This is a genomic window from Streptomyces sp. NPDC048270, assembly GCF_040652335.1.
Classification (GTDB): domain Bacteria; phylum Actinomycetota; class Actinomycetes; order Streptomycetales; family Streptomycetaceae; genus Streptomyces.
The window spans coordinates 1-56,772 of sequence record NZ_JBEZLV010000014.1; the positions used below are offsets into that span (position 1 = coordinate 1).

The 56,772-nt window shown below is 72.6% G+C and carries 48 protein-coding genes (1 of these 48 only partly in view); 29 read left to right on the forward strand and 19 right to left on the reverse strand.

The genetic code is table 11. The annotated features are described in order from the left end of the window. Nucleotides 1-111 precede the first annotated feature (111 nt). From AB0D66_RS14785 to AB0D66_RS14795, 3 genes are all read left to right on the forward strand, one after another. Complete coding sequence (locus AB0D66_RS14785; RefSeq protein ID WP_362302026.1) at nucleotides 112-714, forward strand: hypothetical protein; 603 nt, start codon at nucleotides 112-114, stop codon at nucleotides 712-714. 94 nt (nucleotides 715-808) lie between these two features. Further along, nucleotides 809-3,634, forward strand: coding sequence for an SNF2-related protein (locus tag AB0D66_RS14790; RefSeq protein ID WP_362302029.1), 2,826 nt, complete (start codon nucleotides 809-811; stop codon nucleotides 3,632-3,634). Beyond that, nucleotides 3,631-4,884, forward strand: a complete 1,254-nt coding sequence (locus AB0D66_RS14795) for an SWIM zinc finger family protein (RefSeq protein WP_362302032.1) — start codon at nucleotides 3,631-3,633, stop codon at nucleotides 4,882-4,884. The genes AB0D66_RS14790 and AB0D66_RS14795 overlap by 4 nt, the downstream gene beginning before the upstream one ends. 95 nt (nucleotides 4,885-4,979) lie before the next feature. On the opposite strand, the gene AB0D66_RS14800 is transcribed toward AB0D66_RS14795, so the two are convergent. Further along, entirely contained in the window at nucleotides 4,980-5,519 is a 540-nt protein-coding gene (locus AB0D66_RS14800) for a hypothetical protein (protein WP_362302034.1), read from the reverse strand. A 162-nt stretch (nucleotides 5,520-5,681) separates the two neighbouring features. Between AB0D66_RS14800 and AB0D66_RS14805 the strand changes: the two genes are divergently transcribed. Then, entirely contained in the window at nucleotides 5,682-6,332 is a 651-nt protein-coding gene (locus AB0D66_RS14805) for a chaplin (protein ID WP_362302037.1), read from the forward strand. Here the strand turns inward: AB0D66_RS14805 and AB0D66_RS14810 are convergent. Next, complete coding sequence (locus AB0D66_RS14810) at nucleotides 6,322-6,996, reverse strand: DUF2293 domain-containing protein (RefSeq protein WP_362302040.1); 675 nt, start codon at nucleotides 6,994-6,996, stop codon at nucleotides 6,322-6,324. The two genes, AB0D66_RS14805 and AB0D66_RS14810, sit on opposite strands and share 11 nt — an antisense overlap. A 138-nt stretch (nucleotides 6,997-7,134) precedes the next feature. Here AB0D66_RS14810 and AB0D66_RS14815 point away from each other — a divergent pair, with 138 nt between their 5' ends. Continuing rightward, entirely contained in the window at nucleotides 7,135-7,521 is a 387-nt protein-coding gene (locus AB0D66_RS14815; RefSeq protein WP_362302043.1) for a cupin domain-containing protein, read from the forward strand. Between the two features lie 3 nt (nucleotides 7,522-7,524). Here AB0D66_RS14815 and AB0D66_RS14820 read toward each other — a convergent pair whose 3' ends face one another. Then, nucleotides 7,525-8,970 (reverse strand): WGR domain-containing protein, encoded by a 1,446-nt coding sequence (locus AB0D66_RS14820; RefSeq protein WP_362302045.1) that lies wholly within the window; start codon nucleotides 8,968-8,970, stop codon nucleotides 7,525-7,527. A 93-nt stretch (nucleotides 8,971-9,063) separates the two neighbouring features. On the opposite strand from AB0D66_RS14820, the gene AB0D66_RS14825 reads away from it, so the two are divergent. Then, nucleotides 9,064-9,744, forward strand: coding sequence for a uridine kinase (locus tag AB0D66_RS14825; protein WP_362302048.1), 681 nt, complete (start codon nucleotides 9,064-9,066; stop codon nucleotides 9,742-9,744). A gap of 79 nt (nucleotides 9,745-9,823) precedes the next feature. Here the strand turns inward: AB0D66_RS14825 and AB0D66_RS14830 are convergent, their stop codons facing one another. Both AB0D66_RS14830 and AB0D66_RS14835 read right to left on the reverse strand, forming a co-directional pair. Further along, nucleotides 9,824-10,738, reverse strand: coding sequence for a PfkB family carbohydrate kinase (locus tag AB0D66_RS14830; protein WP_362302051.1), 915 nt, complete (start codon nucleotides 10,736-10,738; stop codon nucleotides 9,824-9,826). Then, the gene (locus tag AB0D66_RS14835) at nucleotides 10,735-11,679 is read right to left on the reverse strand and encodes a pseudouridine-5'-phosphate glycosidase (RefSeq protein ID WP_362302053.1); all 945 of its coding nucleotides are present in this window, start codon (nucleotides 11,677-11,679) and stop codon (nucleotides 10,735-10,737) included. Before AB0D66_RS14835 ends, AB0D66_RS14830 begins: the two co-directional genes overlap by 4 nt. Before the next feature lie 233 nt (nucleotides 11,680-11,912). Between AB0D66_RS14835 and AB0D66_RS14840 the strand changes: the two genes are divergently transcribed. Beyond that, a complete protein-coding gene (locus AB0D66_RS14840; RefSeq protein ID WP_362302056.1) occupies nucleotides 11,913-12,287 on the forward strand; it encodes a cupin domain-containing protein in 375 nt (124 codons plus the stop codon). On the opposite strand, the gene AB0D66_RS14845 is transcribed toward AB0D66_RS14840, so the two are convergent. From AB0D66_RS14845 to AB0D66_RS14855, 3 genes are all read right to left on the reverse strand, one after another. Further along, a complete protein-coding gene (locus AB0D66_RS14845) occupies nucleotides 12,277-13,575 on the reverse strand; it encodes an MFS transporter (RefSeq protein WP_362302058.1) in 1,299 nt (432 codons plus the stop codon). The two genes, AB0D66_RS14840 and AB0D66_RS14845, sit on opposite strands and share 11 nt — an antisense overlap. A 136-nt stretch (nucleotides 13,576-13,711) precedes the next feature. Then, nucleotides 13,712-14,275 (reverse strand): methylated-DNA--[protein]-cysteine S-methyltransferase, encoded by a 564-nt coding sequence (locus AB0D66_RS14850; RefSeq protein WP_362302062.1) that lies wholly within the window; start codon nucleotides 14,273-14,275, stop codon nucleotides 13,712-13,714. Between the two features lie 124 nt (nucleotides 14,276-14,399). Continuing rightward, nucleotides 14,400-15,305 carry a glycerophosphodiester phosphodiesterase family protein gene (locus AB0D66_RS14855; RefSeq protein WP_362302065.1) on the reverse strand — a complete coding sequence of 302 codons (906 nt, stop codon included), beginning with the start codon at nucleotides 15,303-15,305 and terminating at the stop codon, nucleotides 14,400-14,402. 234 nt (nucleotides 15,306-15,539) lie between these two features. On the opposite strand from AB0D66_RS14855, the gene uvrB reads away from it, so the two are divergent. The 4 genes from uvrB to AB0D66_RS14875 all read left to right on the forward strand — a co-directional run bounded on the left by uvrB (nucleotide 15,540) and on the right by AB0D66_RS14875 (nucleotide 21,692). Then, complete coding sequence (gene uvrB, locus AB0D66_RS14860; RefSeq protein ID WP_362302068.1) at nucleotides 15,540-17,684, forward strand: excinuclease ABC subunit UvrB; 2,145 nt, start codon at nucleotides 15,540-15,542, stop codon at nucleotides 17,682-17,684. Nucleotides 17,685-17,772: 88 nt separating this feature from the next. After that, nucleotides 17,773-18,351, forward strand: a complete 579-nt coding sequence (locus tag AB0D66_RS14865; protein ID WP_030762430.1) for a TerD family protein — start codon at nucleotides 17,773-17,775, stop codon at nucleotides 18,349-18,351. Between the two features lie 28 nt (nucleotides 18,352-18,379). Then, nucleotides 18,380-20,440 carry a TerD family protein gene (locus AB0D66_RS14870; RefSeq protein WP_362302071.1) on the forward strand — a complete coding sequence of 687 codons (2,061 nt, stop codon included), beginning with the start codon at nucleotides 18,380-18,382 and terminating at the stop codon, nucleotides 20,438-20,440. Between the two features lie 268 nt (nucleotides 20,441-20,708). Further along, a complete protein-coding gene (locus AB0D66_RS14875) occupies nucleotides 20,709-21,692 on the forward strand; it encodes a TerC family protein (RefSeq protein ID WP_362302074.1) in 984 nt (327 codons plus the stop codon). Nucleotides 21,693-21,705: 13 nt separating this feature from the next. On the opposite strand, the gene AB0D66_RS14880 is transcribed toward AB0D66_RS14875, so the two are convergent. From AB0D66_RS14880 to AB0D66_RS14890, 3 genes are all read right to left on the reverse strand, one after another. Continuing rightward, nucleotides 21,706-23,028 (reverse strand): MFS transporter, encoded by a 1,323-nt coding sequence (locus AB0D66_RS14880; RefSeq protein WP_362302410.1) that lies wholly within the window; start codon nucleotides 23,026-23,028, stop codon nucleotides 21,706-21,708. A 149-nt stretch (nucleotides 23,029-23,177) separates the two neighbouring features. After that, nucleotides 23,178-23,834 (reverse strand): MBL fold metallo-hydrolase, encoded by a 657-nt coding sequence (locus AB0D66_RS14885; RefSeq protein WP_362302077.1) that lies wholly within the window; start codon nucleotides 23,832-23,834, stop codon nucleotides 23,178-23,180. A 26-nt stretch (nucleotides 23,835-23,860) separates the two neighbouring features. Further along, the gene (locus tag AB0D66_RS14890; protein ID WP_362302080.1) at nucleotides 23,861-24,553 is read right to left on the reverse strand and encodes a maleylpyruvate isomerase family mycothiol-dependent enzyme; all 693 of its coding nucleotides are present in this window, start codon (nucleotides 24,551-24,553) and stop codon (nucleotides 23,861-23,863) included. Nucleotides 24,554-24,740: 187 nt separating this feature from the next. Here AB0D66_RS14890 and uvrA point away from each other — a divergent pair, with 187 nt between their 5' ends. Next, a complete protein-coding gene (uvrA, locus tag AB0D66_RS14895; RefSeq protein ID WP_362302083.1) occupies nucleotides 24,741-27,764 on the forward strand; it encodes an excinuclease ABC subunit UvrA in 3,024 nt (1,007 codons plus the stop codon). Nucleotides 27,765-27,987: 223 nt separating this feature from the next. On the opposite strand, the gene AB0D66_RS14900 is transcribed toward uvrA, so the two are convergent. Beyond that, entirely contained in the window at nucleotides 27,988-28,869 is an 882-nt protein-coding gene (locus AB0D66_RS14900; RefSeq protein WP_362302085.1) for a carbohydrate kinase, read from the reverse strand. Between the two features lie 75 nt (nucleotides 28,870-28,944). On the opposite strand from AB0D66_RS14900, the gene AB0D66_RS14905 reads away from it, so the two are divergent. Next, the gene (locus AB0D66_RS14905) at nucleotides 28,945-29,376 is read left to right on the forward strand and encodes a Rieske (2Fe-2S) protein (protein WP_362302088.1); all 432 of its coding nucleotides are present in this window, start codon (nucleotides 28,945-28,947) and stop codon (nucleotides 29,374-29,376) included. Between the two features lie 18 nt (nucleotides 29,377-29,394). On the opposite strand, the gene AB0D66_RS14910 is transcribed toward AB0D66_RS14905, so the two are convergent. Continuing rightward, on the reverse strand, nucleotides 29,395-30,429 hold the full coding sequence (locus AB0D66_RS14910; protein WP_362302091.1) for a hypothetical protein: 1,035 nt from the start codon (nucleotides 30,427-30,429) through the stop codon (nucleotides 29,395-29,397). Nucleotides 30,430-30,658: 229 nt separating this feature from the next. Here AB0D66_RS14910 and AB0D66_RS14915 point away from each other — a divergent pair, with 229 nt between their 5' ends. The 13 genes from AB0D66_RS14915 (at nucleotide 30,659) to pgi (ending at nucleotide 46,459) form a co-directional block, all read left to right on the forward strand. Further along, nucleotides 30,659-31,255, forward strand: a complete 597-nt coding sequence (locus AB0D66_RS14915) for a papain-like cysteine protease family protein (RefSeq protein ID WP_362302094.1) — start codon at nucleotides 30,659-30,661, stop codon at nucleotides 31,253-31,255. A gap of 5 nt (nucleotides 31,256-31,260) precedes the next feature. After that, a complete protein-coding gene (locus AB0D66_RS14920) occupies nucleotides 31,261-32,049 on the forward strand; it encodes a hypothetical protein (protein WP_362302414.1) in 789 nt (262 codons plus the stop codon). A 139-nt stretch (nucleotides 32,050-32,188) separates the two neighbouring features. Beyond that, nucleotides 32,189-34,183: an excinuclease ABC subunit UvrC gene (uvrC, locus tag AB0D66_RS14925; RefSeq protein ID WP_362302097.1), complete on the forward strand. Its 1,995-nt coding sequence runs from the start codon at nucleotides 32,189-32,191 to the stop codon at nucleotides 34,181-34,183. Nucleotides 34,184-34,216: 33 nt separating this feature from the next. Further along, nucleotides 34,217-35,164, forward strand: a complete 948-nt coding sequence (gene rapZ / locus AB0D66_RS14930; protein WP_069919778.1) for an RNase adapter RapZ — start codon at nucleotides 34,217-34,219, stop codon at nucleotides 35,162-35,164. Beyond that, nucleotides 35,161-36,216: a uridine diphosphate-N-acetylglucosamine-binding protein YvcK gene (gene yvcK, locus AB0D66_RS14935; protein ID WP_362302101.1), complete on the forward strand. Its 1,056-nt coding sequence runs from the start codon at nucleotides 35,161-35,163 to the stop codon at nucleotides 36,214-36,216. Before rapZ ends, yvcK begins: the two co-directional genes overlap by 4 nt. Beyond that, nucleotides 36,207-37,202, forward strand: coding sequence for a DNA-binding protein WhiA (gene whiA, locus AB0D66_RS14940; protein ID WP_030009075.1), 996 nt, complete (start codon nucleotides 36,207-36,209; stop codon nucleotides 37,200-37,202). Before yvcK ends, whiA begins: the two co-directional genes overlap by 10 nt. A gap of 157 nt (nucleotides 37,203-37,359) precedes the next feature. Further along, nucleotides 37,360-40,323, forward strand: a complete 2,964-nt coding sequence (locus AB0D66_RS14945; protein ID WP_362302104.1) for a M14 family zinc carboxypeptidase — start codon at nucleotides 37,360-37,362, stop codon at nucleotides 40,321-40,323. Nucleotides 40,324-40,532: 209 nt separating this feature from the next. Continuing rightward, nucleotides 40,533-41,537, forward strand: a complete 1,005-nt coding sequence (gap, locus tag AB0D66_RS14950) for a type I glyceraldehyde-3-phosphate dehydrogenase (RefSeq protein ID WP_362302108.1) — start codon at nucleotides 40,533-40,535, stop codon at nucleotides 41,535-41,537. 139 nt (nucleotides 41,538-41,676) lie between these two features. Beyond that, the gene (locus tag AB0D66_RS14955; protein WP_362302112.1) at nucleotides 41,677-42,891 is read left to right on the forward strand and encodes a phosphoglycerate kinase; all 1,215 of its coding nucleotides are present in this window, start codon (nucleotides 41,677-41,679) and stop codon (nucleotides 42,889-42,891) included. A gap of 6 nt (nucleotides 42,892-42,897) precedes the next feature. After that, on the forward strand, nucleotides 42,898-43,686 hold the full coding sequence (tpiA, locus tag AB0D66_RS14960; protein ID WP_362302115.1) for a triose-phosphate isomerase: 789 nt from the start codon (nucleotides 42,898-42,900) through the stop codon (nucleotides 43,684-43,686). Nucleotides 43,687-43,827: 141 nt separating this feature from the next. Then, complete coding sequence (gene secG / locus AB0D66_RS14965; RefSeq protein ID WP_362302417.1) at nucleotides 43,828-44,058, forward strand: preprotein translocase subunit SecG; 231 nt, start codon at nucleotides 43,828-43,830, stop codon at nucleotides 44,056-44,058. Nucleotides 44,059-44,267: 209 nt separating this feature from the next. Continuing rightward, on the forward strand, nucleotides 44,268-44,603 hold the full coding sequence (locus AB0D66_RS14970; RefSeq protein ID WP_007263454.1) for an RNA polymerase-binding protein RbpA: 336 nt from the start codon (nucleotides 44,268-44,270) through the stop codon (nucleotides 44,601-44,603). Between the two features lie 152 nt (nucleotides 44,604-44,755). Then, a complete protein-coding gene (pgi, locus tag AB0D66_RS14975) occupies nucleotides 44,756-46,459 on the forward strand; it encodes a glucose-6-phosphate isomerase (RefSeq protein ID WP_362302420.1) in 1,704 nt (567 codons plus the stop codon). A gap of 29 nt (nucleotides 46,460-46,488) precedes the next feature. On the opposite strand, the gene pgl is transcribed toward pgi, so the two are convergent. The 5 genes from pgl to tkt form a co-directional block, all read right to left on the reverse strand. Next, complete coding sequence (gene pgl / locus AB0D66_RS14980; RefSeq protein WP_362302118.1) at nucleotides 46,489-47,268, reverse strand: 6-phosphogluconolactonase; 780 nt, start codon at nucleotides 47,266-47,268, stop codon at nucleotides 46,489-46,491. A gap of 200 nt (nucleotides 47,269-47,468) precedes the next feature. Beyond that, entirely contained in the window at nucleotides 47,469-48,533 is a 1,065-nt protein-coding gene (gene opcA / locus AB0D66_RS14985; RefSeq protein ID WP_362302121.1) for a glucose-6-phosphate dehydrogenase assembly protein OpcA, read from the reverse strand. Then, nucleotides 48,530-50,050, reverse strand: coding sequence for a glucose-6-phosphate dehydrogenase (gene zwf / locus AB0D66_RS14990; RefSeq protein ID WP_362302423.1), 1,521 nt, complete (start codon nucleotides 50,048-50,050; stop codon nucleotides 48,530-48,532). The genes opcA and zwf overlap by 4 nt, the downstream gene beginning before the upstream one ends. An 11-nt stretch (nucleotides 50,051-50,061) precedes the next feature. After that, nucleotides 50,062-51,180: a transaldolase gene (gene tal, locus AB0D66_RS14995; protein WP_362302124.1), complete on the reverse strand. Its 1,119-nt coding sequence runs from the start codon at nucleotides 51,178-51,180 to the stop codon at nucleotides 50,062-50,064. A gap of 34 nt (nucleotides 51,181-51,214) precedes the next feature. Then, the gene (gene tkt / locus AB0D66_RS15000; protein WP_362302127.1) at nucleotides 51,215-53,302 is read right to left on the reverse strand and encodes a transketolase; all 2,088 of its coding nucleotides are present in this window, start codon (nucleotides 53,300-53,302) and stop codon (nucleotides 51,215-51,217) included. 257 nt (nucleotides 53,303-53,559) lie between these two features. Between tkt and AB0D66_RS15005 the strand changes: the two genes are divergently transcribed. The 3 genes from AB0D66_RS15005 (at nucleotide 53,560) to AB0D66_RS15015 (ending at nucleotide 56,101) form a co-directional block, all read left to right on the forward strand. Further along, nucleotides 53,560-54,501 carry a heme o synthase gene (locus tag AB0D66_RS15005; RefSeq protein ID WP_362302129.1) on the forward strand — a complete coding sequence of 314 codons (942 nt, stop codon included), beginning with the start codon at nucleotides 53,560-53,562 and terminating at the stop codon, nucleotides 54,499-54,501. A 24-nt stretch (nucleotides 54,502-54,525) separates the two neighbouring features. Then, a complete protein-coding gene (locus AB0D66_RS15010; RefSeq protein ID WP_362302132.1) occupies nucleotides 54,526-54,879 on the forward strand; it encodes a hypothetical protein in 354 nt (117 codons plus the stop codon). Between the two features lie 127 nt (nucleotides 54,880-55,006). Beyond that, complete coding sequence (locus AB0D66_RS15015) at nucleotides 55,007-56,101, forward strand: amidohydrolase family protein (protein ID WP_362302135.1); 1,095 nt, start codon at nucleotides 55,007-55,009, stop codon at nucleotides 56,099-56,101. 9 nt (nucleotides 56,102-56,110) lie between these two features. Here the strand turns inward: AB0D66_RS15015 and AB0D66_RS15020 are convergent, their stop codons facing one another. Further along, nucleotides 56,111-56,772, reverse strand: partial view of a COX15/CtaA family protein gene (locus AB0D66_RS15020; protein WP_362302138.1) — the 3' portion only. The gene runs 328 nt beyond the window's last position; the window shows 662 of its 990 coding nt (coding positions 329-990); its start codon lies off the right edge, out of view; its stop codon occupies nucleotides 56,111-56,113.

The window sequence follows — 56,772 nt, forward strand, 5'->3', positions numbered from 1 at the left end:
GCCGGGGGGCCGGGGGCCCCCCCCTCCCGCCCCGCGCCGCCCGCCCCGCCCGCGCCCCCCCCCCCGGGCCCGCCGTCGCCGACGCCGACCGCGGCTCCGCTCACCGCGGCGGTGCGTTCGCACGTGTGGGCCTTCGGCTGTGACCACGCCTACCTGGCCGAGCCGGGCCCCGGCGCCGTGCCCCCGCCGCCGGTGGAGGCGGACGCGCCCGCCTGGGCCGCGGCGCGGCGCGCCGTGCACGCAGGGACCCAGATCGTGGAGATCACCCTGCACGGCACGGGCACCGGCAGCGTGGTCCTGGAGGACCTGGAGGTGCGGGTGGCAGCCCGGCGCACCCCGCCGGCCTGGAACGTCTACCAGATGTCCCAGGGCTGCGGCGGGGCGCTCACCCCGGCGGCCTTCACGGTGAACCTGGACGCGCCGCGTCCCGTCCTGCGGCCCGTGGCCGGCAGCGACACCGGGGGCGACGCCGCGAGTGTCCTCCCGGCCCCCGCGTTCCCGATGCGCGTCTCGGCCGCGGAGCCCGTCGTCCTGCGGGTCGAAGCCGCCACCACGGGGTGCGACTGCGACTGGTCGCTGGACCTGCGCTGGACCGGACCGTCCGGGTCCGGCACGCTGCGCGTGGACGACGACGGCCGGCCGCTGCGCACCAGCGCGGCCACGGGCCGTCCCGTGTACGGCTACGCGGTGGAACAGGGCCGCTGGGCCCGCTGACCGCCGCCCGAATGCCCAGGTCAGGGGTGTTGTCAGTGGCCGCACCTAGACTCGGTGGACAGGACATCCGTACCGACCGGGGAGGGGCCAGGCCATGACACCGCACGCACTGCTGCGCCATGCCGCCGTCTTCCTGCCCGCCGCGGTCCCCCGCGAAGGGCGCGTGGTGTTCTGGGCGCCCGACGGGGACGCCCTGCCCGAGCCGTCCGCCCTGCCCGAGGCGGCCGCGGAGACGACGATGACCGTGGTCCGCCCGCACGGCGACGGGGTCCGCAGCCGGACCGTGCCCGCCCTGGCCCTCTCCGTCACCGCCGCCCTGCCCCTGCTCGCGCGGGCGCCCCGCAGCCCCGCCGCGCACCCCGCCACCCGCGCCTGGGGCACCGCCGCCACCCAGGCGCTGACCCTGGTCGCCCGCGGCCGGCTGCTGCCCGGGCTCACCCCCGAGGGCGTCGACGCCTGGCGGGCCGGGCCGCTCGACGCCGCCGATGTCGGCCACCTGCGCGCGGTCGCCGCCGCACTGCCGTACGAGGGGTACGCGTCGCCCCTCGCCGGGCGCCGCCCGCTGCACCTGCCCGAACCGGAGGCGCTGGTCCGGGCCTTCCTGGACGCCGTCGCCGACAGCCTGCCCCGCACCCCGGCCGCAGCCGTGGCCGCCGGCCGGCCGTTCGCCGCCCGGGAGCCGCAGCACGTTCCCCGGATACGGGACTGGGCCGCGCAGGTCGCCGCCGGAGCGGACACCGGCGTCGGAATCTCGCTGCGCCTGGACCTTTCCTCCTTCCGCCTCTTCGACGAGGCCGAAGCCGAGGACGTGCGGCGCGCCGGGGCCGCCGTGGTCCAGGTGCACAGCCTCGCCGACCCGACCCTGGTCACCGACGCCGGACAGCTGTGGGCGGGCACGGCGGCCGCCGGTTTCGGCCCCCGGGCGCGGATCGACGCGGTGCTCGCGCTGCGCCGTGCCGCCCGGGTGTGGCCGCCCCTGCTGCGCCTGCTCGACCAGCCGGTGCCCGACGCGCTGGCCCTGTCGGATCCGGAGCTCGAAGGCCTGCTGGGCACCGCCGCGAACCGGCTGGCGGCCGCCGGAGTCCTGGTCCACTGGCCGCGCGAGCTGGCCCGTACGCTGTCCGCGACCGCCGTCGTCCGGTCCACCGCACCCGGTTCCGCGACCGACGGCACCGCCTTCTTCGACGCCGAGCACCTCTTCGCCTTCTCCTGGGAGCTGGCGCTGGGCGGGGACCGGCTCACGCCGGGGGAGATGGACGCCCTCGCGCAGGCCCACCGGCCGGTGGTGCGGCTGCGCGACCAGTGGGTGCGGGTGGATCCCGAGCTGGTGCGCAAGGCGCGCAAGCGGGAGCTCGGCCTGCTGGACCCGGTGGACGCGCTGGCGACCGTGCTGTCGGGGACGGCCGAGGTCGACGGGGAGCCGGTCGAGGCGGTCGCGGTGGGGGCGCTGGCCGCCCTGCGGGAGCGCCTGACGGGGGAGTTGGCCCCGCTGCCGCAGCCGGCCGCGCTCAAGGCCACCCTGCGCGACTACCAGGCCCGCGGCCTGGCCTGGCTGGACCTGATGACCTCCCTGGGCCTCGGCGGCTGCCTCGCCGACGACATGGGCCTGGGCAAGACCGTCACCCTGATCGCCCTCCACCTGCACCGCGACCGCCCCGAGCCGACGCTCGTGGTCTGTCCGGCGTCCCTGCTGGGCAACTGGCAGCGGGAGATCGAGAGGTTCGCCCCCGGCACGCCCGTGCGCCGCTTCCACGGCGGCAGCCGCCACCTGACCGACCTCGCCGGGGGCTTCGTCCTCACCACGTACGGGACGATGCGCGCCAGCGCCCCCCTGCTCGCCGGGCAGAGCTGGGGCATGGTCGTCGCCGATGAGGCCCAGCACGTCAAGAACCCCCATTCGGCGACCGCCAGGGCACTGCGCACGATCCCGGCGCCGGCCCGGGTGGCGCTGACGGGCACCCCGGTGGAGAACAACCTCTCCGAGCTGTGGGCGCTGCTCGACTGGACCACGCCGGGGCTGCTGGGCCCGCTCACCGCCTTCCGGGCCCGCCACGCCCGGCCGGTGGAGCACCAGCAGGAGGAGGACGGCGGCAACGAGGCGGCCGTGGCCCGGCTCGCGGCGCTGGTCCGGCCGTTCCTGCTGCGCCGCAAGAAGTCCGACCCCGGTATCGCGCCCGAGCTGCCGCCGAAGACGGAGACCGACCACCCCGTCTCGCTGACCCGTGAGCAGGCCTCGCTGTACCAGGCCGCGGTGGACGAGGCGATGGCCGTGATCGGGTCGAGCGAGGGCATCGAGCGGCGCGGCATGATCATGAAGCTGCTGGCCTCGCTCAAGCAGATCTGCAACCACCCGGCGCAGTACCTGAAGGAGGCGGAGCCGAGGATCCCGCACCGCTCGGGCAAACTGGCGCTGCTGGACGAGCTGTTGGACACGATCCTGGCCGAGGGCGGCTCGGTGCTGGTCTTCACCCAGTACGTGACGATGGCCCGGCTCATCGAGCGGCACCTGGCGACCCGGGGGATCTCCCACCAGCTGCTGCACGGCGGGACGCCGGTGCCGCGCCGCGAGGAGCTCGTCGACCGGTTCCAGGCGGGCGAAGTCCCGGTGTTCCTGCTCTCGTTGAAGGCGGCGGGCACCGGGCTGAACCTCACCCGGGCCGGCCATGTCATCCACTTCGACCGCTGGTGGAACCCGGCCGTCGAGGAGCAGGCCACCGACCGCGCCTACCGGATCGGCCAGACCCAGCCCGTCCAGGTGCACCGGATCATCGCCGAGGGCACCGTGGAGGACCGGATCGCCGAGATGCTGGAAGCCAAGCGGGCCCTGGCCGAGGCCGTCCTGGGCTCCGGCGAGGCGGCGCTGACCGAGCTGACCGACCGGGAACTGGCCGACCTCGTCTCCCTGCGGAGGCCCGCATGATCACCGCACGGGACGACCGCCGCCGCACCTTCGAGACCGTGCCCGCGGGGGCGCAGGCGGTCAGCTGGTGGGGCCGCGCCTGGGTGTCGGCGCTGGAGCAGGTCTCCCGCGACCCGGCCCGGCTTTCCCGGGGCCGGGCGTATGCCGCCGAGGGCCACGTCGACGCGGTCACCATCACCCCGGGCCGGATCGTGGCGTACGTGCGGGGCAGCCGGCCGCGCCCGTACCGCACCGAGCTGGCGCTGCCCTCCTTCGCGGACGCGGAGTGGGACGCACTGCTGGAGGAGGTCGCGGCCGATCCCGCGGCCCTCGCCGCCCTGCTGGAGCGGGAGGTCCCGCAGTCGCTCGCGGGGACGGTGCTGCCCGGCGCGGGCGAGCTCCTCCCGCGCTGCTCCTGCCCGGACACCGCCCGTCCGCCCTGCAAGCACGCGGCGGCCCTCTGCTACCGGGCGGCCCGGCTGCTCGACGAGGACCCTTTCGTCCTGCTGCTCCTGCGCGGCCGCGGCGAGCGGGAACTGCTCGACGAGCTGGCCCGGCGCAACGCCGCCCACGCCGCCCGGGAACAGCCCGACGCCACGCCCGGCTTCCCGGGCGTCCCGGCCAGGGCGGCGCTGGCCCGCACCGGCCTGCCGCCGCTGCCGGCGCCGCTGACCGCTCCCGCCGCCGCGGGCCTGCCGCCCGCATACCCGGCCGACCCCGCGGCCCCGGACCCGCTCGCCCTGGACCAGCTCGCCTCCGACGCCGCGGCCCGCGCCCTCGCCATCCTGACCACCGCCGAGGACCCGATCGACGGGCTCGGCCTGTGGCAGGACGCCGTCCGGCTGGCCTCGGCGCACCCCACGGCCGGGCTCACCGGGGGCGCCCGTACCCTCTACCGCGACCTGGCCCGCGAAACCGGCCGCACCACCACCGACCTCGCCCGGGCCGCCGCGGCCTGGCGGGAGGGCGGCCGGGCGGCCCTCGCCGCCCTCGAAGAGCCCTGGGACCCGCCGGCCGGCCCCTTCGACCGGGCCCGTCCGGCGCTCCTGGCCGCCGGTCAGGGCTCCTTCCGCCCCGACCGCAACCGCCTCACGTCCGGGACCCGCCAGCTCCGCCTCGGCCGCGACGGCCTCTGGTACGCATACGAGTCCCGTCCGGACGACGCCGACTGGTGGCCCACGGGCCGCCCGTCCCCGGACCCGGTCACGGCGCTCGCGCGGCCCGGCCAGAGCCGCGGCCAGGGTGACCCGGAGGCCGGGAACCGTTGGTGATCATGCCGTCGGCGCCGATGCGTCGATGTGCCGGTGCGGCGGTGCGGCGGTGCGGCGATGTGCCGATGCGGCGGTGCGGCGGGTGGACGGCGGGATCAGGGCGCCACTTCGCGAGCCCAGCGGCTGAGGGTGGCGAAGTCGCGGTCCCGGAGGCCGTGGCGGGGGTGGATGCGCAGGAGCAGGGCCGGGGACGGGTGGTGGGCGGTGACCCAGGCGCGGTCCCGCGGGTTGATCATGTCGTCGACCCAGGCGAAGGGACGGCCCGCCGCCCAGTCGACGAGGGGGCGGGTCTTCCATGAAAGGCCGTCCGGGTCCTGGGCGAACAGTTCCGGCCATTCGACGACGGGAAGATCGCCGGGCAGCCCGATGTGCGGGGCGATCATCGTGTTGGCCTGGTGCGTCCAGGCCGTGGCCCAGGTGAGCTCGAAGGGCAGCGCCAGCAGCCGGCCGCCGTGGGAGGGGTGCAGGCGGACCCGGGCGCCGCGGCGGGCGCTGCGGGATTCCGGATCGCGGTAGGAGAGCCAGACGTCCGGCCGCATCCGGTGGCTCCGGTAGCCGCGCAGGCCCGCGAAGGGGGACCGGAAGGGGTTGAGAGGGCCGTCCACGTCGAGGAGGAGCAGTGGGCGATGCGTCATGAAGTAGGCACTACCCAGTACACGATGGGGTGAAATGCCTACCCCCTCTATAACCCGAACGGGTTCAGCGCGTTGTTCCGGTGCGGGGCGAACACCCGCGGACTCCTCCGGAAGGCAGGGAAACTGATGCGTCACAGTCGTCGGAATGGCTTGATCGCGGCGGTGGTTGCGGGAGGCGGGCTGGCGGTCGCGGGTGCGGGCGGATTCGCCTACGCCGACGCGGACGCCGGTGGCCGCACCGAGCGCTCTCCGGGGCTGCTCTCCGGGAACCTGGCCCAATTGCCGGTGCACGTACCGGTGAACGCGTGCGGGAACACCGTGAGCGTGGTCGGCCTGCTCAACTCGGCCGCCGGGAACCGCTGTGTCAACGAGGACCATCCGCAGCCGAAGCCCTCGCACCCGTCGAAACAGGGCACGGGCAATGGCGGCGGAGCCCTCGCCGATGGGCGCGGAAAGGATTCACCGGGGGTGCTGTCCGGCAACGGGCTCCAGCTCCCCGTCGACCTGCCGGTGAACCTCAGCGGCAACTCGGTGAACGTCGTCGGCGTGGGCAACAGCTCCACCGGCAACACCTCGGTCAACGGCGAGGTGCCCCACACCAACCCGCCCGTCCGGCCCCCGGTCCAGCCGCCCGTCCAGCCCCCCGCCCAACCGCCGGTAGCCGAGCAGCCGGTGACGCAGCCCGCGCCACCGCGGCACTCCGAGGCCCTGGCCCACACCGGCGCGGACGCCGTCGGCTACCTCCTCCCGGGCGGCGGAGCGCTCCTCCTCGGCGGCGTACTCCTCTACCGCCGCTTCGGCCTCACGCGCTAGGACCGCGGGCGGGCGGTACGGGGCGCCAGCTGTCCAGGACGGCGTCGATCCGTGCCGCCAGCCGCGCCCGGGCCGCGAACCGCGGGACCCCCGCCATCAGCAGCGCGTCGTACTCGGTGTCGGTGTGCCGCACGGCCGCGCGCACCGCGTAGGAGACGGCGAGTTCGTCCAGCGCGCGGCCGGCCGCGCTGCGGCCCACCCGGCCGCTGCCGCGCACCGAGGCGTGCGTGGCGATGGCCACCGCCCGGTCGGCCGGGCAGCCGGGAAACAGGCGGACTATCTCGGCGGCGAAGGCGGCCGTGAACCGGGTGTCCTCGGCGGCGCGGCGCAGCCGGTCGCGCTCCCGGCGCCTGGCCCGCGCCTCGGCGTCCGCGAGACACGCCCGCTCGGCGCGGGCCAGGGCGGCCTCCTCGACGAGGACCCCCTGGCGCTCGTAACGGCGGCGGCGCCGGTGGAAGCGGACGACGACGGCGGACAGCGCACTCCCCTCGCGGGAGCGGCGGGTGAGCGCCGCGTCCCCGCGCGGGAGGTAGACCAGATGTCCGAGATCGGCGCAGTCCAGGCAGCGCGGCACCCCGGCCTCGCGCACGAGGTGGCGGAGCGGCCCCTGCCGGCACTCCGCGCAGTGGATCTGCTTACCGGACTCGAACACCACCAGGCTCATACAGGGGTGATACCGCCGCAGGGGGCTCATATCACCTGCCGGAGAAGGACGGTTGGTGTTTCACCAACTCTTCCTCGATGCCACGCGGTCCTTCTACCGTGAGCCCGTGGACGGCAGCTGGTCCACCGAGGAGGGCACATGGGTGGTCGGCAGACGACGGTCCGGACGGCAAGGGCGCGCATCCCAGCGGCCCCGGCAGGCCGCAAGATCGTCATACCGCCGGGCGGCTGCACCGGCTGGCACTACCACCGGGTGCGGCTGGACGCGGTCGTCCTCGCCGGGACCCTGACCCGGGTCCTCAACGACCGCACGGTCGTGGTGCACCGGGCCGGGACCGCCTTCGTGGAGCCGGCGGGGATCCGGCACATCCACCTGGGCCACAACCTCGGCAGCGAACCGGTCGTGCTCCACGTGACCCCGGCGCTCCCCCCGGGAACCCCCTTCTCCATACCCACCCCGGCCCCGCACGGCGTCACACCGGCCGTCTGCCGGGAGCACGCCGGTGAACCCGTACCGCCCGGGTGATCCTCACACCAGCCGGCGTATCTCCCCGCGCACCCGGTAGAAGCCTCCCGAGGCCGCGTGCAGCCCGTCCACCACGTACCGGGCGCCGGGCTCCCGGATGCCGCGGGGGAACTGCACGTTCCAGGAAGGCTCGAAGCCTCCCGAGACCACCTGCACCCGCACCCGGCCGCCCTGCTGGACGCACTCCACCACCACACCGCCCGCCGGAGCCGAAGCCACCGAGACGGTGGCGACCGCCGCCGCCGACGCGGCGGGGGTGAACACGGGCAGCGCGGCCGCCGACTTCACGTCCACCGGCGCCGGCACCGAGCCCTGCTGGGCCGCGGCTATCGCCTGCTCGCTCGCGTCCACACAGACCAGCGAGCCGTCCGTGGTCACCAGGTACAGCCGCCCCTCGTGGTACTGCATCGACAGCGCGGACCCGCTGCCCGTGCCCAGCTTCCACAGCCGCCGCCCGTCCGCGTCGAAGCAGTACACCGAGGAGGCCAGGTCGCCGGCGAAGACGTGCCTGCCGTCCGGCGAGGTCGCGCACGAGTACACCGCCGCGTCGCACCGGTAGGAGGCCTCCACCGCGCCGGTCGCCTTCGACAGCCGCTGCACGGTGTTGCGCCCGGTGCCCGCGTACACCGCGTGGTCCTCCTGCCAGCCGAACAGCACCGACCCGTTGGTGGCGGTGTGCCACAACTGCCGCCCGCCGTCCGGGGCGTAGGCCGTGACCCCCTGGCTGTGCCCGTGGTAGACCGCGTCCGCGTCCGCCCGGACCATCCAGGCGTTCGAGCCGTCCGAGCGCCGCGACCACTGGAACTCGTCCTCATGGTCGATGACCGTCAGGCCGCCGCTCGCATCGGACACGTTCAGCACGCCCTCGCGGATGTCGAGCCAGAAGATGTCCACATCGGCCGCTATGTCGTAGGCCCCGAACGGCACCTTCGACGACAGGTCGTACACCGTGCCGTCGTCACAGCCCGCGTATATCCAGAACTCGTCCGCCACCAGGCACTTCACCCCGTCCGGCAGCGAGTACCGGGCCAGCACCTCCCCGCCGTGGCTCAGCGTGTAGACGTCCCCCGCCTGGTTGCCGACCCAGCAGCGGTCCTCGTCCACATGGATCCCGAAGGCCGAGGAACCCGTCCGGAACCGCCACAGCACCGGAGCCGCGGCGCGCGCCGTCGACGGAGCCGACGTGACCTGGCGCCGCGTCACCGACCGGGCGGCCCGCCCGCCGCGCACGGCCGGGGCGTACCCCTTGCGGATCTTCTCCCCGATCTTCTTCGCGGCCGCCGCCCGGGCCTTGTCCGCCGTCGGGAACGAGGAGCTCTGCAGCTGGCCGTCCGCGCCGATGCGCCCGTACCGCACGGAGACGGCGGTGCCGTCCACCGTCACCTCGTAGAACTTGTGCGCGGCGCCGTCGTCCTGCGACAGCTCCAGATACGTCGTCTCCCGAGCCATGACAGACCCCTCCCCAAAGGCCGGGCCACCGGCTCCTGTTCTGCCGGTGATCCCTCGTGAAAAAAGCTACGGCCCACCACTGACAATGGGCTCGTGCAGCTGGAAGCGATCACATGGCAGCGGATGGCCGAGCGGCTCGCCGGTCACCTCGACGACCCCGGCACCACCGCCGAGCCCGCCGGCACCACCGGCACCACCGCCCCCGAGCAGGGCGGTTGGCGGCGGGTGGGCATCGACGGAGCCCCCGCCGCCGGGACCGGTGTCCTCGCGGAGCACCTGGCCGACGTACTGCGCCTGCGCGGCCGGCCGGTCCTGGTGGTGGCGGCCGAGGGCTTCCTGCGGCCCGCCTCCCTCCGCTTCGAGTTCGGCCGCGAGGACGTGGACTCCTACCTCGGCGGCTGGTACGACACGGCCGCGCTCTGGCGGGAGGTGTTCGGCCCGACCGACCCCGGCGGCACCGGGCGGGTGCTGCCCGACCTCTGGGACCCGGTGAGCGACCGGGCCACGCGCAGCCCGTACACCGCGCTCCCGCCCGGCGGCGTGCTGGTGGTGCACGGCCCGCTGCTGCTGGGCCACTGGTTCCCCTTCGACCTGAGCGTGCACATCCGGCTCTCCCCGGGCGCGCTCGCCCGCCGTACCGAGGAGTCCGCGCGCTGGACGCTGCCGGCCTTCGCGCGCTACGAGGCCGACACGGACCCGGCCTCCGCCGCCGACGCCGTGGTCCGGGCGGACGACCCCCGCCATCCCGCCTGGACGGGCATCCGCGCGCGATAGGCAGCCGGCCGGCAGCGGTAGGCAATCGGCCGGCAGCGGTCGCGAGCCGGCCGGCAGTGGTCGGGAGTCCCCGGCCCCCTCAAGGCCTCCCGCCCAACCGGGCCACCGCCAGGGCCGCGGTCCGGCAGCCGGCCCGGGCGGCCTCCGCAGGGTCCGCCCCCGCCAGCCGGGCCGCGAGGAAGCCGCCGGTGAAGGCGTCGCCCGCGCCCGTGGAGTCCACCGCCTCGGCCGGCTCCGCCGTGACCTCGGCGGTGATCCGGCCCCGCTCGGCCACCAGCGCCCCCGCCGATCCCCGGGTCACCACCACCAGCGGTATGTGCCGGCTCAGCCGCGCCGCGGCCGCGGCCACCCCCGCGGGCTCCGGCAGGCCGGCCAGCAGGCGGGCCTCGTCCTCGTTGGGCAGCAGGACGCAGACCCCCGCCACGGCATCGAGGAACCGCTGCGGTCCCAGCCCGGCCAGGAACCCGGCCGAGGCCGGGTCCACGCTCACCGGCACCCCCCGGGCCCGGGCCGCCCGCAGCGCGAGCAGGGCCAGCTCCCGGCTGCTGTCGGCGAAGAACAGGTACCCGGACAGGTGCAGATGGGCGACCCCGTCCAGCAGGGAAGGCGTCCAGTCGGCGGGGCACAGCCGCAGCGCCGCGCCGCTGTCGGTCAGGAAGGTCCGCTCCGCGTCCTTGCCGACCAGCGCCACCACCGTCCCGGTCGGCTCCTCCCGGTCGACCACGAGCCGCGGCCGCACCCCCGCGTCCAGCAGCGCCCGCTCGTGCCACCGCGCGGACTCGGTTCCCACCCGCGCGAGCAGCCGTACCTCCGCGGCCCCCGTACGGGCCGCCCAGCAGGCCGCGTTCGCCCCGGCGCCGCCCGGCAGCGTCCGGATCCGGGCCGCCGTGTCGGTGGCCGGGGCGAGCGGTTCCGGATGGACCGCCACCACGTCGGTGACCACGTCCCCGACGACCAGCAGGGCGCCCGGACCGACCGGTTCCGGGCGGGTCATGCCCGCGCCGCCCAGGCCCCCGCGATCCTGGCCCCGAGCCGCACGTTCCCCCGTACCGCCGCCAGGTTCGCCTCGAGCGAGGCCCCGCCCGTCGCCCGCACCAGGAACCCCAGCAGGAACGGCGTCACCGCCTGCCCCGTGATCCCCCGCTCGCGGCACTCGGCGAGCGCCTCGGCCAGCACCCGGTCGTGCAGCTGCGGATCCAGCTGCTCCGCCTCCGCCACGGGCTGGGCCACGAGCAGGGCCGCCTCCGGGCCGCCCAGGGCGTCCTGAGCGGCCATCACCGCCGCGATCTCCTCCGGCCCCTCCACCGTCCAGTCCACCGGCTCCCCCGAATCGGCCAGGTAGAAGCCGGGGAACCGCTGCGTCCGGTAGCCGAGCACGCCCACGCCCAGCGTCTCCAGCCGCTGCAGCGTGGCCGGCACGTCGAGGATCGACTTCACCCCCGCGCACACCACCGTGATCCGCGTCCGCGCCAGCAGGGACAGGTCGGCCGACTCGTCCTGGGCCTGCGCCCATTCGCGGTGTACGCCGCCCAGCCCGCCCGTGGCGAAGACCCGCAGGCCCGCCCGGGCGGCCAGGAAGGCCGTGCCGGACACCGTCGTCGCGCCCGTGGCCCCCGCCGCCATCGCGGGCGCCAGATCCCGGTGGCCGAGCTTGCGTACGCCGTCGCCGCCCGCGATCCGCTCCAGCTGGGCCTTGTCCAGGCCGGCGTGCGGCACCCCGTCGATGACGGCGATCGTTGCCGGAACCGCCCCTTCCGAGCGGACCAGGTCCTCCAGTTCGAGGCCCACCGCCAGATTGCGGGGCCGCGGCAGCCCGTGCGCGATGATCGTCGACTCCAGCGCCACGACCGGCCGGTGCCGGGCGAGCGCCTCGCGCACCTCTTCCGAGAGGACGGGCCCGCCGGACGGGGATGCAGTTGCTGTGTGCTGTGACATGTCCCCATCCATGGCACCGGATTCACGCCCCCAAACGCGCTCCCGCCCCAGCCGTCACAACCTGTCCGAGTAACGCTCCTGCGCGCACCGCACGGAACGCACGGAACGCACGGACTGCGCTGGCCAAGCGGACCGCGCGGCGGACCACTGGACAGGGTGACTCGTCGGCCCCGGCCGCGCTGGACGGTCTGGCCACCCCGCGGGGCGGTCCGGCCGGATTAGGCTCGCGGGTCATGAGCACCAGTGATCACAGCGCCCCCGCCTCCTTCGCCGTCTCCGTCGCGGACGTCCCGGACGCCGAGCTGGAGGCCGAGGAACTCGACCCCGGGCAGATCCTCTCCGGCGAGCCGGTCGTGACCGGCAAGGTGCTCTGGGAGTCGCCCGACGGCAGTCAGGTGCGCGGGATCTGGCAGATCACCCCGGGCGTGGTCACCGACACCGAGGCCGACGAGCTGTTCGTGGTGGTCAGCGGCCGCGCCACCATCGAGGTCGAGGGCGGCGGGACCCTGGAGGTCGGCCCCGGCACCGCCTGCGTGCTCCGGGAGGGCGACAAGACCACTTGGACCGTGCACGAGACGCTGCGCAAGGCCTACCACATCACCTACTGACGCCGCCCTTCGCGGGCGCGGGATGGCGGCGCGCGGTGAACAGTGCGAGCGCCGCCATCGGCAGCAGCAGACAGGCGCCGACGGCGTTCAGCCAGCCGTAGCCCGCCTGGGCCATGACCAGGCCGGCGGCCGCACCGCCCACGCCCGCGGCCGTGTTCATCGTCAGGTCGCTCAGCCCCTGTACGGCGGCCCGCGCGGGCTGCGGCACCGAGTCGGTCAGCAGCGCCGACCCGGCCACCATCCCGGCCGACCAGCCCAGGCCTAGCAGGAAGAGGCCCGCCGCGCTCTGTCCGTGGTGCGGCCCGGCCGTGCCGGCGAGCAGGGCGGCGACCGAGAGCAGACCGGCCGCGAGGCCGATCACCGAGAGCCGCCCCAGGCGGTCCGCGAGCCAGCCCATGACGGGGGAGAAGGCGAACATGCCGGCGATGTGACCGCTGATCACCAGGCCGATGAGCTCCAGCCCCGCGCCGTGGTGGCCCAGGTCCACCGGGGTCATCACCATGATCGAGACCATGGTGGTGTGCGACACGGCCACCGTGACCAGTGCGAGCCGGGCCCGGGGGGAGGCCTTGACGGCGGCGAAACCGGCGCGCAGCGAGCGCCCCTCGCGGGTCTGCTCCTCGGGCGGGGCCAGCGCACGGGCCGTCAGCAGGGGATCCGGGCGCAGGAGCACCGCGATCAGCGCGGCGGTGAGGAGGAAGACGGCGGCCGCCCACACGAAGGGCCCCGCCGTCTGGGGTATGGAGGTCCCCGCGAAGCTGCGGCTGGCGGGCGCGGAGAGGTTGGGGCCGAGCACCGCGCCGAACGTGGACGCCCACACGACGACGGAGATCGAACGGGCCCGGCGGTCCGGGGCGGCGAGGTCGGCGGCGGCGAACCGGGACTGGAGGTTGGCCGAGGAGGCGGCACCGAAGGCGGCCATGCCGATCATCAGCAGCGGGAAGCTCTTGACCGTCGCGGCGAGGACGACGAGGCCCGCGCCGACGGCGCCGATCAGGTAGGCCACGACCAGCCCGGGGCGGCGGCCGCGCGCGGTCATCAGGGCGGCGAGCGGCAGCGACACCAGGGCGGTGCCGATCACCGCAGCGGTGGAGGCGAGGCCGGACAGCGCCTCGGTGCCGCTGACCTCGGCGGCGAGCACGGGGGCCAGGGCGATGCTGATGGGCACGCCGAGCCCGCCGAGCACCTGGCCGGCGATGAGCACCCCGGTGGTGCGCCGCCGCAGCCCGGCCAGGTCCGGGAGGTCCGCCGAGGCGGAGGGCCGGTCCGTACCGGGAGAGGCGGTCATGCCGGACACCCCCCGCGCGGGTGGCGGGGGTGCGGGGCAGGGCAGGACGCGCTGCGGCCGGGTGCGGCGGCTGGAGTAGTCACCGCGGCAGTGTGCCACCCCTTACCGTGCGGGCGGAACCGGGTGTCTTCCCCACTCAGAACAGCGGCTGCGGCAGGACGCCCTCCAGCGCGAGCAGTCGGCGCTTGGTCTCGACCCCGCCGCCGAAGCCGCCGATGCCCCCGTCGTTCTCCACGACCCGGTGGCAGGCCACCACCAGCGGCAGCGGATTCGACCCCATGGCGTTGCCGACGGCCTGGGCGGCCCCCGGCTGTCCGACGCGGGCGGCCAGCTCCCCGTACCCGACGACCGCTCCGTACGGCACGGAACGGTCCAGCTCCTGGAGCACCTGCCGGTTGAAGCCGGAGCTGAGCCGCCAGTCCAGCGGCAGCTCGAAGCGCCGCAGCGCACCGGAGAAGTAGGCGGCCAGCTGGCGTATGGGCTCGGCCAGCAGCACTTCACCGCCCGGCGCGGGCCGCCGGGCGTCGGCGCCGAGCCGGGAGACGAGGGGGCCGATCATCGCGTCGACCCGGTCCGGCTCGGCATGGAACTCGACCCTGACCAGACCCTCCGGGGTCGCGGCCAGGAGCAGGGGACCGATGTCGCTCGCGACGACGGTCCATTCGAGGTGCGGCCCGCGGGGCCGCTCGGTGCTGTCCACGCGTCCACGGTACGGCGCCCCACTGACAGCCCGGACCGTGCGGACTCTGGGCGGACTGCGCGGAGGGCTCGCGGACGGCCCGCGGACAGCGCGGACGGGGCCGACGGCGCCGGGCGCGGCCCCGTCAGTACCCGCCGACCGCCTCCTGGACCACGTCCGGGGCGTTGGTGATGATCCCGTCCACGCCCATGGCCTGCACCCTCCGGGCGGTCGTGGCGTCGTCCACGATCCAGGTGTCCACCTCCATGGTCTTGCCGTGGGCGCCGAGCAGCCCGTGCACCGCCGCCACCCACTCGGCCGTGATCGTGGTGTGCCACGGGTTGATCCGGTCGGTGAACTGCGCGTACCGCGGCAGGTCCGCCACCGGCGGGGTGCCCAGGAAGGCCGTCACGAGGTCCGGGCGCAGGTCGTGCACGATGCGTACGCAGTCGGCGCTGAAGCTCTGCACCACCAGGCGCTGCTGCACGTGCCGGGCGTCGAGCCAGCCCGCCTCGTCCAGCACCTTCAGGGTCTGCTGCTCGATTCCGGGGTAGAGCTCGGGCTTCTTGATCTCCAGGAGCAGCCGCTGCTGGTTGCGCTGCACCCGGTCGAGGTACTCCCGCAGGGTCGGCACCCGGGCGCCCGTGTACTCCTGCCCGAACCAGCTGCCCGCGTCCAGCCGGGCGATCTCCGCCGCCGTGAAGTCCCTGACCCGCCAGGGGCTGCGGTCCGGGAAGACCTGCTCGACGTCCGTGGTCCGGGAGAGGGTGTCGTCGTGGACGACGACCAGCTCGCCGTCCTTGGTGCGCTGCACGTCGTTCTCCACCCAGTGGAAGCCCAGCCGCATCGCCAGGTCGACCGCGTCGAGGGTGTTCTCCGGGGCGTAGGCGGAAGCCCCCCGGTGGGCGTACACGACGGGGTTCCCCAGGAGCCCTGCCGGCCCCTGGGCGGAGCCGGGGCCGGTGGCGGCGTACGAGGCCGTTCCGCCCAGCACGGTGAGGGTGAAGCCCAGCAACGCGGCGGCTGCCGCGGCGGCGGGTCGGACGTACATGTGCGTTCTCCTCGGGTCGTGAGCCCTGTTCCTGCGTCAGACGGGTGCGGAGCGGCAGACGTTGTGGCGATGCACTTACGGCGGAGCCTTCACCGCGATCATGGGGTTGAAGATCACCGAGCCGCCACCGAACTACGACAAACGGACCAGAACGTGTGAGGCCGGTCCGGCCGGGCGCGCCGCGCGGCCGGGCGCGGAGACGTGAGTGTCAGTGGGGGGTCGTACGGTTGAGTCATGCGGCCCGTATCGAAGATCGAACGCACGGTGGCGCCTTTCGAGGTCGTCAGCTCCTACCAGCCCAGCGGCGACCAGCCGGCGGCCATCGCCGAGCTGGAGAAGCGCATCCGCGCAGGTGAGAAGGATGTCGTCCTGCTGGGTGCGACCGGCACCGGCAAGTCGGCGACCACCGCCTGGATGATCGAGAAGCTTCAGCGCCCCACCCTGGTCATGGCGCCGAACAAGACCCTCGCCGCCCAGCTGGCGAACGAGTTCCGTGAGCTCCTGCCGAACAACGCCGTCGAGTACTTCGTCTCGTACTACGACTACTACCAGCCCGAGGCCTACGTTCCGCAGTCGGACACCTACATCGAGAAGGACTCCTCGATCAACGAGGAGGTGGAGCGGCTGCGCCACTCCGCGACCAACTCGCTGCTGACCCGGCGCGACGTGATCGTCGTCGCCTCCGTGTCCTGCATCTACGGCCTCGGTACCCCGCAGGAGTACGTCGACCGGATGGTCTCGCTGAAGGTCGGCGAGGAGCTCGACCGGGACCAGCTGCTGCGCCGCTTCGTCGACATCCAGTACACGCGCAACGACGTGGCCTTCACCCGCGGCACCTTCCGGGTGCGCGGCGACACCATCGAGATCTTCCCGGTCTACGAGGAACTGGCCGTCCGCATCGAGATGTTCGGCGACGAGATCGAGGCCCTGTCCACCCTGCACCCGCTGACCGGCGAGGTCATCAGCGAGGACCGCGAGCTGTACGTCTTCCCCGCCAGCCACTACGTCGCGGGCCCCGAGCGCATGGAGAAGGCGGTCCGCGGCATCGAGACCGAGCTGGCCGCGCGCCTCGGGGAGCTGGAGAAGCAGGGCAAGATGCTGGAGGCGCAGCGGCTGCGCATGCGCACCACCTACGACCTGGAGATGATGCGCCAGATCGGGTCCTGCTCCGGCATCGAGAACTACTCGCTGCACATGGACGACCGCGAGCCGGGCTCCGCGCCCAACACCCTCATCGACTACTTCCCGGAGGACTTCCTCCTGGTCATCGACGAGTCGCACGTCACCGTGCCGCAGATCGGCGCCATGTACGAGGGCGACGCCTCGCGCAAGCGGACGCTGGTCGACCACGGCTTCCGGCTGCCGTCGGCGCTCGACAACCGGCCGCTGAAGTGGGAGGAGTTCCAGGAGCGGATCGGCCAGACCGTCTACCTGTCGGCCACCCCCGGCAAGTACGAGCTCTCGCGCGGCGACGGCTTCGTCGAGCAGATCATCCGCCCCACCGGCCTCATCGACCCCGAGGTCGTGGTCAAGCCCACCGAGGGCCAGATCGACGACCTGGTGCACGAGATCCGGCAGCGGGTCGAGAAGGACGAGCGGGTCCTGGTCACCACCCTCACCAAGAAGATGGCCGAGGACCTCACGGACTACTTCCTGGAGCTCGGCATCCAGGTCCGCTACCTGCACAGCGACGTGGACACGCTGCGCCGCATCGAGCTGCTGCGCGAGCTGCGCTCCGGCGAGTTCGACGTCCTGGTCGGCATCAACCTGCTGCGCGAGGGCCTCGACCTGCCCGAGGTGTCGCTCGTGGCGATCCTCGACGCCGACAAGCAGGGCTTCCTGCGCTCCGGCACCTCGCTGATCCAGACCATCGGCCGCGCGGCGCGCAACGTCTCCGGCCAGGTCCACATGTACGCGGACAGCATCACCCCGGCCATGGCGCAGGCGATCGACGAGACGAACCGCCGCCGCGAGAAGCAGGTCGCCTACAACACCGCCAACGGCATCGACCCGCAGCCGCTGCGCAAGAAGATCAACGACATCGTCGCCACCATCGCCCGTGAGGAACTGGACACCGAGGAGCTCCTCGCCACCGGATACCGGCAGGCCAAGGACGGCAAGGCCGCCAAGGCGCCGGTTCCCTCGCTGGGCGGCAAGGCGGCGGGGGCCAAGGCCGGGAAGGGTGCGAAGGGCGCCAAGGCGGGCGCGGTCCCCACCGACCGGCCGGCCGCCGAACTGGCCGGGATCATCGAGGAGATGACCGAGCGGATGCGCGCGGCGGCCGCGGAGCTCCAGTTCGAGGTCGCGGCCCGGATCAGGGACGAGGTGAGCGAGCTGAAGAAGGAGCTGCGGCAGATGAAGGAAGCGGGCCTCGCCTGAGTCGGAGCCTGTCAGTAGGGTTGGGTCTCAGCCGCAGGTACACGCTGCGCTCCCGTTGTAGGGGCGGGCTATGGAGAGGGGACAGCGCGTGACGGTCAACATGACCAAGGGTCAGGCCATCAGTCTGCAGAAGGCGGACGGGGGCACGCTGACGGCGGTCCGCATGGGCCTCGGCTGGCAGGCGGCCAAGCGCCGCGGGCTGTTCGGCTCGCGGACCCGGGAGATCGACCTGGACGCGTCGGCGGTGCTCTTCGCCGACAAGCAGCCGGTGGACGTGGTCTTCTTCCGGCACCTGCAGAGCGACGACGGCTCGGTCCGGCACACCGGTGACAACCTCGTCGGCGGTGTCGGCCAGGGCGGGGACGACGAGGCCATCCTCGTCGACCTCCAGCGGGTGCCGGTGCACATCGACCAGATCGTCTTCACGGTGAACTCGTTCACCGGCCAGACGTTCCAGGAAGTGCAGAACGCGTTCTGCCGCATCGTCGACGAGACCAACGGCCAGGAGCTGGCCCGGTACACCCTCGACGGCGGTGGCCAGTACACCGCGCAGATCATGGCGAAGGTGTCCCGCGCGGGCGCGGGCTGGCAGATGACGGCCCTCGGCAACCCGGCCAACGGCCGGACGTTCCAGGACCTGATGCCGGCGATCCTGCCGCACCTGTAAGCGAAGAAGATCGGGGGGAGACGGGACGATGGCGGCCGAACTGGTCCGGGGGCAGAACCATGCCCTGTCCGAACACCGGGTGCGGATCACGGTCTCGGCGGGCACACCGGTGCTCGCCCTGGCCTCGCTCGGAGACGAGCGGGGCGCCGTGGCCGGCCCGGAGGGGATCGCGCACCCCGGTGCGAGCGATCTTCCGGGGGTCGAGGTGCCCGGCGGGTCCGCGGACCGGCACCGGTTCGCCGTCGACCTCGACGCGGTGGCCGACGAGGTGCACCGCGTCGGCGTCCTGCTCTCCCTGCCCCCGGGCGGCCCGCGCCGCTTCGGTGCCGTCGCGGCCTCGCACGTGGCCGTCACGGACATGGACGGCGCCGGGCTGGCCGAGTACACCCTGACCGGGCTGGAGGCGGAGACCGCCGTCGTCGCCCTCGAGCTCTACCGCCGCCAGGGAGCCTGGAAGGTCCGCGCCGTCGGCCAGGGCTACGCCGACGGGCTCCCCGGCCTGTTCGCCGACCAGGGGCTCACCGCCCCCGCCGCCGCCGAGCTGGCCGCACGCGTGCACGCCAGTGTCGCGGCCCCGGTCGCGCCCGACCCGGTGCCGGTCGCACCCGACCCGGCGGTCCCGGTGTCCGGAAGCCCGTACGCGGGCACGCCGGGCCCCGCACCCACGTCCGGGCCCGCGCCCACGTCCGGGCCGGCGTCCACGTCCGGGCCGGCGTCCACGTCCGGGCCGGCGTCCGGCTCCGCCGCCGCGCCCGGCTCCCTGCCCGCCTCCGGGTCCGGCTCCGCCGCCGCGCCCGGCTCCCTGCCCGCCTCCGGCCCCGCCGCGGTCCCCGCAGCCCCGGCCGACGGCACGATCAGCTACTCCCACCCGCGCCGCCGCCCCACCGCGACCGAGCCCCCCGAGCCCGCGCCGCGCCCCGCCGCGGCGCAGCAGCCGGGCCAGCCCCCGAGGCCCGTCGCCGGCGACGCCAGCGGCTGGTCCATGGAGGAGCGGCTCTACAACCAGGTCTGGGGCATGTTCGAGGACCTGGCCCGCACGGTCGCCGCCTACCGCAGCGCCGTGGAATTCGCCGACTCCCGCATGGACCGCGAGCTCGACGAGGCCCTGTCCGACCCCCGCCACCGCCTGGGCGGCTCCGGGAACGCCGCCCGCGACACCGCCCGGGCGCGCCGCGAGGAGCTCGTCGCGCAGGCCCAGGCCGTCCTCGACCGGGACCTCGTCCAGCTGGTCGCCGAATCCGAGGTGGTCGAGCCCGCGCTGCCCGCCGCGTACGCCCGCTGGGACAACCCGGTCTGGCACGGCGGCCCGTCCGCCGGGCTGCCCGAGGAGAACCCGCTGGCCCTGCGCCTGGGCGACCTGTACCTCCCCGAGCGCCCCGACCTGCGGATCCCCATGCTGATGAAGCTCCCCCTGGAGCGCGGCCTGTGGATCGACAACGGCCGAACCGGCTCCGAGGCCGCGATGGCCATGGACACCGACCGGCTGCGCAGGGCCGCCATGGACATGGCGGTCGCCCACGCGGTGCGGCTGCTCGCCGTCCACCCCGCCGACCGGTTCACCGTCCACGTCATCGACGCGGCCGGAGCCGGAGCCGCCTCCCTGGCCCCCCTCGTACGCGCCGGGGTGCTGGCCGGGCCGCCCGCCGCGGGCGCCGCCGGGGTCACCGCGACGCTGGCAGGGCTGACCAAGCGGGTGGACCTCGTGCAGATGGCGCTGCGGGCCGGTGCTCCCGAGGACCTGCCGCCCGACGTGGACACGGCCGACCAGCTGCTCCTCGTCCACGACTTCCCGCACGGCTTCGACGACCGGTCCGTCACCCAGCTCCGCTACCTCGCGGACGAGGGCCCGGCGGTCGGCGTGCACCTGCTGATGGTCGCGGACCGGGACGAGGCCTCGGCCTACGGGCCGCTGCTGGACCCGCTGTGGCGCTCGCTGATGCGGCTGTCGCCGGTGCCGGACAACCACCTCGCCGACCCCTGGGTCCACCACGCCTGGACCTTCGAACCGGACCTGCCCCCGCAGGGCAGCAGGGTCCTCGACCAGGCATTGGAGCGGGTGGCGGAAGGCCGGCGACGCACTCGACCGTGAGGTTCGGCGGCAGGTCGATGACCTGCCGCTGACCAGTTCTTGGCACTCCCTTTACCTTCTGGGCCTCCGGCAGGTACTCTGGTGCGTGCGGAGGGGAGTATTCCTGCTTTCCTGCTACGGCGTACCCGTCAATACGGACCACTGCTGTTGTTGAGCGCAGTCGGTCCCGGGGCGTCGGCCCACGGCCTCCAGGCCGCCAGGGTGGAAGAGACCTCCGGCAGCGATGACGCTGACGAAGTGCTGAGCCATCCGCCGGAGGCGTGTTCACGTGGAAGTTTCCTGGGCCCTGTGGGCCATGACCATTCTCGGTCTGTCCCTGCTCATCGGCGCCGATTTCTTCATCGGCCGCAAGCCCCACGACGTATCGATCAAGGAAGCCGGAACCTGGACGGTCGTCTGGATCGTCCTCGCCGCACTGTTCGGCCTCGGCCTGTGGTTCTTCGGGAACGGCCAGGCCTCGCAGGAGTTCTTCGCGGGCTTCATCACCGAGAAGTCCCTGAGCGTGGACAACCTCTTCGTCTTCGTCCTGATCATGGCGAAGTTCTCGGTGCCCTCGCACCTCCAGCAGCGCGTCCTGCTCGTGGGCGTCCTGATCGCCCTGGTGCTCCGCGCGATCTTCATCGCGGCGGGCGCGGCGATCATCGCCAGCTTCTCGTGGGTCTTCTACATCTTCGGCGCGTTCCTGATCTACACCGCGTGGAAGCTGATCCAGGAGGCCCGCAAGGGTGAGGAGGAGGACGAGTTCGAGGAGAACCGCCTGCTCAAGTCCGTCGAGAAGAAGTTCGGCGTCGCCGACCGGTACCACGGCACCAAGCTCTTCATCCAGAACAACGGCAAGCGCGTCCTGACCCCGCTGATGGTCGTCATGCTCGCCATCGGCACCACCGACGTGCTGTTCGCCCTGGACTCCATCCCCGCGATCTTCGGCCTGACCCAGGACCCGTACATCGTCTTCACCGCCAACGCCTTCGCCCTGATGGGCCTGCGCCAGCTGTACTTCCTGATCGGCGGCCTGCTCAAGAAGCTGGTCCACCTCAGCTACGGCCTGTCGATCATCCTGGGCTTCATCGGCGTCAAGCTGGTGCTGCACGCGCTCCACGAGTCCGGCCTGCACGTCCCGGTCATCTCGATCCCGGTCTCCCTGGGCGTCATCTGCGGTGTCCTGGTCATCACCACGATCACCAGCCTGATCGCCTCGAAGAAGCAGGCGGCGGCAGAGGCCGCCGCCCGCCCGGAGAGCATCGACGCCTGACCGTCCCGAGGCACTACGCGGGGGCGGCCGCTTCGGCCGCCCCCGTTTCCGTGCCCGCGGCCGCCCCCGCGCCCGCCCGTGCCCGCACGACGGCCGGGCCGGTCTCCGGCAGCAGCGCGAAGCAGACCAGGCTGACCAGGGCGATCGCGCTCAGGTAGACGGCCACACCCCACTGCGGACCGGAACCGTCCGCGAGCGCCGTCGCCACGATCGGGGTCAGCGCCCCGCCCAGGACGCCGCCCAGGTTGTAGCCGACCGCGGCCCCCGTGCAGCGGATCCGCGGGGCGTACAGCTCCGGCAGGTACGCGCCCACCACCGCGAACATCGTCACCATGCCGAGCAGCGCCACGACGAAGCCCACCGTCATCAGCACCGGATCGGCCGTGCCCAGCAGGGCCACCAGCGGGAACATCCACAGCACGCAGGCCGCCGACCCGGCCAGGCACAGCGGCCGCCGGCCGTACCGGTCGCCGAGCACCGCCAGCGGCGGGGTCACCACGCCCATCAGGGCGACCGCGCCCATGATGCACGCGAGCACCGTCGTACGGCCCAGGCCGAGGCGCTCGGTCGCGTACGCGAGTGACCAGGTGGTGACCGCGTAGAAGACCGCGTACCCCACGGCCAGCGCCCCGCCGGTCAGGAGCAGCAGCCGCCAGTGCCCGCGGACCACCTCCGCCAGCGGGGCGTCCGCCCGCCGGCCGCTCAGGGCCAGGGCCCGGAACTGCGGGGTCTCCTCCACCGAGTGGCGCAGCCACAGTCCCGCCAGGGCCAGCACCCCGGCCGCCCAGAACGGGACCCGCCAGCCCCACGCAGTGAACTGGGCGTCGGTCAGGGTCGCCGACAGGGCGAGGACGATGCCGTTGGCCAGCAGGAAGCCCACCGGCGGACCGATCTGCGGGAAGCTCGACCACAGCCCGCGCCGCCGCTCGGGAGCGTGCTCGGCGGTCAGCAGGACGGCGCCGCCCCATTCGCCGCCGAGCCCGAGGCCCTGCAGGAAGCGCAGCAGGAGCAGCAGCACCGGCGCGGCCGCGCCGATCGAGCCGTACGTCGGCACGCAGCCGACGGCGACGGTGGCGAGGCCGGTCAGCAGCAGGGAGGCGAGGAGCACCGGACGCCGCCCGTAGCGGTCGCCGATGTGGCCGAAGATCGCCGAGCCGAGCGGGCGGGCGAGGAAGCCGACGCCGAAGGTGCCGAACGCGGCGAGGGTCCCGGCGAGCGGGGAGAAGGACGGGAAGAAGAGCGGGCCGAGGACGAGGGCGGCGGCCGTTCCGTAGACGAAGAAGTCGTAGAACTCGATGGCGGTTCCGGCGAGGGAGGCCGAGGCGAGCCGCAGCATCGAGGGGGCGGGAGGCGGTGCTGTGGGGGACGGGGAGGGATCTTGTTGCATGGTGCAGCAGATACCCCCTCCCCGGCCCTCAGGACGTGCGTTCGGCCATCATCGACCGGAAGGGGTGCCCGGCGTCGGGAAGTTGACGGATTGCGGACCTACCAGCCGCGTTCGCGCCATTCGGCCAGGTGCGGACGCTCGGCGCCCAGCGTGGTGTCGTTGCCGTGGCCCGGGTAGATCCACGTCTCGTCCGGCAGCCGGTCGAAGATCTTGTGCTGGACGTCGTCGATCAGGCTCGCGAAGGCCTTCGGGTCGCCCCAGGTGTTCCCGACGCCGCCCGGGAAGAGGCAGTCCCCGGTGAAGACGTGCGGATGGCCGTGCGGGTCGTCGTAGATCAGGGCGATCGAGCCGGGCGTGTGCCCGACCAGGTGGCGCGCGGTGAGCTCCACCCGTCCGACGCGCACGGTGTCCCCGTCCGCCACCGGCACGTCGGTGGCCACGGGGATGCCCTCGGCGTCGTGGACGCCCGCGTAGGTGGTCGCCCCCGTCGCCTCGGCCACGGCCTGGAGCGCGCCCCAGTGGTCGCCGTGCTGGTGGGTGGTGACGACGGACTTGATGCCGTCGTCGCCGATCAGGCTCAGCAGGGTGTCCGCGTCCGCGGCCGCGTCGATCAGCAGCTGCTCGTCGGTGGCCCGGCAGCGCAGCAGGTAGGCGTTGTTGTTCATCGAGCCCACCGCGACCTTGGAAATCATCAGGTCCGCGAGTTCGTGCACGTCGGCCGGACCGCCGACCTTGACCTCTCCGGTGTACGTCATGTCTTTGATCCTAGAGGTGTGCGGTGCTAGAGCGGCGGGAGCGCGGGAAGGCCGTCGCCGGCCGCGACGGTGAGGCCGGCGCCGCGCGGGCCGCGCCCGGCCAGCCAGCCGAGCAGCTCGTCCTCGGGGCCCTCGAGGACCACCGGGGCGCCCTCCGTGCCGCCGGTGTGCCACAGCGTGCCGGACGGTGCCCGCAGCGTGACCGGGGGAACCTCGGGGCGCCCTGACCAGCGGTCCGCGAGGAAGGCGATCTCGCGGGCGGTGAACTCCGCCGGGAGGTCGCGGAGCCCGTAGCCGATGTCCAGGTCGACGTGGTGCAGCTCCACCTCGACGAGGCGGCGGAAGGGCACGTTGGCGGCGAGGTCGGTGACCCCGTTGCGCAGCTCGACGGTGCGGGACCAGTCCTGGTCCCGCTCGGTGGCGGCGAGGAAGCGGGCCCCGGAATCACCGAGGTCCGTCAGGTGTTCTTCCAGGGAGCGGCCGGCGTCGCGGGCGATGTCCGCGTCGCGCGCTCCGGCGCTCTCGTACATCGGGCGCCCTTCGAACACGTTGACGAGGGCGTCCGCGTTGCGGGCCAGGTGGGCCAGGATGTGGCCGCGGCTCCAGCCGGGGAGGTGTGACTCCGCGGCGAGAGAGGCGTTGTCCAGCTTCGCGACCGCGGTCAGCAGTCGGTCCGTCGCTTCACGTACAGATCGCAGGTCGTGCACATGATCAGTCATGCGGCCGAGCCTAGTGGTCCCGGGCTCCCGGCCACACGATCGGGTGAAGCGGTTGGCGGAGTGCCGTAAATCGAATGTGCGTGCTATACGCTCGGAAGTCAGACTCCAACTCCACCGCAGTGGCGCCCCCCATACCCTGGGACGGGGGCCCGTGCCCCCCGCTCTCTCAAGAAAGGTGCGGACCGGCGTGACCGACCGTCTCATCGTTCGTGGCGCTCGCGAGCACAACCTCAAGAACGTCTCGCTCGACCTGCCCCGCGACTCACTCATCGTCTTCACCGGACTCTCCGGGTCGGGCAAGTCCTCCCTGGCCTTCGACACGATCTTCGCCGAGGGCCAGCGCCGCTACGTCGAGTCGCTCTCGTCGTACGCCCGCCAGTTCCTCGGGCAGATGGACAAGCCCGACGTCGACTTCATCGAGGGGCTCTCGCCGGCCGTCTCGATCGACCAGAAGTCGACCTCGCGCAACCCGCGCTCGACCGTGGGCACCATCACCGAGGTCTACGACTACCTCCGCCTCCTCTTCGCCCGTATCGGCAAGCCGCACTGCCCGGAGTGCCGGCGGCCCATCTCGCGCCAGTCGCCGCAGGCGATCGTCGACAAGGTGCTCGCCCTCCCCGAGGGCAGCCGCTTCCAGGTGCTCTCGCCCCTGGTGCGGGAGCGCAAGGGAGAGTTCGTCGACCTCTTCGCCGACCTGCAGACCAAGGGCTACAGCCGGGCGCGGGTGGACGGCGAGACCGTCCAGCTCTCCGAGCCGCCCACCCTGAAGAAGCAGGAGAAGCACACCATCGAGGTGGTCATCGACCGCCTCACCGTCAAGGACAGCGCCAAGCGCCGGCTCACCGACTCGGTGGAGACCGCCCTCGGCCTCTCCGGCGGCATGGTCATCCTGGACTTCGTCGACCTCGCGGAGGACGACCCCGAGCGTGAGCGGATGTACTCCGAGCACCTCTACTGCCCGTACGACGACCTCTCCTTCGAGGAGCTGGAGCCGCGCTCCTTCTCCTTCAACTCGCCCTTCGGCGCCTGCCCCGAGTGCACGGGCATCGGCACGCGCATGGAGGTGGACCCCGAGCTGATCATTCCGGACGAGGAGAAGTCCCTGGACGAGGGCGCGGTCTCGCCGTGGTCGCTCGGTCACACCAAGGACTACTTCCAGCGGCTGATCGGCGCCCTGGCCGGGGAGCTGGGCTTCCGTACGGACATCCCGTGGGCCGGGCTGCCGCTGCGCGCGAAGAAGGCCCTGCTGTACGGGCACAAGACGCAGATCGAGGTCCGCTACCGCAACCGGTACGGGCGGGAGCGGGCGTACACCACGGCCTTCGAGGGCGCGGTGCCGTTCGTCAAGCGGCGGCACGCGGAGTCCGAGAGCGACGCGAGCCGCGAGCGCTTCGAGGGCTACATGCGCGAGGTGCCGTGCCCGACCTGCGACGGCACCCGGCTCAAGCCGATCGTGCTGGCCGTGACGGTGATGGAGAAGTCCATCGCCGAGGTCGCCGCCATGTCGATCAGCGAGTGCGCGGACTTCCTCGGCCGGATGCGGCTCGACGCCCGCGACAAGAAGATCGCCGAGCGGGTCCTCAAGGAGGTCAACGAGCGGCTGCGCTTCCTCGTCGACGTCGGCCTGGACTACCTGTCGCTGAACCGCGCCGCCGGCACCCTCTCGGGCGGCGAGGCCCAGCGCATCCGCCTCGCCACGCAGATCGGTTCCGGCCTGGTCGGTGTGCTGTACGTCCTGGACGAGCCCTCCATCGGCCTGCACCAGCGGGACAACCACCGGTTGATCGAGACGCTGGTGCGGCTGCGGGACATGGGCAACACGCTGATCGTGGTCGAGCACGACGAGGACACCATCAAGGTGGCCGACTGGGTCGTGGACATCGGCCCCGGCGCGGGTGAGCACGGCGGCAAGGTGGTGCACAGCGGTTCGCTCAAGGAGCTCCTGAAGAACACCGAGTCGATGACCGGGCAGTACCTGTCGGGCAAGCGGTCCATCGCGATCCCGGACGTACGCCGCCCCGTGAACGGCGATCGGAAGCTGACCGTCCACGGCGCCAAGGAGAACAACCTCCAGGACATCGACGTCGCGTTCCCGCTGGGCGTGCTCACGGCCGTGACCGGCGTGTCGGGCTCCGGCAAGTCGACGCTGGTCAACGACATCCTCTACACGCACCTGGCGCGCGAGCTGAACGGCGCCCGCTCGGTGCCGGGACGCCACACGCGGGTGGACGGCGACGACCTCGTCGACAAGGTCGTGCACGTGGACCAGTCGCCGATCGGCCGCACGCCGAGGTCGAATCCGGCCACGTACACCGGTGTCTTCGACCACGTGCGCAAGCTGTTCGCGGAGACCATGGAGGCGAAGGTGCGCGGCTACCTGCCGGGCCGCTTCTCCTTCAACGTGAAGGGCGGCCGGTGCGAGAACTGCTCCGGCGACGGCACGATCAAGATCGAGATGAACTTCCTGCCGGACGTGTACGTCCCGTGCGAGGTCTGCCACGGCGACCGGTACAACCGGGAGACGCTGGAGGTCCACTACAAGGGCAAGTCCATCGCGGAAGTGCTCAACATGCCCATCGAGGAGGCACTGGACTTCTTCGAGGCGGTCCCGACGATCTCGCGGCACCTGCGGACGCTGAACGAGGTCGGGCTGGGGTACGTCCGGCTCGGCCAGTCGGCGCCGACGCTGTCGGGCGGTGAGGCGCAGCGCGTGAAGCTGGCCTCGGAGCTGCAGAAGAGGTCGACGGGCCGGACGGTCTACGTGCTGGACGAGCCGACGACGGGTCTGCACTTCGAGGACATCTCGAAGCTGATCAAGGTGCTGTCGGGGCTGGTGGACAAGGGGAACTCGGTGATCGTCATCGAGCACAACCTGGACGTCATCAAGACCGCCGACTGGGTCATCGACATGGGCCCCGAGGGCGGCTACGGCGGCGGTCTGGTGGTGGCCGAGGGCACGCCGGAGCAGGTCGCTTCGGTGGGCGCCAGCCACACGGGCAAGTTCCTGCGGGACATCCTGGGCGCGGACCGGGTCTCCGACGGGGCGCTGCCGGCGCGGGCCGCCGGGAAGAAGGCGGCCGTCAAGAAGACGCCGGCCAAGAAGGCGGTGGCCACGAAGGCGGTGGCCACCAAGGCGGCGGCCACGAAGGCCGCCACGAAGAAGGCCGCCGCCCCGGCCAAGAAGACGACGGCGCGGGCGCGCAAGGCGTAGCGCCGGGCTGAGGCGAGGCGCAGGGGTCCGGCTGGTGCCGGGCCCCTGCGCTGTGTGCGGTGCCGCGGTCGGGGCTCTGCCCCGGGCTCCGCGGGGCTCCGGCGCGTAAGAGGGCCCTTGTGCTGGGTGCGGTGCCGTGGTCGGGGCTCCGTTCCCGGGCAGAGCCCAGCACGTCAGGCGCCGGGCAGCGGGTGTGCGGGGAACACCGGGGGCCGGGGGCGGCTCATGGCTCGAGCTCGGCCGCGTACGGCGGCTCCGCGCCCGCGCGGGTGCAGGTCAGGGCCGCCGCGTGGGCGGCGTAGCCCAGGACGTCCGGCCAGTCCACCGGGCCGGTCCCCGTGCCCGAAAGCCGGTGCAGCAGGGCCGCGTTGACGGTGTCGCCCGCCCCGATCGTGTCCGCCACCGCGACCGCGCGGGCCGCCGCCGAATGCTCCTCGCCCTCCCGGGTCCACACCGTCAGCCCCGCCGCGCCCCGGGTCAGCACCACCGCCGACGGACCCGCCGCGAGCCAGTCGGACACCCGGCCGCCCAGCCACGCCGCGTCCTCCTCCGACAGCTTGAGGACGGAGGCGTACGGCAGCAGCCGCGTCAGGAACCGGGCGCGGTAGCCCGCCGGATCCGCGATCAGCGCCGGCCGGATGTTGGGGTCCAGCAGGGTCAGCAGCCCGCGCCGCGACTCCCGGCGCAGCAGGGCCTCGTACGCGCTCGCGCCCGGCTCCAGGACCAGCGAGCAGGTCCCGAGCGCCAGGGCCCGTACGGACTCCGGGAGGGCGGGCGGCAGCGTGAACAGGCGGTCCGCGGTGCCCTCGACGTAGAAGCCGTAGGAGGCCGAGCCGTCCGGGGCCAGCGAGGGCACGGCGAGGGTGGTCGGCTCCGGCCCGCGCTGCACCAGCGACAGGTCCACCCCGGCGGCGCGGAGCCCGGCCAGCAGGCTCTCGCCGAACCCGTCCGCCGAGACCCGCGAGCAGAAGGCCGCCTCGGCCCCGAGGCGGCCGAGCGCGAGCGCGGTGTTGTAGGGTCCGCCGCCCGGCCGCGGCAGCAGGGCGCCCGGCGGCCCCGCGACGGGGACCAGGTCGATGAGGGCTTCTCCGCCGACGACGATCACGCGGGGGAAGCTACCGCATCGGTCGGCGGTATCGTCGGGGGCACCGTGCCCGGCCCGTTCCACCAGGAGAGTTCCATGCCCGCGTCGCCGTCTCCCGCCCGCCGTACCGTTCTGCGGGGCGCCGCCGCGCTCGCGGGAGCAGCCGGCGCCGGAGCGGCCCTGACGGCCTGCTCGACCGGGACGAACAGCGGCGGGAACACCCCCGCGACGCCCACCGCCCCCGTGGACCTGGGGGCCGCGGCCGAGGTGCCGGTGGGCGGCGCCAAGCTGTACCGCGAGCGGAAGCTGATCGTCAGCTGCCCTGCGGCGGGCGAGTACAAGGCGTTCAGCGCCCAGTGCACGCACGCCGGCTGCGTACTGGACAAGATCGTCGAGGGCGAGGGGAACTGCCCCTGCCACGGCAGCCGCTTCGACGCGGCCACCGGCAGGGTGCTGAAGGGCCCGGCCACCGACCCGCTGCCCGCCGTCCCCGTCAAGGCGGAGAACGGCAGGCTCATCGCGGGCTGACCCGCCACGGGCCCGGCCTCAGTCCCAGTCCCAGGCGATCCCGAGGATCCCGCGCCGCACCGACTGCTCCACCAGGTGCACCGCCCGGTGGCGGCCGCTCGGCGTGAGGTCCGCGAAGCCGGTGCGCGGAGCCTGCGGGCCGGACCGGGCGAAACGGCGGCAGCGCACCGGCAGGGCCGCCTCGTCGAAGCGGACCTGGAGCATGTACTGGCCGCCCGCGTAGCTGAACCCGCGCACGTACTCGTCGCTGCGCGCGCCCGTGCCGTCCTCGATGCCGTAGCCGAAGACGTACGTGTCGCCGCGCCGCAGCCGGGCGTCGAAGAGCAGCTCGGCGACCACCACCCCGGCCTCCCGGTGGGTCCGGATCCGCCCGGTGCGGCAGTTCTCGTACGCCGTCACCGCCATCCGGGACGTGTCGCAGCCCGGATCGCCGTGATGGATGGCGAGGTAGCGGTCGACCCCGTCGCGGTGGGCGCGCACGATCTGCTGCGACTCGCGCGTGCGCATCTCGCCCTCCGCCCCGATCCGGACCCGCTCGTGGTGGCCCAGCGAGTGCAGTCCGCCGTCGGGCGGGAGCTCCATCGAGGCCAGCAGCCGTTCCACCGCGGCGCCCACGCTCACCAGGGCCCGGTAGGGACGGGCGGCCGGGCGGGCCGGGCCGCCGGCGGTGTCGGGGGCGGCCAGCAGCCGGAGCAGGGCGCCGTCCGGCAGCTCCAGGATCTCCTCCAGGGCGCCGACGGCCCGCAGGGACTCCGCGTGCCGGGGCCGCCGGGCGCCCTGCTGCCAGTAACTGAGGCTGGTGACACCGACCTTGATGCCGCGGGCCGCGAGCCGGTGCTGCACCCGGTGCAGCGGCAGGCCGCGGGCGGCGAGGGCGGCGCGCAGGGCGAGGTGGAAGGGGCCGCCGCGCAGCAGCTGCCGGAGCTCGGCCGTGCCTGCCGTGCCTGCCGTGCCTGCCGCACCTGCCGTGCCTGACGGGCCCGGCGCGCCCCGCGGGCCTGCGGCGACGCCGGCCGGGCCGGGCGCGCCCGCCGCGTCGCCGGTGGGCAGCATGGCGACTCCTCTGTGAACGTTCACTCGCGCCGGCCCGGGGGATCGCGCTGGCGGCACCGGGGGACCAGGTGGCACGGCAGCAACCGTTCACACCGCAGCCCCACCGTTCACACCGCAATGTCAACGCGTATTGAAGCGTGTTGACCTGATCACGACAACACCCCGATGCTCCTCCACAGCGTCCGGACGCGCTCCTCCACCCCCACATCCCCGCTTCGGGAGGAACGCGATGCGCCACCGAAACAGGCGGCTTTCCCTCGCCGCCTTCGTCTCCGCCCTGCTGTTCGCCCTGTCCCTCGGCGCCGGAACCGCCACCGCCGCCCCCGCCGACACCGAGTCCGCCCTCGCCTACAAGCGCCTGAACATCACCATGCAGGCCCAGCAGAAGACCAACTGGTGCTGGGCCGCCGGCGGAAACACCATCGCCACCTGGTTCGGCCGGAACCACACCCAGAACCAGTTCTGCAACGCCGCCTTCAACCGCCAGCAGGGTTCCGACTGCCCGAACAACCAGGCCACCCTCGGCAACGTCCAGACCGGCCTGCGCTGGGCGGGCATCAACGCCGGCTCGTACGTGAACGGCTGGCTCCAGTACTCCACCGTGCAGACCGAGATCAACGCCAACCGCCCGATCGAGACCCGGATCCAGTGGTCCAACGGCGGCGGCCACATGCACGTCGTCTACGGCTACGACACCGCCAACAGCTGGGTCTACTGGGGCGACCCGTGGCCCTCCAGCGACCGCTACAACTGGGCCTCGCACGCCTGGTACGTGAACAACAGCACCTTCTCCTGGACCCACTCCCTCTACCGGATCGGGGCGTGAGCGCCATGACCTTGCGCGCCACCGCCACCGCCACTGCCGCGGCCCTCGCCACCGCCTGCGCCGCCCTCCTCTGCCTCGCGCCGCAGGCCGCCGCGGCGCCCGTGCCGCAGCCGCAGGCCGCCACGGCCGAGACCCGGGCCGCCGCCGCGCGGACGGCCGCCGCACCGGAGACCCTGGCCACGCTCTCCCGGTTCTTCGCCCGCGAGGGGAAGGTCTCGCTCGAGGCCGCGCAGCCCCGCATAGCGGGGGAGGCCGTACCGGTGCACTACCTCTCCCCGGAGTTCGTCGCGGGCACGGCGGGGGCGAGCGTCGCCCGCCTGGAGTTCCTCGCCAGCGAGGCCGTCTCCTCGGACGGGCAGCGCGCCGCGCTGTGGACGGCGCGGACGGAGGCCGGCTGGCAGGTGGTGAACATCGCCACCGGCGACGACGAATTCCGCTACGCGCAGCTGGGCGCCGCGAAGCTGCCGGGCGGCACCGTGTTCCGGGAGCCGCAGATCGACGCGTGGTACGTGGCCGAGGGGAGCCGGGTGCTGCCGCTGGACGAGGACGCGGTGCGTGCGGTGGGCGCCGGGGGCACCAGCCTCGGCGCCTACCGGGCCCGGGTCGCGAAGGCGTACGGCGACAAGCTCCCCGGCTCCGCCTATGCCCTGCGGGGCGTGGCCGGGGGGTTCGCGGAGGGTTCCGCCGAGCCTGATGCGCCGGTGAGCGGCGTGTTCGGCGGGGCCGGCGCGCTTGCCCTCGGGGCGCTGGGCGTCCTGGGCGTACGCCGCTTCCGCCGATCCGCGGAGGCCTGACCCGCCCCCGCGGGGCCCGGCCGGCTCCACCGGCCGGGCCCTGCGGCCCGCCCCTGGACGGGCCCCGGTTTTCGAGCCGCGCCCGGCGGGACGGGGAGCGTACGGCCGGTTGTCGGAGGGCGCCAGTAGGGTGGTTGGCATGGCCGACCCTTCCAGTTACCGACCCAAGCCGGGACAGGTCCCCGACTCACCAGGGGTGTACCGGTTCCGCGACGAGCACCGCCGGGTGATCTACGTCGGGAAGGCCAAGAGCCTGCGCCAGCGCCTGGCGAGCTACTTCCAGGACATCGCAGGCCTGCACCCCCGTACCGCCACCATGGTGACCACGGCCGCCTCCGTCGAGTGGACCGTGGTGTCCACCGAGGTCGAGGCGCTCCAGCTGGAGTACTCCTGGATCAAGGAGTACGACCCGCGGTTCAACGTCAAGTACCGCGACGACAAGAGCTACCCCTCCCTCGCCGTGACGATGAACGAGGAGTACCCCCGGGTCCAGGTCATGCGCGGGCCCAAGAAGCGGGGCGTGCGCTACTTCGGTCCCTACGGCCACGCCTGGGCCATCCGCGAAACCGTCGACCTGATGCTCCGGGTGTTTCCGGTACGGACCTGCTCCGCGGGCGTGTTCAAGCGCTCCGCGCAGATCGGCCGCCCCTGCCTGCTCGGCTACATCGGCAAGTGCTCCGCCCCCTGCGTCGGCCGGGTCACCCCCGAGGAGCACCGCGAACTGGCCGAGGACTTCTGCGACTTCATGGCCGGCCGGACCGGCACCTACCTCTCCCGGCTGGAGCGGGAGATGCACGAGGCGGCCGAGGAGATGGAGTACGAGAAGGCCGCCCGGCTCCGCGACGACATCGGGGCGCTGCGCCGGGCCATGGAGAAGAACGCCGTGGTGTTCACCGACGCCACCGACGCCGACCTGGTCGCGGTCGCCGAGGACGAGCTCGAGGCCGCCGTGCAGATCTTCCACGTACGCGGCGGCCGGGTCCGCGGCCAGCGCGGCTGGGTCACCGACAAGGTCGAGGCCGTGGACACCGCCGGGCTGGTCGAGCACGCCCTCCAGCAGCTCTACGGGGAGGAGACCGGCGAGTCCGTCCCCAAGGAGGTGCTGGTCCCCGCGCTGCCCGAGGACGCCCCCGCCCTGAGCCAGTGGCTCGCCGCGCGCCGGGGCTCGGGCGTCAGCCTGCGCATCCCGCAGCGCGGCGACAAGAAGGCCCTCATGGAGACCGTCCACCGCAACGCGCAGCAGTCCCTCGCCCTGCACAAGACCAAGCGCGCCAGCGACCTCACCACCCGCTCCCGGGCCCTGGAGGAGATCGCCGAGGCGCTGGATCTGGACAGCGCCCCGCTGCGCATCGAGTGCTTCGACATCTCCCACCTCCAGGGCGACGACGTGGTCGCCTCGATGGTGGTCTTCGAGGACGGGCTCGCCCGCAAGAGCGAGTACCGGCGCTTCCAGATCAAGACCTTCGAGGGGCAGGACGACGTCCGCTCCATGCACGAGGTGGTCTCCCGCCGCTTCCGGCGCTATCTCCAGGAGAAGCTGAAGACCGGCGAGTGGGACGCGGAGGAGGGCGCGGAGCCCGAGGACGACGGGCGGGCCAAGCGGTTCGCCTACCCGCCGCAGCTCGTCGTGGTCGACGGCGGGCAGCCGCAGGTCGCCGCCGCCAAGCGGGCCCTGGAGGAGCTCGGCGTCGACGACGTGGCCGTGTGCGGCCTGGCCAAGCGGCTGGAGGAGGTCTGGCTGCCCGGGGAGGACGACCCCGTCGTGCTGCCCCGCACCAGCGAGGGCCTCTACCTGCTCCAGCGGGTCCGTGACGAAGCCCACCGTTTCGCCATCCAGTACCAGCGCAACAAGCGCGGAAAGCGCCTGAAGGCGGGCCCGCTGGACGAGGTGCCCGGCCTCGGCGAGAGCCGCAAGCAGGCCCTGGTCAAGCACTTCGGTTCGGTGAAGAGGCTCCGACAGGCGACAATCGACCAGATCTGCGAGGTCCCGGGCATAGGCCGCAAGACGGCCGAGGCCGTGGCCGTGGCCCTCGCCCGGTCGGTCCCCGCCGGCCCTGCCGTCAACACGGCGACAGGAGAGATCATTGAGGATGAGAACCCCGCCCCCGCGGGTGGGGCCGCCTCCCAGCCGTAGCCGGGAGCCATCGTCCGAACGGGGGACCGAGCAATGACCGAGCACGAGACCGCGCACGACCGAGACGGAGCACAGGTGAGTACGGGCACGACAGTGGAGCCCGGCGAGACCGCCGAGGCGGCCATCCCCGAGCTGGTGATCATCTCCGGGATGTCCGGGGCCGGCCGCAGTACGGCGGCCAAGTGTCTGGAGGACCTCGGCTGGTTCGTCGTCGACAACCTGCCGCCGGCGCTGATCCCCACCATGGTGGAGCTCGGCGCCCGTTCCCAGGGCAACGTGGCGCGCATCGCCGTCGTCGTCGACGTCCGCGGCCGCCAGTTCTTCGACGCCCTGCGCGAGTCCCTCGCCGACCTCGACAGCCGCGGGGTCACCCGCCGCATCGTCTTCCTGGAGTCCTCCGACGACGCGCTGGTCCGCCGCTTCGAATCGGTCCGCCGCCCGCACCCGCTCCAGGGCGACGGGCGCATCACCGACGGCATCGCCGCCGAGCGCGACCTGCTGCGCGAGCTGCGCGGGGACGCCGACCTGGTGATCGACACCTCCAGCCTCAACGTCCACGAGCTGCGCGCCAAGATGGACGCCCAGTTCGCCGGGGACGAGGAGCCCGAGCTGCGGGCCACCGTCATGTCCTTCGGCTACAAGTACGGCCTGCCGGTCGACGCCGACCTCGTCGTCGACTGCCGCTTCATCCCCAACCCGCACTGGGTCCCCGAGCTGCGCCCCTTCACCGGGCTCAACGAGGAGGTGTCGGGGTACGTCTTCGGCCAGCCGGGCGTGAAGGAGTTCCTCGACCGCTACACCGAGCTGCTCCAGCTCATCGCCACCGGCTACCGCCGCGAGGGCAAGCGGTACGTGACCATCGCGGTCGGCTGCACGGGCGGCAAGCACCGCAGCGTGGCCGTGTCCGAGAAGCTCGCCGCCCGCCTCGCCTCCGAGGGAGTCGAGACCGTCGTAGTCCACCGGGACATGGGGCGCGAGTGACCGCACGGACCCCGCGGCTGAGCCGCCTGCGCCGCCTCACCCCGGGACGGGGCGAGGACGGCGCAGGCCGCTCCGGCCGCCGGCGCGGCGCCGCGCCCAAGGTGGTCGCACTGGGCGGCGGCCAGGGCCTGTCGGCCTCCCTCGCCGCCCTGCGCCGCATCACCGGTGACCTCACCGCCGTGGTCACCGTCGCCGACGACGGCGGATCCAGCGGCCGGCTCCGCGAGGAGCTCGGCGTGCTGCCGCCCGGCGACCTGCGCAAGGCGCTGGCCGCGCTGTGCGGAGACGACGACTGGGGCCAGACCTGGGCCCGGGTCATCCAGCACCGCTTCCAGTCCCAGGGCGACCTGCACGGGCACGCCGTCGGCAACCTGCTGATCGTCGCCCTGTGGGAACAGCTCGGCGACCCCGTCCAGGCCCTCGACCTGGTGGGCCGGCTGCTCGGCGCGCAGGGCCGGGTGCTGCCCATGTCGGCGGTGCCGTTGGAGCTCCAAGCCCTGGTCAAGGGGCACGATCCGGCCCGGCCCGAGGACGTGGACACCGTCCGCGGCCAGGCCACCGTGGCCCTGACCCCGGGCGAGGTGCACTCCGTACAGGTCGTGCCGCGCGACCCGCCGGCCGTACCGGAGGCCGTCGCGGCGGTCCTCGACGCGGACTGGGTGGTCCTGGGTCCGGGGTCCTGGTTCTCCTCCGTGATCCCCCACCTTCTGGTGCCGGAGCTGCTCGACGCGCTGGTCGAGACGAAGGCCCGCCGGGTGCTCTCGCTGAACCTCGCGCCGCAGCCCGGCGAAACAGAGGGCTTCTCTCCGCAGCGTCATTTGGAGGTTTTGGCCCGACACGCCCCTAAACTCGCCCTGGACGTGGTGCTGGCCGACGAGGCCGCCGTGCCCGACCGCGAGTCCCTCGCCGATGCCGCAAAACGGTTCGGTGCCGCGGTCGAGCTGGCGCCCGTGGCCAGGGAAGACGGGTCTCCGAAGCATGATCCGGAGCTGCTCGCCGCCGCGTACGACCGTATTTTTCGGATGCATGGAAGGATCGGCCCATGGCGATGACGCCCGCGGTGAAGGATGAGATCTCCCGCCTCCCCGTCACCCGGACCTGCTGCAGGAAGGCGGAGGTCTCGGCGATCCTTCGGTTCGCGGGCGGCCTGCACCTGGTGAGCGGCCGCATCGTCATCGAGGCGGAGCTCGACACCGGGATCGCCGCCAGACGGCTCCGCAAGGACATCCTGGAGATCTTCGGCCACTCCTCGGACCTGGTGGTCATGGCTCCCGGCGGACTGCGCCGCGGCAGCCGCTACGTGGTCCGGGTCGTGGCCGGGGGCGACCAGCTGGCACGCCAGACCGGGCTCGTGGACGGCCGCGGCCGCCCGATCCGGGGTCTTCCCCCGCAGGTGGTCTCCGGGGCCACCTGTGACGCGGAGGCGGCCTGGCGCGGCGCCTTCCTGGCCCACGGCTCGCTCACCGAGCCGGGCCGGTCCTCCTCCCTGGAGGTCACCTGCCCCGGTCCGGAGGCCGCCCTGGCCCTGGTGGGCGCCGCCCGCAGGCTCTCCATCGCCGCCAAGGCGCGCGAGGTGCGCGGCGTCGACCGCGTCGTGGTCCGCGACGGCGACGCGATCGGCGCGCTGCTGACCCGGCTCGGCGCCCACGAGTCGGTGCTGGCCTGGGAGGAGCGGCGGATGCGGCGCGAGGTGCGCGCCACCGCCAACCGCCTGGCGAACTTCGACGACGCCAACCTGCGCCGCTCGGCGCGGGCCGCCGTGGCGGCCGGAGCCCGCGTCCAGCGCGCGCTGGAGATCCTCGGCGAGGAGGTGCCCGAGCACCTCGCGGCGGCGGGCCGACTGCGCATGGAGCACAAGCAGGCCTCCCTCGAGGAGTTGGGCGCGCTCGCCGACCCGCCGCTGACCAAGGACGCGGTCGCGGGCCGGATCCGCCGGCTGCTGGCGATGGCCGACAAGCGCGCCCAGGACCTCGGCATCCCGGGCACGGAGTCGAACCTCGATCTCAGCGAGGAGATGGCCGACAACATGGCGGGCTGACCAGGTCGGCTGACCTGCCTGTACCCGCGCTGGAGGGGGTCTGCACGATCACTCGTGCGGACCCCCTTCCCGTACCAGGCCCCATTGACATGGGCATGGACTGGTCGTGAGCCTTTCGTCCGGACACTTTCGTGGCAGACGACGCCCTGGGGGGCATATGAGGCACCGAGCGAGATCGATCCTCGCCGCAAGCGCACTCGTCTTCGGCACCGCGCTCGCCGCGCTACCCGCGTCGGCGCAGGCCCAGCCCGGCCCGGGCGCCGGATCCGGCTCGGACGAGGTCCGCGTCTACGACGCCGACATCACCAAGGAGCAGGTCCCGCTGGTCCTCGCCGCCGGCCAGGACGCGCACGAGCTCGCCGAGCGCGCGCCCGAGAGCGGCACGGCCAGGGTCGAGCTGTTCCTGACCGGCGACCAGGCCGAGGCGCTCGCCGGACAGGGCATCGAGCTCGCCGAGCGCAAGGTCCCCGGCGAGGGACTCGCCCGCGCCCAGAAGGCCGACGGGGACGGGGTGTTCCGCCCGTACAGCGGCAAGGGCGGCCTCCGGGAGGAGATCCTGCGGACGGCCCAGGAGAACCCGGCGCTCACCAAGGTCGTCTCCATCGGCAAGACCGTCCAGGGCAAGGACATCCTCGCCCTCAAGGTCACCAAGAACGCCAGGAAGACCAAGGACGGCGACAAGCCGGCCGTGCTCTACATGTCCAACCAGCACGCCCGCGAGTGGATCACCCCGGAGATGACCCGGCGGCTGATGCACCACACCGTCGACAACTACGGCAAGGACCCTCGGGTCACCAAGCTGGTGGACTCCACCGAGCTGTGGTTCCTGCTCTCGGCCAACCCCGACGGCTACGACTACACGCACGCGCCCGACGGCGAACGGCTGTGGCGCAAGAACATGCGCGACAACGACGGCGACGGCAAGCACACCGCCGTCGACGGCGTCGACCTCAACCGCAACTTCGCCTACAAGTGGGGCTACGACAACGAGGGCTCCTCGCCGAACCAGGCGAGCGAGACCTACCGCGGTCCCAAGGCCGGATCCGAGCCCGAGACCGCCGCCCTCGACGCCTTCCAGAAGCGCATCGGCTTCGAGTACGCCATCAACTACCACTCCGCCGCCGAGCTGCTGCTCTACGGCGTGGGCTGGCAGGTGGCCACCCCCACCCCGGACGACATCGCCTACAAGGCGCTCGCCGGCACCCCGGAGAACCCGGCCGTCCCGGGCTACTACCCGCAGGTGTCCTCCGAGCTGTACACCACCAACGGCGAGGCCGACGGCCACGCCTCCAACGTCAACGGCATCATGATGTTCACGCCGGAGATGACCACCTGCCAGACCGCCTCCGAGAGCGACCCGGCCGACCGGTGGAAGCCCGAGGACTGCGCCTCCGGCTTCAACTTCCCGGACGACGAGAAGCTCATCCAGGCGGAGTTCGCCAAGAACGTCCCCTTCGCCCTGTCGGTCGGCGAGAGCGCCGCCCACCCGGACCGTCCGGCGTCCGTCGTCGGCCTGAGCGCCGCCGACTTCACCGTGGACCCCTTCACCACCTCCTACGCGCCCCGCGGCGAGGACCAGACGGTCGCCGTCACGGCCCGCAAGGCGCTGAAGGACAAGGAGCTCAACTTCCGGATCAACGGCGGCCGTACGCACGACGAGGACCTCAAGGCCTGGAAGGGCGGCGACGTCTACGGCGGCGAGGACAACAACTGGTTCGACGAGTACCGGGCCGAGGTGGACGGCGCGAAGCCCGGTGACAAGGTCGAGGTGTGGTTCACCGGCCGCGACGGCTCCGGCAGGAAGGTCTCCAGCGAGCACTTCACGTACACGGTGGCCGAGCGGCCCCGCGCGGACGTGCTGGTGATCGCGGAGGAGGGCGCCAAGGCCCGGCACGCCCAGGGCTACGTCGACGCCCTGCGCGCCAACGGCAGGTCCGCGGCGGTCTGGGACGTGGCCGCCCAGGGTGCTCCGCACCACCTCGGGGTGCTCTCCCACTTCCGTACGGCCGTCCACTACACCGGGGCCCAGACCCCGGGCGGGGACACCCAGCTCGCGGTCCGCGACTTCCTGAACGAGGGCGGCAAGCTGATCGAGGCCGGCGAGCTGGCGGGCGGCAACGCCCAGGTCGGCCGCGCGGTGACCAACGACTTCAGCCAGTACTGGCTCGGCGCCTACGGGCGCACCAGCGTCAGCGGCGCCACCGGATTCACCGGCGCCGGGTTCCTGAACGGGGCCAAGGGCGGCCTCGGCGACGCCGCGGGCAACCCGCTCAACGCCCCCGGCTCCTACACGGTCACCTCCGACACCCTGGCCCCCGCGCAGTTCCCGCAGTTCAAGAGCGCGCAGGCCGGTCAGTTCGGCGGGGTCGTCAACCCGTACGCCCCCTACGCCGGGAGCCAGATGGCCTCCGCCCTGCACGCGGACGACGACTGGAAGCGGCTGACCCGCACGATCGACCTCACCAAGGTCACCGCCGCGGACAGGCCGCAGCTGAGGTTCGCGCTGAGCTGGAACGTCGAGGAGGGCTACGACCACGCCGTGCTGGAGGCCCGCACCGCCGGCGGGGACGACTGGACCACGCTCCCGGACGAGGGCGGGCTGAGCAGCACCACCGTCCCCGAGGAGTGCGGGGCCGGCTTCTTCATCAGCGGCCACCCGTTCCTGCGCCGCTACCTCACCCTCGAGGGCGGCAGCTGCACCCCGCACGGCACCAGCGGGGCGTGGAACAGCTTCACGGCGTCCTCGGGCGGCTGGAAGCAGGTCTCCTTCGACCTGAGCGCCTACGCGGGCAAGACCGTGGAGGTCTCGCTCTCCTCCATCACCGACGGCGGCTCGGGCGGCCGCGGCGTCTTCGCGGACGAGGCACGCCTGAGCATCGGCGGCACCGACCAGGCCGTCGAGGGCTTCGAGACCTCGTTCGGCGAGTGGACCGCCCAGGGCGCACCTGCCGGAAGCCCTGAAGTTCCGGGCGATTGGTCCCGGTCGGGTGAGCTGTTCAAGTCCTATGCGGCGGTGACTACGCGTGACACCGTGCTGCTGGGCTTCGGCCTGGAGCACGTGCCGGCGGCGGCTGACCGAGCCGTACTCGTCGGTAAGGCCCTTCGGGCGCTGAACCGCTGATCAGCGGCCCTCCGAGGACTCACGCTGCGTAACGGGGGAGAAAGTCCCCGAGGTCCCGTGCCGAGCAACCGGTGCGGGGCCTCGGGGCGTGTCAGGCCCCGGCCGATGTCACTCAAAAGCTCACGGAGAGGTAGGGTCGTAAGCGGTCGGGGACATCCCATACAGCTCGCCGGCGCACTTACCGGCGCACCCAACGAGGAGATCGGTTCGTGACGATCCGCGTAGGCATCAACGGTTTTGGCCGAATTGGCCGCAACTACTTCCGGGCGCTCCTTGAGCAGGGAGCGGACATCGAGATCGTCGGTGTCAACGACCTGACTGACAACGCCACCCTGGTGCACCTGCTCAAGTACGACACCATCCTGGGTCGCCTCAAGGCCGAGGTCTCCCACACCGCCGACACCATCACCGTCGGCGGCAACACCTTCAAGACCTTCGCCGAGCGCGACCCCGCGAACCTCCCCTGGGGCGAGCTGGGCGCCGACATCGTCATCGAGTCGACCGGCATCTTCACGAAGAAGGCCGACGCCGCCAAGCACATCGCGGCCGGCGCGAAGAAGGTCCTCATCTCGGCTCCGGCCAAGGACGAGGACATCACGATCGTGATGGGCGTCAACCAGGACAAGTACGACGCGGCCAACCACCACGTCATCTCCAACGCCTCCTGCACCACCAACTGCGTGGCGCCGATGGCCAAGGTCCTCCTGGAGAACTTCGGCATCGTCAAGGGCATGATGACGACGGTCCACGCCTACACGAACGACCAGCGCATCCTGGACTTCCCGCACTCGGACCTGCGCCGCGCCCGCGCCGCCGCCGAGAACATCATCCCGACCACCACCGGTGCCGCCAAGGCCACCGCGCTGGTGATCCCGGAGCTGGCGGGCAAGCTCGACGGCATCGCGATGCGCGTCCCGGTCCCCACCGGCTCCGTGACCGACCTGGTCATCGAGCTGGAGCGCGAGGTGACCAAGGACGAGGTCAACTCCGCGTTCCAGAAGGCCGCCGAGGGACAGCTGAAGGGCATCCTCGACTACACCGAGGACGCGATCGTCTCTTCCGACATCGTGAACTGGCCCGCGTCCTGCACCTTCGACTCCTCCCTGACCATGGTCCAGGGCAAGAGCGTCAAGGTCGTCGGCTGGTACGACAACGAGTGGGGCTACTCCAACCGTCTCGTGGACCTCACGGTCTTCGTCGGTGGCCAGCTCTAAGGTCACCTGGTTCTAAGGTAGGCACCACGATGTGAGCACAGGGTCCGGGCCGCGCGACGAAGCGCCGCACGGGCCCTGTCGCTTGTCTCGTTCTCCCTTCCTCGCCCTTCGCGAGAAGGGCCCAAAGGAGTAGAAACACATGAAGACGATCGACGAACTGCTCGCCGAGGGCGTCAAGGGCAAGCGGGTCTTCGTCCGCGCCGACCTCAACGTCCCGCTGGCCCAGGGCAGCATCACCGACGACGGCCGCATCCGCGCCGTCCAGCCCACGATCGCGAAGCTCGCCGCCGCCGGCGCCCGCGTCATCGTGGCCTCGCACCTGGGCCGTCCCAAGGGCGCCCCGGACCCGGCCTTCTCGCTCGCCCCGGCCGCCAAGCGCCTCGGCGAACTGCTCGGTGCGGACGTCGCGTTCGCGACCGACACGGTCGGCGCCTCCGCCAAGGAGACCGTCGCCGCCCTCGCCGACGGTCAGGTGGCCGTCATCGAGAACCTGCGCTTCAACCCGGGCGAGACCGCGAAGGACGACGCCGAGCGCGGCGCCTTCGCCGACCAGCTCGCGGAGCTGGCCGACGTCTACGTCGGCGACGGCTTCGGCGCCGTCCACCGCAAGCACGCCTCGGTCTTCGACCTGCCCGCGCGCCTCCCGCACGCGGCCGGCTACCTCATCGCCACCGAGGTCGGCGTCCTGAAGAAGCTGACCGACGAGGTCAAGCGCCCCTACGTCGTCGTCCTCGGCGGCGCCAAGGTCTCCGACAAGCTCGCCGTCATCGACGAGCTGCTCGGCAAGGCCGACCGCATCCTCATCGGCGGCGGCATGGCCTACACCTTCCTCAAGGCCCTCGGCCACGAGGTCGGCATCTCCCTCCTGCAGGAGGACCAGATCCCGAAGGTGACGGAGTACATGCAGCGCGCCAAGGACACCGGCGTCGAGCTGGTCCTCCCGGTCGACGTGCTGGTCTCCAAGGACTTCCCCGACCTCAAGGGCAAGACCCCGGCCGTGTTCGACACGGTCGACGCGGACGGCATCCCGGCCGACAAGGAGGGCCTGGACATCGGCCCCAAGACGCGCGAGCTCTACGCGTCCAAGATCGCCGATGCCGGGACCGTGTTCTGGAACGGGCCGGTCGGCGTCTTCGAGCACCCGGACTACGCCGGCGGTACCACCGCCATCGCGCAGGCCCTCGTCGACAACGGCAACGCCTTCACCGTGGTCGGCGGTGGCGACAGCGCCGCCGCGGTCCGCATCCTGGGCTTCGACGAGAATGCCTTCGGCCACATTTCCACCGGTGGCGGCGCCTCCCTCGAATACCTCGAGGGCAAGACGCTCCCCGGTCTCGCCGCCCTGGAGGGCTGACCCGTCATGACCGCAGTCGAAAACGGCCGTACCCCGCTGATGGCGGGCAACTGGAAGATGAACCTCAACCACCTCGAGGCCATCGCCCACGTCCAGAAGCTCGCCTTCGCACTCGCCGACAAGGACTACGACGCCGTCGAGGTCGCGGTCCTGCCGCCCTTCGTCGACCTCCGCTCGGTCCAGACCCTGGTCGACGGCGACAAGCTGAAGATCAAGTACGGCGCCCAGGACATCTCCGCGCACGACTCCGGCGCCTACACCGGCGAGATCTCCGGATCGATGCTGGCGAAGCTGAAGTGCTCGTACGTGGCCGTCGGCCACAGCGAGCGCCGCCAGTACCACGGCGAGGGCGACGAGCTCTGCAACGCCAAGGTGAAGGCCGCCTACCGGCAGGGGATCACCCCGATCCTCTGCGTCGGCGAGGGCCTGGACATCCGCAAGGCCGGTCAGCAGGTCCCGTACACGCTGGCCCAGGTCGACGGCGGCCTCAAGGACATCCCGGCCGAGCAGGTCGAGTCCATCGTGATCGCCTACGAGCCCGTCTGGGCCATCGGCACCGGCGAGGTCGCCACCCCCGAGGACGCCCAGGAGGTCTGCGGGGCGATCCGCGGCCGTCTCGCGGAGCTGTACTCGCAGGAGCTGGCCGACAAGGTCCGCATCCAGTACGGCGGCTCGGTGAAGTCGGGGAACATCGCGGCGATCATGGCCCAGCCCGACGTCGACGGCGCCCTGATCGGCGGCGCGGCGCTGGACGCGGACGAGTTCGTCAAGATCGTCCGCTTCCGCGACCAGTAGGCCGGCGGTGAGTATGCGGTAGGGCGGATCCGTCGTACCCTTGCGGGGGCCGGCAGGCTGACCACAGCCACTGGCCCCCGCGCGCACATCCCGCACAGCCGGAAAGCCAGAAAAGCCAGAAAGTAGGAATCAGCCGTGATTATGGGGTTCTCGATCGCCCTGATCGTCTTCAGCGGCCTGCTGATGCTGCTCGTGCTGATGCACAAGGGCAAGGGCGGCGGCCTTTCCGACATGTTCGGCGGCGGCATGCAGTCGTCGGTCGGCGGCTCCTCCGTCGCGGAGCGCAACCTGGACCGCATCACCGTCGTGGTCGGACTGCTGTGGTTCGCCTGCATCCTCGCGCTCGGCCTCCTGATGAAGTCGAGCGGCTGACCGTTCTGGCCATCCGGCAGTCCGGTCGGCGGAGCCCGGCCTATCATGAGGTTCTGCACCCTGGTTGCGGAACGAGTTATTCTGCTCCCCGCACCTGAAGGGGACGATCCCTCCGCACACCGAACGTGAGTTGGGCTCTACGTACCCGGGGTGCCTTGAGCAGACATACCTCATGCTTGGCGGCACCATCACGCAGGGGAGTTACGACCGTGGCAAGTGGCAACGCGATCCGTGGTAGCCGGGTCGGAGCGGGGCCGATGGGTGAGGCTGAGCGCGGCGAGTCCGCGCCCCGCCTGCGCATCTCCTTCTGGTGCTCGAACGGGCACGAGACGCAGCCGAGCTTCGCCAGCGACGCGCAGGTGCCGGACACCTGGGACTGCCCGCGCTGCGGGTTCCCGGCCGGCCAGGACCGGGACAACCCGCCCGCGCCGCCGCGCACCGAGCCGTACAAGACGCACCTGGCGTACGTGCGGGAGCGGCGCACGGACGCCGACGGCGAGGCGATCCTCGCCGAGGCCCTCGCCAAGCTCCGCGGCGAGATCTGAACGACGCACAGCACATCTGGCATGAGGCCCGGCCCCGTTGGAGACATCTCCGGCGGGGCCGGGCCTCTTTGTGTGCGTTGGTCCGCATCCGATCCCTTAAGTTGGAGATCGGCGGGGCACGACAGGACGGAAGAAGTGGGTTGATGTCCGAGATGAACGCACAGCAGGCCGCCGCGCGAAGCGCGTCAAGCGAGGGTGGTGGGCGACGGGAGGGACGTACGAAGCTCAACCGGATGCCGGAGTGGCTGGCACTCGGCAAGCACCGGGAGGAGTTCGGGCAGACGCATCTGCGGGAGCTGTTCGAGGAGAATCCGGGCCGGGGCACCGGCTACACCCTGCGGGTCGGGGACCTGCACATCGACTACTCGAAGCACCTCGTGACCGACGAGACGCTGACGCTGCTGCGCGAACTGGCCGCGGCGACGGGCGTGGCCGAGCTGCGCGAGGCGATGTTCCGCGGCGAGAAGATCAACACGACCGAGGACCGGGCGGTGCTGCACACGGCCCTGCGCGCGCCCGCGGACGCCGTCGTCGAGGTCGACGGCGAGAACGTCGTCCCCGGGGTGCACGCCGTCCTGGACAAGATGGCGGACTTCTCCGCCCGGGTCAGGTCGGGGGAGTGGACCGGCTCCACCGGACGGCGCATCAGGAACGTCGTCAACATCGGCATCGGCGGCTCCGACCTCGGTCCCGCGATGGCCTACGAGGCCCTGCGGGCCTTCACCGACCGCGGTCTGACGGTGCGCTTCGTGTCCAACGTGGACGGTGCGGACCTGCACGAGGCCGTGCACGGCCTGGACCCGGCCGAGACGCTGTTCATCATCGCGTCCAAGACCTTCACCACCATCGAGACCATCACCAACGCCACTTCGGCCCGCGAGTGGCTGCTCGGCGGGCTGGGCGGAGACCAGGCGGCCGTCGCACGGCACTTCGTCGCGCTGTCGACCAACGCCGAGAAGGTCACGGAATTCGGCATCGATCCGGCCAACATGTTCGAGTTCTGGGACTGGGTCGGCGGCCGCTACTCCTTCGACTCGGCCATCGGCCTCTCGCTGATGATCGCGATCGGCCCGGACGCCTTCCGCGAGATGCTCGGCGGCTTCCACGCCGTGGACCGGCACTTCCGCACCGCGCCGCCGGAGGAGAACGCCCCGCTGCTCCTCGGGCTGTTGGGCATCTGGTACGGGGCGTTCTTCGACGCGCAGGCGCACGCGGTGCTCCCCTACAGCCACTACCTCTCCCGGTTCACCGCCTACTTGCAGCAGCTGGACATGGAGTCCAACGGCAAGTCGGTGGACCGCGACGGCGATCCGGTGGAGTGGCAGACCGGGCCGGTGGTGTGGGGCACGCCGGGCACCAACGGGCAGCACGCCTACTACCAGCTGCTCCACCAGGGCACGAAGCTGATCCCCGCGGACTTCATCGGCTTCGCGCGCCCGGTGGCAGAGCTGGAGCCCTCCTTCGCGGCCCAGCACGACCTGCTGATGGCGAACTTCTTCGCCCAGACCCAGGCGCTGGCCTTCGGCAAGACGGCGCAGGAGGTGCGGGCGGAGGGCGCTCCCGAATCGCTGGTCCCGCACAAGACGTTCCAGGGCAACCACCCCACGACCACCATCCTGGCGCCCGAGCTGACCCCGGCCGTGCTGGGACAGCTGATCGCCCTGTACGAGCACAAGGTGTTCGTACAGGGCGCGGTGTGGAACATCGACTCGTTCGACCAGTGGGGCGTGGAGCTCGGCAAGGTCCTCGCGAAGCGGGTCGAGCCGGCCCTCACCGAGGGCGCGGACGTACCGGGCCTGGACGCCTCCACGAAGGCACTGGTGGCCGCCTACCGCGAGCTGCGCGGGCGCGGCTGACGCAGCACGGGGTGTGCCCGCCCGCTCCTTCAGGAGGCGGGCGGGTACATCCCGGACGGCAGCTGCGCGGCGGCCGCGCGGTCCAGCAGCCACAGGGTGCGGGAACGGCCGTGGGCGGCCGCCGCCGGGGCCTGGACCCCGCCGGCGCCGCCCAGCGCGATGGACACCGCACCGGCCTTGTCCTCGCCGGCCGCCAGCAGCCAGACCTCGCGGGCCGCGCGGATCGCCGGGAGCGTGAGGGAGATCCGCGTGGGCGGCGGCTTCGGGGCGCCGTGCACCCCGACCACCGTGCGCTCGGTCTCGCGGGTCGCCGGGTGCTCCGGGAAGAGCGAGGCCACGTGGGTGTCCGGGCCGACGCCGAGCATCAGCACGTCGAAGGTCGGGACCGGACCGTGGTCCTCCGGGCCGGCCGCCCGGGCCAGCTCGGCGGCGTACGACGCGGCCGCCGCGTCCACGTCGGCGCCGTACGGGCCGTCCGAGGCGGGCATGACGTGTACGCGGGCGGGGTCCACCGGGACGGAGTCCAGCAGGGCCTCGCGGGCCTGGGTGTGGTTGCGCTCGGGGTCGTCGGCGGGGACGTAGCGCTCGTCGCCCCACCACAGGTCGAGGCGGGACCAGTCGACGGCGTCCTTGGCCGGGGCGGCGGCCAGCGCCGCGAGGAGGCCGTTGCCGTTGCGGCCGCCGGTGAGGACCACCGAGGCCGAGCCGCGGGCCGCCTGCGCGTCCACGATCTTCGTGATGAGCCGGGCCGCCGTGGCCTGGGCCATCAGTTCCTTGTCCCGGTGGACGACGACCTGGGGAGTCGTCATACCCATGTGCTGCCGCCTTGTCGGTCGTGCGGGTGGGGTGGGGGTGGCCGCTGCGCGAAACCGGGGCTCCGCCCCGGACTCCGGTCCCCGAACGCCGGACGGGCTGAAGGGATTCAGCCTCGCCGGCGATCGGGGCGCGGGGCGGGGGCGGAGCCCCGGTTTCGGGAAGGGCGGGCTGGGAGCGAGCCCCGCAGGGTCCGCTACTTGGCCGCGGCCTTCTTCGTCGGCTTGGCCGTCCGCTTCGGTTCCGCCTTGGCGGGGGCCGCGGGCTCGGCCGGGGCTTCGGCCCTGGCCGGAGGGGCCTCGGCCTTGGCCGGCGGGGCCTCGGCCGGGGGAGCCGACGAGTCCAGCTTCGCCACGCCGAACTTCAGCGAGGCCTCGTAGGTGTTGTCCGGGTCCAGCCGGCGCAGCTCCTCCGCCAGCAGCTCGGCCGTGTCCCGGCGCTTGAGCGCCACCGCACGGTCGGGCTGCCCCGGCATGCACAGCGTGGCCAGCGCCCCGTCCGCCCGGTCCAGGACGATCGCGCCGTCCTTGGTCTCCAGACGGACGGCCGTCAGGCCCGGCCCGCCCGACGGCGTACGCCGTACGGGGACCTGGAGCCGGTCGGCCAGCCACATGGCCAGCAGCTCGCAGCTCGGGTTCTCCGACTCGCCCTCCACGGTCGCCGAGGTGACCGACAGGGTCTGCTGGTCCAGCGCGGCCGCCAGCATCGAGCGCCACGGGGTGATCCGGGTCCACGAGAGGTCCGTGTCCCCGGGGGCGTAGGCCGCGGCCCGGGAGCCGAGCGCCCCGATCGGGTCCTCGCAGGAGTACGTGTCCGTGATCCGGCGCTGGCCCAGCGCACCCAGCGGGTCGCCCGCGAGGTCCGAGGGAGCACCGTCCGGCCACCAGACGACCACGGGGGCGTCCGGCAGCAGAAGGGGGAGAACGACCGACTGTGCGTGGTCGACCAGTTCGCCGTGCAGGCGGAGCACGACCGTCTCGCCGGTGCCCGAGTCCGCCCCGACGCGGACTTCCGCGTCGAGACGGGCGCCCTGGCGGCTGCGCGGCGAGCGGCTGACCCGCTTGATGACGACGACGATCCGCGAGGGGTGCTCGTGGGACGCGTCGTTCGCCGACTTGAGCGCGTCGTACGCGTTCTCCTCGTCGGTCACGATCACCAGCGTGAGGACCATGCCGATGGCCGGCGTGCCGATGTCCCGGCGCGCCTTCACCAGTGCGGCATTGATCTTGCTGGAGTTGGTCTCCGTGAGGTCGATCTTCATGGCCGGCGCCAGCTCCGTCCGTCTCGTGCGAGCATCTCGTCCGCCTCGACCGGCCCCCAGGTGCCCGCCGGGTACTGCGCGGGCTTTCCGTGCTTGTCCCAGTACTCCTCGATCGGGTCGAGGATGTTCCAGGACAGTTCGACCTCCTGGTGGCGCGGGAAGAGGTTCGCGTCGCCCAGCAGGACATCGAGGATGAGCCGCTCGTACGCCTCGGGGCTCGACTCCGTGAAGGACTCGCCGTACGCGAAGTCCATCGTCACGTCCCGGACCTCCATGGAGGTGCCCGGAACCTTGGAGCCGAAGCGGACCGTGACGCCCTCGTCCGGCTGGACCCGGATGACCAGGGCGTTCTGCCCCAGCTCCTCGGTCGCGCCCGACTCGAACGGCAGGTACGGGGCGCGCTTGAAGACCACCGCGATCTCGGTCACCCGGCGGCCCAGGCGCTTGCCCGTCCGCAGGTAGAACGGGACGCCCGCCCAGCGGCGGTTGTTGATCTCCAGGCGGACGGCCGCGTAGGTGTCGGTCTTCGACTTGGGGTCGATGCCGTCCTCTTCGAGGTACCCGACGACCTTCTCGCCGCCCTGCCACGCCGCCGAGTACTGGCCGCGCACGGTGTGCTTGCCCAGGTCCTCGGGGAGCTCCACGGCCGTGAGGACCTTGAGCTTCTCCGCGACCAGCGCCTTGGGGTGGAAGGTGCCGGGCTCCTCCATCGCCGTCAGCGCGAGCAGCTGCAGCAGGTGGTTCTGGATGACGTCGCGGGCCGCGCCGATGCCGTCGTAGTAGCCGGCCCGGCCGCCGATGCCGATGTCCTCGGCCATGGTGATCTGCACGTGGTCGACGTACGACCGGTTCCAGATCGGCTCGAACATCGTGTTGGCGAAGCGGAGCGCCAGGATGTTCTGGACGGTCTCCTTGCCGAGGTAGTGGTCGATCCGGAAGACCTCGTCACGGGGGAAGACCTCGTGGACGACCTTGTTGAGCTCCTCGGCGCTCTTCAGGTCGTGGCCGAAGGGCTTCTCGATGACGGCACGCCGCCAGGAGCCCTCCTTCTGGGCCAGACCGTGGTCCTTGAGCTGCTGGACCACCTTGGGGAAGAACTTCGGCGGCACGGACAGGTAGAAGGCGAAGTTGCCGCCGGTCCCCTGCGCCTTGTCGAGCTCGTCGATCGTCGCCTTCAGCGTCTCGAAGGCGGCGTCGTCGTCGAAGTCGCCCTGGACGAAGCGGCAGCCCTGCACCAGCTGCTGCCAGACCTCCTCCCGGAACGGGGTGCGCGAGTGCTCCTTGACGGCCTCGTACACCTCCTGGGCGAAGTCCTCGTGCTCCCACTCCCTGCGGGCGAACCCGATGAGGGAGAAGCCCGGCGGAAGGAGGCCGCGGTTGGCCAGGTCGTAGACGGCAGGCATCAGCTTCTTGCGCGACAGGTCACCCGTAACGCCGAAGATGACCAGGCCCGACGGCCCCGCGATGCGCGGGAGCCGCCGGTCCTGTGCGTCACGAAGCGGGTTCGCTCCGTTCACAGTCAAGGTGTTCAGGCCTCCGTGGGGGCGAGGCGCTCAAGCTCCGCCTCGGTCGACTTCAGCAGGTCGTTCCAGGACGCCTCGAACTTCTCGACGCCCTCGTCCTCGAGCAGCTGGACCACATCGTCGTACGAAATGCCCAGCTTCGCGACCGCGTCGAGCTCGGCACGCGCCTGCTCGTAGCCGCCGCGGACGGTGTCACCGGTGATCCTGCCGTGGTCGGCGGTGGCCTCCAGGGTGGCCTCCGGCATGGTGTTCACCGTGTTGGGGGCGACCAGGTCCTCCACGTACAGGGTGTCCTTGTACGCCGGGTCCTTGACGCCCGTCGAGGCCCACAGCGGGCGCTGCTTGTTGGCTCCGACGCGCTCCAGGGCGGTCCAGCGGTCCGAGGAGAAGACCTCCTCGTAGGCCTGGTAGGCCAGACGGGCGTTGGCGAGCGCCGCCTTGCCCTTCAGGGCCTTGGCCTCGTCGGTGCCGACGGCGTCCAGGCGCTTGTCGATCTCGCTGTCCACGCGGGACACGAAGAAGGAGGCGACCGAGTGGATCAGCGAGAGGTCCAGGCCGGCGGCCTTGGCCTTCTCCAGGCCCGCCACGTACGCGTCCATGACCTCGCGGTAGCGCTCCAGCGAGAAGATCAGCGTGACGTTGACGCTGATGCCCTTGCCGATGACCTCGGTGATGGCCGGCAGGCCGGCCTTGGTCGCCGGGATCTTGATGAGCGTGTTCGGGCGGTCCACCAGCCAGGCCAGCTGCTTGGCCTCGGCGATGGTCGCCGGGGTGTTGTGGGCCAGACGGGGGTCGACCTCGATCGACACGCGGCCGTCCTGGCCGTCCGTGCGGTCGTAGACCGGGCGCAGGATGTCGGCGGCGTCGCGGACGTCCGCCGTCGTGATCATGCGCAGGGCCTCCTCCACGGTCACCTTGCGGGTGGCGAGGTCGGTGAGCTGCTGCTCGTAGCCCTCGCCGCCGCTGATGGCCTTCTGGAAGATCGCCGGGTTGGTGGTGACACCGACCACGTGCGACTGGTCGATCAGCTCGGCCAGGTTGCCGGACGTGATGCGCTTGCGGGACAGGTCGTCCAGCCAGATCGCCACGCCTTCGTCGGAGAGGCGCTTGAGTGCGTCTGTCATGGGAATTGCATCTCCTACTGGTCTTGTACCGGCGTCAGCGCGCGGCGGCGGCGAGGGACTCGTGTGCGGCGGCCGCGACGCGCTCGGGGGTGAAGCCGAACTCGCGGAACAGCACCTTCGCGTCGGCCGAGGCACCGAAGTGCTCCAGGGACACGATCCGGCCCGCGTCGCCGACGTAGCGGTGCCAGGTCAGGCCGATGCCCGCCTCGACCGCGACGCGCGCCTTGACGGAGGGCGGCAGGACGCTGTCCTTGTACGCCTGGTCCTGCTGCTCGAACCACTCGACGCACGGCATCGAGACGACGCGGGTCGGGACGCCCTCGGACTGGAGCTGCTCGCGGGCCTCGACGGCCAGGTGCACCTCGGAGCCGGTGCCGATGAGGACGACCTGCGCCTCGCCGCCCTCCGCCTCGAACATCACGTAACCGCCCTTGGCGGCGTCCTCGTTGCGCTCGTACGTCGGCACGCCCTGGCGGGTGAGCGCCAGACCGTGCGGGGCGCCCTTGCCGAACACCTTGGTGTGGCGGCGCAGGATCTCGCGCCAGGCGATGGCGGTCTCGTTCGCGTCGGCCGGGCGGACCAGGTTCAGGCCCGGGATGGCGCGCAGCGAGGCCAGGTGCTCGACCGGCTGGTGGGTCGGGCCGTCCTCGCCGAGGCCGATGGAGTCGTGCGTCCACACGTAGGTGACCGGCACGTGCATCAGCGCGGACAGGCGGACGGCGTTGCGCATGTAGTCGGAGAACACCAGGAAGGTGCCGCCGTAGATGCGGGTGTGGCCGTGCAGGGCGATGCCGTTCATGGCCGCGGCCATGGCGTGCTCGCGGATGCCGAAGTGGATGGTGCGGCCGTACGGGTCGGCCTCCGGCAGGGGGTTGCCCACCGGCAGGAACGAGGAGTCCTTGTCGATGGTGGTGTTGTTGGAGCCGGCGAGGTCGGCCGAGCCGCCCCACAGCTCCGGGATGACCGCGCCGAGGGCCTGGAGCACCTTGCCGGAGGCGGCGCGGGTGGCGACGCCCTTGCCGGTCTCGAAGGAGGGGAGCTCGTCCTCCCAGCCCGCGGGCAGCTCGTTGGCCTGGATGCGGTCGAACTCGGCGGCGCGCTCCGGGTTGGAGGTGCGCCAGGCGGAGAAGTCCTTCTCCCACGCGGCCTTGGCCTCGCGGCCGCGGTCCAGCGCCTTGCGGGTGTGGGCGATGACCTCGTCGGAGACCTCGAAGGTCTGCTCCGGGTCGAAGCCGAGGACGCGCTTGGTGGCCGCGACCTCGTCGTCGCCGAGCGCCGAGCCGTGCGCGGCCTCGGTGTTCTGGGCGTGCGGGGCGGGCCAGGCGATGATCGAGCGGGCCGCGATGAAGGACGGCTTGCCGGTCTCGGCCTTGGCGGCCAGGAGCGCCGCGTACAGCGCCTTCGGGTCGAGGTCGCCGTTCTCCTGCTGCTCGACGCGCTGGACGTGCCAGCCGTACGCCTCGTAGCGCTTGAGGGTGTCCTCGGAGACGGCCGTCTCGGTGTCGCCCTCGATGGAGATGTGGTTGTCGTCCCACAGCAGCACCAGGTTGCCGAGCTTCTGGTGGCCCGCCAGTGCGGACGCCTCGTGGGAGATGCCCTCCTGGAGGCAGCCGTCGCCCGCGATCGCGTAGACCATGTGGTCGAACGGGGAGGTGCCCTGCGCGGCCTCCGGGTCGAACAGGCCGCGCTCGTAGCGGGAGGCCATGGCCATGCCCACCGCGTTCGCGATGCCCTGGCCGAGGGGGCCGGTGGTGGTCTCGACACCGGTCGTGTGGCCGTACTCCGGGTGGCCCGGCGTCTTGGAGCCCCAGGTGCGGAAGGCCTTGAGGTCGTCCAGCTCCAGCCCGAACCCGCCCAGGTACAGCTGCGTGTACAGGGTGAGGGACGAGTGCCCCGCGGAGAGCACGAAGCGGTCGCGGCCCACCCACTCGGGGTCCGCCGGGTCGTGCCGCATCACCTTCTGGAAGAGGGTGTACGCGGCGGGGGCCAGGCTCATCGCCGTACCGGGGTGGCCGTTTCCGACCTTCTGGACCGCGTCAGCGGCCAGAACGCGGGCGGTGTCGACGGCCCGCTGGTCCAGTTCGGTCCACTCGAGCTCTGTGGTGGTCGGCTTGGTGCTCACCGTGGGTCAGGGCTCCTCTCCACATGTCTGTTCCCGGTGACGGACGGTCGCACCGGCGCGATTCCGAGCCTACCCCCGCAACGGCGTGCAGCTATTCGAGTGTCCGCACTCCGTCACCGTGCCGTCACCGGGTCGTCAGCTCCGTTCGGACCAACACGACGCGACCCCCGCGCAGGGCGACGTATGACCAACGTCTACAGTGGCGTGGTACGTGCAAGCCCTTGTGGTGCTTGCTGGTTTCTCTCTCAGGGGTGTGCGTGACGGCCGTCGAATCCCGTCCAGCGGGGGTGCTCGCGACGAGCGCCGGTCACCGGCCGTTCGGGGCCCGGGCCATGGCTTTCGTGGCATTGACCAAGCCGCGGATCATCGAACTTCTGCTGATCACCACAGTGCCGGTCATGTTCCTCGCGGAGCAGGGCGTGCCCTCGCTCTGGCTGGTCCTCGCCACCTGCTTCGGCGGCTACCTGTCCGCGGGCGGCGCGAACGCGCTGAACATGTACATCGACCGCGACATCGACGCGCTGATGGACCGGACCGCCCAGCGCCCGCTGGTGACCGGCATGGTCAGCCCGCGCGAGTGCCTGGTCTTCGGCATCACCCTGGGGGTGGTCTCCACCCTCTTCTTCGGCCTGCTGATCAACTGGCTGTCGGCGGCCCTCGCGCTCGGCGCGCTCCTCTTCTACGTCGTGGTCTACACGATGCTGCTGAAGCGGCGCACCACCCAGAACATCGTCTGGGGCGGCATCGCGGGCTGCATGCCGGTGCTCATCGGCTGGTCCTCCGTCAAGAACGAGGTCTCCTGGGCCGCGGTCATCCTCTTCCTGGTCATCTTCTTCTGGACGCCGCCGCACTACTGGCCGCTGTCGATGAAGGTGAAGGACGACTACGCGCGGGTCGGCGTGCCGATGCTCCCCGTCGTGGCGGGCAACCAGGCCGTCGCGCGGCAGATCGTCCTCTACAGCTGGGTGATGGTGGCGGTCTCGCTCCTGCTCACCCCGCTGGGGTACACCGGGTGGTTCTACACGGCGGTCGCGCTGGTCTCGGGCGGCTGGTGGCTGTGGGAGGCGCACGCGCTGCACGCACGGGCCAAGGCCGGGGTGACGGGCGCGAAGCTCAAGGAGATGCGCCTGTTCCACTGGTCGATCACCTACGTGTCGCTGCTGTTCGTGGCGGTGGCCGTGGATCCCTTCCTCCGCTGATTACCCACCGGTAGCATGCCGTCCATGGCAGACAGCGCAGACACCACCGCAGCGACCGCGGACAAGAAGCAGGACCGTACGGCGGCGAGGCTCGCCAAGCAGATCGGCGCGTTCGCCGGGAAGCACGGCGGCGCCGAGGGCCACCTCGCCCACATCGGCCAGGCCGGCACCCGGATCGTGCTCGTCGGCAAGGACGGCGAGTGGGGCGACCTGGTGGCCCCGGCCTACCCGGTGGCGCAGCTGGCCGCGGAGAAGGCCGGACTGACCCTCCACGAGGAGTTCGACGGGGAGTTCGCGGCGCGCGTGCGCACCGGCCCGTACGAGTGGACGCGGATGGCCGGCATCCAGCTCGGCGGACCCGCGAACCCGGCGGCCTGACCCCCTCGGGACCTCGCCGGGGACCCCCGGTGGCCGCTCGGTCAACAGCGCGAGCAACACCTCACACCCCGCTCACCCGTTAGGACGTGTGGAAGCCCCTTCCTCACGTCCGCAACGGGATGCCCGGATGATCGAAACGCCGCCCCTGGTGGACCAGTACTGCCACGGAGTACTCCGTACGGAGCTGGGCCTGGGCACCTTCGAGGCCCAGCTGGTCCGCTCGGCCGGCCCGCCCGCTGCGGGCACCACCTTCTTCGACACGCAGACCGGCTTCGCGGTGCGCCGCTGGTGTCCGCCGCTGCTCGGGCTGGAGCCGTACGCCGCCCCCGCCCGCTATCTGGCCCGCCGGCGCGAGCTGGGCGCGGCCGAGTCCGCGCGGCTGCTGCTGCGGGGCTCCGGGGTCGCCGCGTACGTGGTCGACACCGGCGCGGCCGGGGACCTGACCGGCCCCAAGGAGCTGGCTCTCGCGGGGGACGCCGAGGCCTTCGAGACGGTCCGGCTGGAGCCGCTGGCCGAGCAGGTCGCCGACACCTCCGGGACCGTGGCCGCCTTCCTCGCCAATCTGGCCGGGGCCGTGCACCATGGCGCCACCGGGGCCGCGGCCTTCACCTGCGGTGCGGCCGCCGGGCACCCGTCCGTCCTGGCCGGCGCGCCGCAACCGCCCGATCCGGGGGAGGTGCGCGCAGCCGCCGGGCGGTGGCTGGAGCGGCGGACCAGGGGCGGGGCCGTGCGCGACCCCGTGCTGCTGCGGCACCTGGTGTGGAGCGCGGTCGCCTCCGGACTGCCGCTCCAGCTGCACACCGGAGCGCAGGACCCGGCGCCGCTGTCCGGGTTCGTACGGGCCACCGCGGGCCTGGGCACCCGGCTGGTCCTGCTCGGCGGATATCCGTACCACCGCCAGACGGCGCAGCTGGCCGCGGCCTTCCCGCACGTCTACGCGGACGCCGGCGCGGCCCTCGGGCAGACCGGGGCCCGGGCCGCGGCGGTCCTGGCCGAACTGCTGGAGCTCGCGCCGTTCGGGAAGCTGCTGTTCTCCAGCGGCGGGCACCGGCTGCCCGAGCTGCACGCGGTCGGCGCCCTCGTCTTCCGGGAGGCGCTGGGCCGGGTGCTGGGCGGCTGGGTCGCCGACGGGGCCTGGTCCTGGAAGGACGCGGGCCGGGTGGCCGCGATGGTCGCGGCGGGCAATGCCCGCCGCGTCTACCGGCTGGACGAGCGGGGGTGAGCCCCCCGGTCAGACCGAGGAGAGCTGCGGGTCGCCCTGGGCCGGGATCTCCGCCTGGGCCGCGGGGCGCTCGCGCAGGCTGAGCGCGACCCGGAGCACCGCGATCCACACCAAGCAGGAGCCGAGCATGTGGGCGGCGACGAGCACCTCGGGCAGTTCGGTGAAGAACTGCACGTAGCCGATGCCGCCCTGGGCCAGGAGCACGATCAGCAGGTCGCGGGCGCGCGCCAGGGTGTCGGCGGGGGCGTCGACCACGCGCAGCACCAGCCACATCGCCACGGCCAGCGCGCACACCACCCAAGCGGCGATCGCGTGCACGTGGGCGGTGGCCGCCCAGTCGAAGGGCATGCGCCGGATCTCGCTGCTGTCACCCGCGTGCGGTCCGGAGCCGGTGACCACGGTGCCCGCCGCGATCAGCACCAGGGTCGTCGCGATCAGGGCCCACGACAGCTTGCGGACCGGGCCGGGCACGCGGGGGCGGGGGGCGGTGTCGCCCTCGGCGGTGCGCTGCCAGCTGACGGTGGTGACCGCGATCAGCGAGGTGGCGAGCAGGAAGTGCCCGGCCACGCTGTACGGGTTGAGGCCCGTCATGACGGTGATGCCGCCGAGCACGGCGTTGGCCATCACGATGACGAACTGGGTCCAGCCGAGCCGGGTCAGCGAACGCCGCC

What these genes read in the sequence shown, in the direction of transcription:
- AB0D66_RS14790 (WP_362302029.1), top strand. Translation starts at nt 809, where the DNA reads ATGACACCGCACGCACTGCTGCGCCATGCCGCCGTCTTCCTGCCCGCC.
- AB0D66_RS14795 (WP_362302032.1), top strand. Translation starts at nt 3,631, where the DNA reads ATGATCACCGCACGGGACGACCGCCGCCGCACCTTCGAGACCGTGCCC.
- AB0D66_RS14800 (WP_362302034.1), bottom strand. Translation starts at nt 5,519, where the DNA reads ATGACGCATCGCCCACTGCTCCTCCTCGACGTGGACGGCCCTCTCAAC.
- AB0D66_RS14810 (WP_362302040.1), bottom strand. Translation starts at nt 6,996, where the DNA reads ATGAGCCTGGTGGTGTTCGAGTCCGGTAAGCAGATCCACTGCGCGGAG.
- AB0D66_RS14815 (WP_362302043.1), top strand. Translation starts at nt 7,135, where the DNA reads ATGGGTGGTCGGCAGACGACGGTCCGGACGGCAAGGGCGCGCATCCCA.
- AB0D66_RS14820 (WP_362302045.1), bottom strand. Translation starts at nt 8,970, where the DNA reads ATGGCTCGGGAGACGACGTATCTGGAGCTGTCGCAGGACGACGGCGCC.
- AB0D66_RS14830 (WP_362302051.1), bottom strand. Translation starts at nt 10,738, where the DNA reads ATGACCCGCCCGGAACCGGTCGGTCCGGGCGCCCTGCTGGTCGTCGGG.
- AB0D66_RS14835 (WP_362302053.1), bottom strand. Translation starts at nt 11,679, where the DNA reads ATGTCACAGCACACAGCAACTGCATCCCCGTCCGGCGGGCCCGTCCTC.
- AB0D66_RS14840 (WP_362302056.1), top strand. Translation starts at nt 11,913, where the DNA reads ATGAGCACCAGTGATCACAGCGCCCCCGCCTCCTTCGCCGTCTCCGTC.
- AB0D66_RS14845 (WP_362302058.1), bottom strand. Translation starts at nt 13,575, where the DNA reads ATGACCGCCTCTCCCGGTACGGACCGGCCCTCCGCCTCGGCGGACCTC.
- AB0D66_RS14855 (WP_362302065.1), bottom strand. Translation starts at nt 15,305, where the DNA reads ATGTACGTCCGACCCGCCGCCGCGGCAGCCGCCGCGTTGCTGGGCTTC.
- uvrB (WP_362302068.1), top strand. Translation starts at nt 15,540, where the DNA reads ATGCGGCCCGTATCGAAGATCGAACGCACGGTGGCGCCTTTCGAGGTC.
- AB0D66_RS14870 (WP_362302071.1), top strand. Translation starts at nt 18,380, where the DNA reads ATGGCGGCCGAACTGGTCCGGGGGCAGAACCATGCCCTGTCCGAACAC.
- AB0D66_RS14880 (WP_362302410.1), bottom strand. Translation starts at nt 23,028, where the DNA reads ATGCTGCGGCTCGCCTCGGCCTCCCTCGCCGGAACCGCCATCGAGTTC.
- AB0D66_RS14885 (WP_362302077.1), bottom strand. Translation starts at nt 23,834, where the DNA reads ATGACGTACACCGGAGAGGTCAAGGTCGGCGGTCCGGCCGACGTGCAC.
- AB0D66_RS14890 (WP_362302080.1), bottom strand. Translation starts at nt 24,553, where the DNA reads ATGACTGATCATGTGCACGACCTGCGATCTGTACGTGAAGCGACGGAC.
- AB0D66_RS14905 (WP_362302088.1), top strand. Translation starts at nt 28,945, where the DNA reads ATGCCCGCGTCGCCGTCTCCCGCCCGCCGTACCGTTCTGCGGGGCGCC.
- AB0D66_RS14910 (WP_362302091.1), bottom strand. Translation starts at nt 30,429, where the DNA reads ATGCTGCCCACCGGCGACGCGGCGGGCGCGCCCGGCCCGGCCGGCGTC.
- AB0D66_RS14915 (WP_362302094.1), top strand. Translation starts at nt 30,659, where the DNA reads ATGCGCCACCGAAACAGGCGGCTTTCCCTCGCCGCCTTCGTCTCCGCC.
- AB0D66_RS14920 (WP_362302414.1), top strand. Translation starts at nt 31,261, where the DNA reads ATGACCTTGCGCGCCACCGCCACCGCCACTGCCGCGGCCCTCGCCACC.
- uvrC (WP_362302097.1), top strand. Translation starts at nt 32,189, where the DNA reads ATGGCCGACCCTTCCAGTTACCGACCCAAGCCGGGACAGGTCCCCGAC.
- rapZ (WP_069919778.1), top strand. Translation starts at nt 34,217, where the DNA reads ATGACCGAGCACGAGACCGCGCACGACCGAGACGGAGCACAGGTGAGT.
- whiA (WP_030009075.1), top strand. Translation starts at nt 36,207, where the DNA reads ATGGCGATGACGCCCGCGGTGAAGGATGAGATCTCCCGCCTCCCCGTC.
- AB0D66_RS14945 (WP_362302104.1), top strand. Translation starts at nt 37,360, where the DNA reads ATGAGGCACCGAGCGAGATCGATCCTCGCCGCAAGCGCACTCGTCTTC.
- AB0D66_RS14955 (WP_362302112.1), top strand. Translation starts at nt 41,677, where the DNA reads ATGAAGACGATCGACGAACTGCTCGCCGAGGGCGTCAAGGGCAAGCGG.
- tpiA (WP_362302115.1), top strand. Translation starts at nt 42,898, where the DNA reads ATGACCGCAGTCGAAAACGGCCGTACCCCGCTGATGGCGGGCAACTGG.
- secG (WP_362302417.1), top strand. Translation starts at nt 43,828, where the DNA reads ATGGGGTTCTCGATCGCCCTGATCGTCTTCAGCGGCCTGCTGATGCTG.
- pgi (WP_362302420.1), top strand. Translation starts at nt 44,756, where the DNA reads ATGAACGCACAGCAGGCCGCCGCGCGAAGCGCGTCAAGCGAGGGTGGT.
- pgl (WP_362302118.1), bottom strand. Translation starts at nt 47,268, where the DNA reads ATGACGACTCCCCAGGTCGTCGTCCACCGGGACAAGGAACTGATGGCC.
- opcA (WP_362302121.1), bottom strand. Translation starts at nt 48,533, where the DNA reads ATGAAGATCGACCTCACGGAGACCAACTCCAGCAAGATCAATGCCGCA.
- tal (WP_362302124.1), bottom strand. Translation starts at nt 51,180, where the DNA reads ATGACAGACGCACTCAAGCGCCTCTCCGACGAAGGCGTGGCGATCTGG.
- AB0D66_RS15010 (WP_362302132.1), top strand. Translation starts at nt 54,526, where the DNA reads ATGGCAGACAGCGCAGACACCACCGCAGCGACCGCGGACAAGAAGCAG.
- AB0D66_RS15015 (WP_362302135.1), top strand. Translation starts at nt 55,007, where the DNA reads ATGATCGAAACGCCGCCCCTGGTGGACCAGTACTGCCACGGAGTACTC.